The sequence below is a fragment of the Nonomuraea phyllanthi genome, assembly GCF_006334985.2.
GTDB classification, from domain to species: Bacteria; Actinomycetota; Actinomycetes; order Streptosporangiales; family Streptosporangiaceae; genus Nonomuraea; species Nonomuraea phyllanthi.
In genome coordinates this window covers 343,515-400,910 of record NZ_VDLX02000006.1, presented here as the reverse complement: position 1 = coordinate 400,910, position 57,396 = coordinate 343,515, and the positions used below count along the sequence as shown (strand labels likewise).

The 57,396-nt window shown below is 69.0% G+C and carries 51 protein-coding genes (2 of these 51 running past the window's edge); 23 read left to right on the top strand and 28 right to left on the bottom strand.

What is annotated here, in order from left to right:
- The 3 genes from FH608_RS18920 to FH608_RS18910 all read right to left on the bottom strand — a co-directional run.
- Positions 1–297 carry the beginning of a ricin-type beta-trefoil lectin domain protein gene (locus FH608_RS18920; protein WP_139631856.1) on the bottom strand. Its footprint begins 1,170 nt before the window's first position, so 297 of the gene's 1,467 nt are visible here — the first part of the coding sequence; its start codon is at positions 295–297; its stop codon lies off the left edge, out of view.
- 329 nt (positions 298–626) lie between these two features.
- Complete coding sequence (locus FH608_RS18915; protein WP_139631855.1) at positions 627–1,076, bottom strand: MFS transporter; 450 nt, start codon at positions 1,074–1,076, stop codon at positions 627–629.
- Positions 1,077–1,084: 8 nt separating this feature from the next.
- Positions 1,085–1,498, bottom strand: coding sequence for a winged helix-turn-helix transcriptional regulator (locus tag FH608_RS18910; RefSeq protein ID WP_139631854.1), 414 nt, complete (start codon positions 1,496–1,498; stop codon positions 1,085–1,087).
- Positions 1,499–1,577: 79 nt separating this feature from the next.
- On the opposite strand from FH608_RS18910, the gene FH608_RS18905 reads away from it, so the two are divergent.
- Positions 1,578–1,988, top strand: coding sequence for a RidA family protein (locus tag FH608_RS18905; RefSeq protein WP_139631853.1), 411 nt, complete (start codon positions 1,578–1,580; stop codon positions 1,986–1,988).
- Between the two features lie 151 nt (positions 1,989–2,139).
- On the opposite strand, the gene FH608_RS18900 is transcribed toward FH608_RS18905, so the two are convergent.
- On the bottom strand, positions 2,140–2,757 hold the full coding sequence (locus tag FH608_RS18900) for a TetR/AcrR family transcriptional regulator (RefSeq protein WP_226899670.1): 618 nt from the start codon (positions 2,755–2,757) through the stop codon (positions 2,140–2,142).
- A 68-nt stretch (positions 2,758–2,825) separates the two neighbouring features.
- Between FH608_RS18900 and FH608_RS18895 the strand changes: the two genes are divergently transcribed.
- On the top strand, positions 2,826–3,590 hold the full coding sequence (locus FH608_RS18895; RefSeq protein ID WP_139631852.1) for an SDR family NAD(P)-dependent oxidoreductase: 765 nt from the start codon (positions 2,826–2,828) through the stop codon (positions 3,588–3,590).
- A gap of 102 nt (positions 3,591–3,692) precedes the next feature.
- Here the strand turns inward: FH608_RS18895 and FH608_RS18890 are convergent, their stop codons facing one another.
- Both FH608_RS18890 and FH608_RS18885 read right to left on the bottom strand, forming a co-directional pair.
- Complete coding sequence (locus FH608_RS18890; RefSeq protein ID WP_139631851.1) at positions 3,693–4,310, bottom strand: GNAT family N-acetyltransferase; 618 nt, start codon at positions 4,308–4,310, stop codon at positions 3,693–3,695.
- A gap of 206 nt (positions 4,311–4,516) precedes the next feature.
- On the bottom strand, positions 4,517–5,461 hold the full coding sequence (locus tag FH608_RS18885; RefSeq protein ID WP_139631850.1) for an NADP-dependent oxidoreductase: 945 nt from the start codon (positions 5,459–5,461) through the stop codon (positions 4,517–4,519).
- Positions 5,462–5,806: 345 nt separating this feature from the next.
- Here FH608_RS18885 and FH608_RS18880 point away from each other — a divergent pair, with 345 nt between their 5' ends.
- On the top strand, positions 5,807–6,436 hold the full coding sequence (locus FH608_RS18880) for a TetR/AcrR family transcriptional regulator (protein ID WP_226899669.1): 630 nt from the start codon (positions 5,807–5,809) through the stop codon (positions 6,434–6,436).
- Here FH608_RS18880 and FH608_RS18875 read toward each other — a convergent pair.
- Positions 6,426–6,857 carry a TetR family transcriptional regulator C-terminal domain-containing protein gene (locus FH608_RS18875; RefSeq protein WP_139631848.1) on the bottom strand — a complete coding sequence of 144 codons (432 nt, stop codon included), beginning with the start codon at positions 6,855–6,857 and terminating at the stop codon, positions 6,426–6,428. The genes FH608_RS18880 and FH608_RS18875 overlap by 11 nt on opposite strands.
- Positions 6,858–7,249: 392 nt before the next feature.
- On the opposite strand from FH608_RS18875, the gene FH608_RS18870 reads away from it, so the two are divergent.
- Entirely contained in the window at positions 7,250–7,837 is a 588-nt protein-coding gene (locus FH608_RS18870; RefSeq protein WP_139631847.1) for a uracil-DNA glycosylase family protein, read from the top strand.
- An 84-nt stretch (positions 7,838–7,921) separates the two neighbouring features.
- Here FH608_RS18870 and FH608_RS18865 read toward each other — a convergent pair whose 3' ends face one another.
- Entirely contained in the window at positions 7,922–8,272 is a 351-nt protein-coding gene (locus FH608_RS18865) for a GNAT family N-acetyltransferase (protein ID WP_193318498.1), read from the bottom strand.
- A 379-nt stretch (positions 8,273–8,651) separates the two neighbouring features.
- Between FH608_RS18865 and FH608_RS18860 the strand changes: the two genes are divergently transcribed.
- From FH608_RS18860 to FH608_RS18850, 3 genes are all read left to right on the top strand, one after another.
- The gene (locus FH608_RS18860) at positions 8,652–9,419 is read left to right on the top strand and encodes an SDR family NAD(P)-dependent oxidoreductase (RefSeq protein ID WP_139631845.1); all 768 of its coding nucleotides are present in this window, start codon (positions 8,652–8,654) and stop codon (positions 9,417–9,419) included.
- Positions 9,420–9,601: 182 nt separating this feature from the next.
- Positions 9,602–9,880 carry a hypothetical protein gene (locus tag FH608_RS18855; RefSeq protein WP_139631844.1) on the top strand — a complete coding sequence of 93 codons (279 nt, stop codon included), beginning with the start codon at positions 9,602–9,604 and terminating at the stop codon, positions 9,878–9,880.
- Positions 9,881–10,049: 169 nt separating this feature from the next.
- The gene (locus FH608_RS18850; RefSeq protein ID WP_139631843.1) at positions 10,050–10,691 is read left to right on the top strand and encodes a sigma-70 family RNA polymerase sigma factor; all 642 of its coding nucleotides are present in this window, start codon (positions 10,050–10,052) and stop codon (positions 10,689–10,691) included.
- A 198-nt stretch (positions 10,692–10,889) separates the two neighbouring features.
- On the opposite strand, the gene trxA is transcribed toward FH608_RS18850, so the two are convergent.
- From trxA to FH608_RS18835, 4 genes are all read right to left on the bottom strand, one after another.
- Positions 10,890–11,213 carry a thioredoxin gene (trxA, locus tag FH608_RS18845; RefSeq protein ID WP_317135568.1) on the bottom strand — a complete coding sequence of 108 codons (324 nt, stop codon included), beginning with the start codon at positions 11,211–11,213 and terminating at the stop codon, positions 10,890–10,892.
- Positions 11,214–11,390: 177 nt separating this feature from the next.
- Positions 11,391–11,696, bottom strand: a complete 306-nt coding sequence (locus FH608_RS18840; protein ID WP_139631842.1) for a DUF427 domain-containing protein — start codon at positions 11,694–11,696, stop codon at positions 11,391–11,393.
- Between the two features lie 143 nt (positions 11,697–11,839).
- On the bottom strand, positions 11,840–11,998 hold the full coding sequence (locus FH608_RS51545) for a hypothetical protein (RefSeq protein ID WP_193318497.1): 159 nt from the start codon (positions 11,996–11,998) through the stop codon (positions 11,840–11,842).
- Between the two features lie 41 nt (positions 11,999–12,039).
- Complete coding sequence (locus FH608_RS18835) at positions 12,040–12,636, bottom strand: sulfite oxidase-like oxidoreductase (RefSeq protein ID WP_139631841.1); 597 nt, start codon at positions 12,634–12,636, stop codon at positions 12,040–12,042.
- Positions 12,637–12,938: 302 nt separating this feature from the next.
- Here FH608_RS18835 and FH608_RS18830 point away from each other — a divergent pair, with 302 nt between their 5' ends.
- Both FH608_RS18830 and FH608_RS18825 read left to right on the top strand, forming a co-directional pair.
- Positions 12,939–13,538 carry a class I SAM-dependent methyltransferase gene (locus tag FH608_RS18830; protein WP_139631840.1) on the top strand — a complete coding sequence of 200 codons (600 nt, stop codon included), beginning with the start codon at positions 12,939–12,941 and terminating at the stop codon, positions 13,536–13,538.
- 31 nt (positions 13,539–13,569) lie between these two features.
- Entirely contained in the window at positions 13,570–14,145 is a 576-nt protein-coding gene (locus tag FH608_RS18825) for a DUF2218 domain-containing protein (protein WP_139631839.1), read from the top strand.
- Positions 14,146–14,167: 22 nt separating this feature from the next.
- Here FH608_RS18825 and FH608_RS18820 read toward each other — a convergent pair whose 3' ends face one another.
- Complete coding sequence (locus FH608_RS18820; protein WP_139631838.1) at positions 14,168–14,746, bottom strand: TetR/AcrR family transcriptional regulator; 579 nt, start codon at positions 14,744–14,746, stop codon at positions 14,168–14,170.
- Positions 14,747–15,002: 256 nt separating this feature from the next.
- On the opposite strand from FH608_RS18820, the gene FH608_RS18815 reads away from it, so the two are divergent.
- On the top strand, positions 15,003–15,551 hold the full coding sequence (locus FH608_RS18815) for a DUF4396 domain-containing protein (protein WP_139631837.1): 549 nt from the start codon (positions 15,003–15,005) through the stop codon (positions 15,549–15,551).
- Positions 15,552–15,965: 414 nt separating this feature from the next.
- Positions 15,966–17,384 (top strand): MFS transporter, encoded by a 1,419-nt coding sequence (locus tag FH608_RS18810; RefSeq protein WP_139631836.1) that lies wholly within the window; start codon positions 15,966–15,968, stop codon positions 17,382–17,384.
- Between the two features lie 248 nt (positions 17,385–17,632).
- Here the strand turns inward: FH608_RS18810 and FH608_RS18805 are convergent, their stop codons facing one another.
- Entirely contained in the window at positions 17,633–18,859 is a 1,227-nt protein-coding gene (locus FH608_RS18805) for an MFS transporter (RefSeq protein WP_139631835.1), read from the bottom strand.
- Between the two features lie 72 nt (positions 18,860–18,931).
- Between FH608_RS18805 and FH608_RS18800 the strand changes: the two genes are divergently transcribed.
- The 3 genes from FH608_RS18800 (at position 18,932) to FH608_RS18785 (ending at position 20,872) form a co-directional block, all read left to right on the top strand.
- Positions 18,932–19,774: a LysR family transcriptional regulator gene (locus FH608_RS18800; RefSeq protein WP_193318496.1), complete on the top strand. Its 843-nt coding sequence runs from the start codon at positions 18,932–18,934 to the stop codon at positions 19,772–19,774.
- 258 nt (positions 19,775–20,032) lie between these two features.
- Positions 20,033–20,584 (top strand): TetR/AcrR family transcriptional regulator, encoded by a 552-nt coding sequence (locus FH608_RS18790; RefSeq protein WP_139631832.1) that lies wholly within the window; start codon positions 20,033–20,035, stop codon positions 20,582–20,584.
- Between the two features lie 69 nt (positions 20,585–20,653).
- The gene (locus tag FH608_RS18785) at positions 20,654–20,872 is read left to right on the top strand and encodes a hypothetical protein (protein ID WP_139631831.1); all 219 of its coding nucleotides are present in this window, start codon (positions 20,654–20,656) and stop codon (positions 20,870–20,872) included.
- 157 nt (positions 20,873–21,029) lie between these two features.
- On the opposite strand, the gene FH608_RS18780 is transcribed toward FH608_RS18785, so the two are convergent.
- Positions 21,030–22,031, bottom strand: a complete 1,002-nt coding sequence (locus FH608_RS18780; protein ID WP_226899695.1) for a LacI family DNA-binding transcriptional regulator — start codon at positions 22,029–22,031, stop codon at positions 21,030–21,032.
- 67 nt (positions 22,032–22,098) lie between these two features.
- On the opposite strand from FH608_RS18780, the gene FH608_RS18775 reads away from it, so the two are divergent.
- Positions 22,099–23,358, top strand: coding sequence for an MFS transporter (locus FH608_RS18775; RefSeq protein ID WP_193318495.1), 1,260 nt, complete (start codon positions 22,099–22,101; stop codon positions 23,356–23,358).
- Between the two features lie 198 nt (positions 23,359–23,556).
- On the opposite strand, the gene FH608_RS18770 is transcribed toward FH608_RS18775, so the two are convergent.
- The 9 genes from FH608_RS18770 to FH608_RS18730 all read right to left on the bottom strand — a co-directional run bounded on the left by FH608_RS18770 (position 23,557) and on the right by FH608_RS18730 (position 40,594).
- Complete coding sequence (locus FH608_RS18770) at positions 23,557–27,030, bottom strand: ThuA domain-containing protein (protein WP_139631829.1); 3,474 nt, start codon at positions 27,028–27,030, stop codon at positions 23,557–23,559.
- Between the two features lie 398 nt (positions 27,031–27,428).
- The gene (locus tag FH608_RS18765; protein ID WP_139631828.1) at positions 27,429–28,262 is read right to left on the bottom strand and encodes a sugar phosphate isomerase/epimerase family protein; all 834 of its coding nucleotides are present in this window, start codon (positions 28,260–28,262) and stop codon (positions 27,429–27,431) included.
- 38 nt (positions 28,263–28,300) lie between these two features.
- Complete coding sequence (locus tag FH608_RS18760; protein ID WP_139631827.1) at positions 28,301–29,518, bottom strand: ABC transporter substrate-binding protein; 1,218 nt, start codon at positions 29,516–29,518, stop codon at positions 28,301–28,303.
- Positions 29,505–30,455, bottom strand: coding sequence for an ABC transporter permease (locus tag FH608_RS18755; protein WP_139631826.1), 951 nt, complete (start codon positions 30,453–30,455; stop codon positions 29,505–29,507). Before FH608_RS18755 ends, FH608_RS18760 begins: the two co-directional genes overlap by 14 nt.
- Positions 30,452–31,465 (bottom strand): ABC transporter permease, encoded by a 1,014-nt coding sequence (locus FH608_RS18750; protein WP_139631825.1) that lies wholly within the window; start codon positions 31,463–31,465, stop codon positions 30,452–30,454. The genes FH608_RS18755 and FH608_RS18750 overlap by 4 nt, the downstream gene beginning before the upstream one ends.
- Complete coding sequence (locus tag FH608_RS18745) at positions 31,466–32,932, bottom strand: sugar ABC transporter ATP-binding protein (RefSeq protein WP_193318509.1); 1,467 nt, start codon at positions 32,930–32,932, stop codon at positions 31,466–31,468.
- Positions 32,933–33,525: 593 nt separating this feature from the next.
- Positions 33,526–35,280 (bottom strand): ThuA domain-containing protein, encoded by a 1,755-nt coding sequence (locus FH608_RS18740; RefSeq protein ID WP_139631823.1) that lies wholly within the window; start codon positions 35,278–35,280, stop codon positions 33,526–33,528.
- A gap of 10 nt (positions 35,281–35,290) precedes the next feature.
- On the bottom strand, positions 35,291–38,116 hold the full coding sequence (locus FH608_RS18735; protein ID WP_139631822.1) for a lectin: 2,826 nt from the start codon (positions 38,114–38,116) through the stop codon (positions 35,291–35,293).
- Between the two features lie 93 nt (positions 38,117–38,209).
- Positions 38,210–40,594, bottom strand: coding sequence for an RICIN domain-containing protein (locus FH608_RS18730; RefSeq protein ID WP_226899668.1), 2,385 nt, complete (start codon positions 40,592–40,594; stop codon positions 38,210–38,212).
- Positions 40,595–40,930: 336 nt separating this feature from the next.
- On the opposite strand from FH608_RS18730, the gene FH608_RS18725 reads away from it, so the two are divergent.
- The 4 genes from FH608_RS18725 (at position 40,931) to FH608_RS18710 (ending at position 47,100) form a co-directional block, all read left to right on the top strand.
- On the top strand, positions 40,931–41,668 hold the full coding sequence (locus tag FH608_RS18725; RefSeq protein WP_226899667.1) for a FadR/GntR family transcriptional regulator: 738 nt from the start codon (positions 40,931–40,933) through the stop codon (positions 41,666–41,668).
- 301 nt (positions 41,669–41,969) lie between these two features.
- On the top strand, positions 41,970–43,460 hold the full coding sequence (locus FH608_RS18720) for an arabinofuranosidase catalytic domain-containing protein (RefSeq protein ID WP_139631819.1): 1,491 nt from the start codon (positions 41,970–41,972) through the stop codon (positions 43,458–43,460).
- A gap of 112 nt (positions 43,461–43,572) precedes the next feature.
- The gene (locus FH608_RS18715; RefSeq protein ID WP_139631818.1) at positions 43,573–44,928 is read left to right on the top strand and encodes a lectin; all 1,356 of its coding nucleotides are present in this window, start codon (positions 43,573–43,575) and stop codon (positions 44,926–44,928) included.
- A 336-nt stretch (positions 44,929–45,264) separates the two neighbouring features.
- A complete protein-coding gene (locus tag FH608_RS18710; protein ID WP_139631817.1) occupies positions 45,265–47,100 on the top strand; it encodes an RICIN domain-containing protein in 1,836 nt (611 codons plus the stop codon).
- Here FH608_RS18710 and FH608_RS18705 read toward each other — a convergent pair.
- The gene (locus FH608_RS18705; RefSeq protein ID WP_139631816.1) at positions 47,069–48,769 is read right to left on the bottom strand and encodes an amylo-alpha-1,6-glucosidase; all 1,701 of its coding nucleotides are present in this window, start codon (positions 48,767–48,769) and stop codon (positions 47,069–47,071) included. The two genes, FH608_RS18710 and FH608_RS18705, sit on opposite strands and share 32 nt — an antisense overlap.
- Before the next feature lie 308 nt (positions 48,770–49,077).
- On the opposite strand from FH608_RS18705, the gene FH608_RS18700 reads away from it, so the two are divergent.
- Complete coding sequence (locus FH608_RS18700; protein ID WP_139631815.1) at positions 49,078–50,094, top strand: LacI family DNA-binding transcriptional regulator; 1,017 nt, start codon at positions 49,078–49,080, stop codon at positions 50,092–50,094.
- A gap of 177 nt (positions 50,095–50,271) precedes the next feature.
- On the opposite strand, the gene FH608_RS18695 is transcribed toward FH608_RS18700, so the two are convergent.
- Genes FH608_RS18695 through FH608_RS18685 form a run of 3 tightly spaced genes read right to left on the bottom strand, consistent with a single transcriptional unit; the run spans position 50,272 to position 54,943 of the window.
- Positions 50,272–50,670, bottom strand: a complete 399-nt coding sequence (locus FH608_RS18695) for a RidA family protein (RefSeq protein ID WP_139631814.1) — start codon at positions 50,668–50,670, stop codon at positions 50,272–50,274.
- A gap of 26 nt (positions 50,671–50,696) precedes the next feature.
- Complete coding sequence (locus FH608_RS18690) at positions 50,697–52,511, bottom strand: FG-GAP repeat domain-containing protein (RefSeq protein ID WP_139631813.1); 1,815 nt, start codon at positions 52,509–52,511, stop codon at positions 50,697–50,699.
- A complete protein-coding gene (locus FH608_RS18685) occupies positions 52,511–54,943 on the bottom strand; it encodes a hypothetical protein (RefSeq protein WP_139631812.1) in 2,433 nt (810 codons plus the stop codon). Before FH608_RS18685 ends, FH608_RS18690 begins: the two co-directional genes overlap by 1 nt.
- A gap of 524 nt (positions 54,944–55,467) precedes the next feature.
- On the opposite strand from FH608_RS18685, the gene FH608_RS18680 reads away from it, so the two are divergent.
- The 3 genes in view from FH608_RS18680 to FH608_RS18670 are tightly spaced (at most 24 nt apart) and all read left to right on the top strand, a layout consistent with a single transcriptional unit that may run on beyond the window.
- A complete protein-coding gene (locus FH608_RS18680; RefSeq protein ID WP_139631811.1) occupies positions 55,468–56,310 on the top strand; it encodes an IclR family transcriptional regulator in 843 nt (280 codons plus the stop codon).
- 24 nt (positions 56,311–56,334) lie between these two features.
- Positions 56,335–57,072 carry a creatininase family protein gene (locus FH608_RS18675; protein ID WP_139631810.1) on the top strand — a complete coding sequence of 246 codons (738 nt, stop codon included), beginning with the start codon at positions 56,335–56,337 and terminating at the stop codon, positions 57,070–57,072.
- Positions 57,069–57,396: the beginning of an amidohydrolase family protein gene (locus FH608_RS18670; RefSeq protein ID WP_139631809.1), read on the top strand. The gene runs 434 nt beyond the window's last position; the window shows 328 of its 762 coding nt (coding positions 1–328); its start codon is at positions 57,069–57,071; its stop codon lies beyond the right edge, outside the window. The genes FH608_RS18675 and FH608_RS18670 overlap by 4 nt, the downstream gene beginning before the upstream one ends.

Sequence of the window (57,396 nt, the reverse complement as noted above, 5' to 3'; positions counted from 1 at the left end):
GCCGACGGTGTGGGTGTTGATCGGCAGCCGGACCGTGTTCACACCGAGTGTCGCCTGCATGTCGTCGTACAGCGCGTTGGCCTTGGCCTGCACCGTGGCGTAGCTGTCGGAGCCGCTCAGCCCGTCGACGACGAGCGGGCCGGTGCTGAAGTTGTCGCCCAGCACCGCCCAGTTCATGCCGCGGAACTGGCTGGTCGCGGCCGCCGCGGGCGCCGTCCATAAGCTCACCGCGGTGATCGGCAGGAGCACCAGGGCTGCCAGCCCTGCGAGCAGCCGCCTGGCTCGGGATCTGTCCATGAGGGAACCCTTCTCGTGCGTCGTCACGTGATCTGCTCACAGGCCGGAAGGTCGCGTCGGCCGAGATGGTCCTGGTACCTGGCGTGGTCGCGCACGCTCGAGCGGGCACGACGGGACGTGGTGCTGGTCATGGTTCTCTCCTTGAGGGCATGCGCCATGGACCGGCGGCACTGCCGGTTCGCGCACGCTCACCGCGTGATCGTTGAAGCCCGCCCGGAGAGAAATCCGTCTATCAAGCCCAAAGTTAGCGCTAACACATCGCGGAGGAAAGGTCGTTTGAGAACCGATCCTGACAGCCCTCTCCGGGGAGAGATGGCGTGCCGGGCGGCTCAGCCGCTGGTGACCGGAAACGACCACCCGCCGAGCCCTGCTGACCCCGGTCGAAGACGACTGGGCGATCCCGCAGCGCGGGAAGGGGACGGTGCCATGAGCAGCGCGGTGGCGGCGACGCCTGGCACGAGAGCCGGATTGCCCAGCTGCGCGCGCGGCACCGACGGTCCTGGCACCAGCCGTACGGCGATGCTGCCCGCGATCGCCCAGAATCCGCCGACGGTGATCCCGGCCAGCACCCGGGAGACGATCAGAATGGTGAAGGCCGGCGCCAGGGCCGAGACCACGCTGCCGATGGCCATCACGGCGAGCAGGGCCGCCAGCAGTACGCGCCGGTCGAGCCGTCCCACCGCCAACGGCAGACAGATCGATGCGAACGCCGCGATGACGCCGGGGACCGTGACCGTCAGACCCGCGGTCCCGACCGATATGCCCAGCTGATCGGACATGGCAGGGATCAGTCCAGCGGCTCAGCGCGTGGACCGCGTCGTGCGGCTACGGCATGGCCCGCCTCTACCCGCGTATCGAAGGCGTCGCGCGCCCGTTCGATCGCGGGCATGTGCTCCGAGGCCCACGCCAGCAACACGTCAATGGGCTCCCGCAGGGTCTTGCCGAGCGGCGTGATCCGGTATCTGATCGCCACGGGACGCGTGGAGACGACCTCGCGTTCGATCACCCCGTTGCGCTCAAGTCGGCGAAGTGTAGCGGTCAGCGACTTCTGCGTGACCGCGGGAATGGCCCGACGCAGCTCGTTGAAGCGGCAGGGGCGTTCGCAGAGCTCGTTGAGCACGCCGAGGGACCACTTGTCGAGCACCTGATCGAGGAGCTCGCGGTGCGGGGCGTCGATGCGGAGTTCGCCGTCGGTATCCATGGTGAAACCTGGTCTCGTTGAAGTGTCCTTCTTGTACTAGATATCTTATGGATACCTGCTTTGAAAAGGAGAAACGGCCATGACCGTCCAGCACTTCACGCCGGAAGGCATGATGCAGCCCACCCCCTACCACCACGTGGCCGTCGGCACGGGCACGACTCAGGTACATGTCAGCGGGCAGGTCGCCCGCCAGGCCGACGGAACCCCGGTGGCGCCCGGCGATCTTGCCGGACAGGTCGCCCAGGCGCTGCGGAACACCGCCCTCGGCCTGGCGGGCGCGGGCGCCTCGTTCGCGGACGTGCTGCGCCTGACGTTCTACGTGACCCGGTGGCGCCCGGAGAAGATCGGCGACTTCATGGCTGGAGTAGAGGGTGTCGCTGAAGAGATCGGCCTCCCGCTGCCCATGCCGCCGGCCAGCCTCATCGGTGTCGACCACCTCTTCGAGCCGGATGTGCTCGTCGAGGTCGAGGCGACCGCGCTGCTCGACTGATGCGGTACGCCGCTCCTCTCGCGGATTGAAGGTTCGAATTCCGGCGGAAGGCTCTCGGAGTGGAGGGACCAGGGCTGCTTGTGCGTCGCCGGATCAGGAGCTTCTCGCAGGGTGCGACGCTGCTCCACCGGCTCGGGCGACGCGCGGCCGGTTATCGTGCGCGCCCGACGACGTCGTCGCCGAAGACGGCCGCGAGTGCCTTTTCGACCAGGCGGGGCAGGTCGGACCGCCCGTCGTCCACGGCCCAGCGCACCAGGGCCGTGTGCAGGGCGGCCAGGCAGGCGCTGGCCGCCGCCTGGGCCTGGAACGCCGCGTCGGGATCGGCGGCATCACCGTCGAGGGCGTCGATGATGGCCTGCTGGAGGGCGTACTGGTTGTCCAGGTGCTTGGCCCGCAGGGCTGGTGTGGAGATCATGAGCTGCAGGCGGACGAGGAGGAACCGGCGGTCCGCCGACAAGCCGTCGCCGGTCAGGGCGGCGGCCGCTTCGACGAGCGCGCCGCCGATGCGCCGGACCAGGGGCCGGCCGGGTGACGAGGCGGCGATCCGCTCGGCGATGAGCTCTCCGTGCTGGTCGACCAGCACGAGGTCTTCCTTGGTGGGGAAGTGCCGGTAGACGGTCATGGGCGAAACGCCGGCCGCTTCGGCGACGTCGTTCATGGTCGTGGCGTCGTATCCGCGCTCGCCGAACAGCTGGATCGCATGGGCCTGGATCGCGCGCTGCGTCTGGGCTCGTCGTCGCGCTCGCAGGGTTGAAGGCTCATCAGGCACATGATAGACACTACCATCGTGATAGTGACTACCAATTCGGTAGTGCCTAACAGATGAGGAGCGGTGACATGAGCGATCTGACCGGCAAGGCGGCTCTGGTGACCGGAGCGTCCCGCGGCATCGGCCAGGCGATCGCGACCCGGCTGGCGTCCAAGGGAGCGATGGTGATCGTGCACTTCGGCACGGACGAGGCAGGCGCGATGGCGACCGTCGGCGAGATCGAGCGCGCGGGCGGGACCGCCCTCGCCGTGCAGGCGGAGCTCGGCGTGGACGGCGATGTCGAGAAGCTCTTCGCGGGCATCGAGGCGGGCCTGGCCGGACGGCCGCTCGACATCGTCGTCAACAACGCCGCGGCTCAGCCCGCCGGGCCGCTCGGCGCCACGACCCGGGCCGAGTTCGACCACCTCTTCGCCGTGAACGTACGGGCGCCGTACTTCATCATCCAGCGGGCTCTGCCCCTGCTGCGCGATGGCGGACACATCGTCACGATCTCGTCCGTCGCGACGCGCATGGCCAATCCCGCCCAGACGTCCTTCGCCATGACCAAGGGCGCCATCGAGACGATGAGCCTGACGCTGGCCAACGAACTCGGCGCCCGCGGGATCACGGTGAACGCGGTCGCCCCCGGCGCCACCAGGACTCCCGCCAACGCCTCCGTCTTCGAAGCGCCGGGCCTCGCCGGGTTCATCGCCGGATCGACGGCGCTCGACCGCCTCGGCGACGCCGGCGACGTCGCGGACGTGGTGGCGTTCCTCGCCTCCGACGCCGCCCGCTGGATCACCGGCCAGGTGATCGACGCCAGCGGCGGCCTGTTCCTGGGGCCGCGCACGTGACGCGAAACCCTGTCGCCGACGCTCCCGCACCGCGCCCCAGCCTGACTGAAATATGCCTTTGTGTCTTATCTCATGCTCAGCGCGCATGCTGGCATGAACTAGTCAGATATCAGTGAGTTCATCCGTCTGATCCGCATCCGGCGGCGCCGCGACCGCCGGTACGTCCAGGTCGTATCGACGCAAACGGAACACGTCGAGTCTCGTGTTGTAGTACTTATCGGTTTGTCCGACCCAGTCCATCCCCATGCGCCGCGCGGCGGCCGCGGCGCGTTGGTTCGCCGGGCGCGACACGGCGAAGACCTCGTCGGTGCCGGCGCCGAAGGCGTAGTGGGCGATCGCCTCTCCGGCTTCACCGGCGTAACCATTCCCCCACCAGCTACGAGCGATCTGGACGCTGATCTCGGAGTCGATGTCGTCGGGAGGCAGAGGGAGCAAGGAGATCGCGCCGACGGTGTGGCCGATGGCGACATCAGTGACCTTCCAACGGCCGTGCGGTGGCTCCATGGCTGCGCCGTCTGCGACCCATCTGGACATCAGATGCCGCATGGCAGCCATGTCCGGAACGCGCTTCATGGCCGGCGCCAACCATCGAGCGACTTCTCCGTCGCCGAAGATGCTCAGGGCCGCTTCGACATCGGACATCGTCCACGGGGCAAGGTGCAGGCGCGCGGTCCGAATCAGTGCTCCGTCGATGTCGACAGAATGCGGGCTCTGAGTCATCTCTGTACTCCTCTATGTCGGCGATTGCACGGGTCACGGTGCGAGCGGGCATTCGTCAGTCGGCGCGTCGCTGCCGGTTCGGGCGGCTCGGGTCCGGCCAGAGCCATCGCACGTCACCGAAGCCCCCGTCCTGTGCCGAATCGACGAAAGCAAAGCGGTCTCAGGGCTGTGCCGATCCGCCGCCCGGCGATCGCGTCGCCGAGTCCTTACGTGCGTACGCGGATGATCGTCTTCCCCTTGGCCCGCTCGGTCGGGTTGAGGGCGGCGACGGCGTCGTCGAGGGTTGCGATTCTGCCGATGTTCGGCCGCACGCGTCCGTCACGCACACGCTGGACGATCTCACTCAGTTGGTGGCGATCGGGCACGACAACGAAGTCGATCGCCAGGCCGTCGGCGGGCCTTGCTTCAGGCGGTCCGGCGATGGCCACCAGCGTTCCTCCGGCTCGCACCAGACCCGCGGACCGGTTCCCGATGTCGCCGCCGAAGACGTCGAAGACCAGGTCGGCTCCCCCGACGTCTTCCAGCGAGTCGTTCTCGAGGTCGACGAACTCGTGCGCGCCGAAGTCGAGCGCCGTCTGACGGCCGGCGGCGCGCCCGGTGCCGATGACATAGGCGCCGGCCTCGCGGGCGAGCTGCGTCGCCATTGACCCGACTGCGCCGGCCGCACCGTGCACGAGGACGCTCTGCCCCGCCCCGAGGCGGCCGTGCTCGAACAGCCCCTGCCACGCGGTCAGACCCGACATCACGACGCTCGCGGCCACCGTGAAGTCGACGTCGCCCGGCAGCGGCGCGAGGTTGCGTGCCTCGACGACCACGTACTCCGCCAGCGTGCCGTCGCGAGTCCAGTCCGTGAGGCCGAACACCCGCTGGCCCACCGACAACCCCGTCGTGCCATAGCCGAGAGCGCTGACCACACCGGCCAGCTCGTGGCCGGGGATCGAAGGCGTCCGGTCACGGCCGAGGCGATCGACCCAGGTCGAGGGCCACGACAGCTCGTTCCCGGTGAATCCCGACGCATGAACCTCAACGATGACATCGCCGTAGCTCGCGCCCTCGAGGCCGGCGAGCCTCTCCGCCTGCGGCTCGGGCCGCTCCGCCAGCCTCATCCCAGCCGTTCCGGCGGCCTGGTCCGTCACCACGATCGCCTTCATCCGGCACCTCCCCATCCAGTCCTCGCCGCCATACCCTCTGGGCGATTCTGCGGACTATATCGTCCATCACAGTACTCGTGCTGATATACCCGGCCGGGCGAGGGCGTACCGCCACGACGCCATATGACGTGCTGCCGTGCCCAGCCACCGTGGCAGGAGGAAGCTTGCTCGATTGATGCCACGCTAGGTATATATGGACAATATAGTCCAGTTGACGGCCTTCGGCAGGTGGGCGGCCACGTCCTCACCGCGGAGAACCTCATCACCGTCCTGAGGCAGGTCGTGGCCGAGTGGGACCGTGCAGTCCATACAGCAACTGTGATCAAACAGGGTAGCCTGAGGACTGTGAGCAGGCCGGAAAATACACAGCCGGCGCGGAGGCTGACGCCACGTGGGGCCGCCACCCGCGCGCGCATCGTGGCGGCTGCTGTCGAGCTGACGTACGTGAAGGGCGTGAACGCGACCACGCTGGACGACGTCCGGGCCGCGAGCAACACCAGCAAATCGCAACTCTACAACCACTTCCCGGACAAGGAAGAACTGGTCCGGGCCGTCGTCGCGGAGCGCGCCGCGCAGGTCCTCGAGCGCGAGCGCGGCAACCTTCAGCGCTTGAAGTCGTTCCGGGGCCTGGTCCGCTGGCGCGACGCGCTGGTGCAGCGCAACGCGTTGCAGAACGGCGCCTACGGCTGCGCGCTCGGCTCGCTGGCCAGCGAGCTCGCCGACCAGGACGACCAGGCCCGCGCCACGCTCGCCGAGTCGTTCGTGGAATGGGAAGGACTGCTCGCCGCCGGCCTGCGGCGGATGCGGGACAGCGGGGTGCTCAGGCCGGACGCCGACCCGGAGAAGCTTGCCACGGGCCTGATGGCCGCCCTGCAAGGCGGATACCTCCTCGCTGAGACCGCGCATGACATCAAGCCCATGGAGATCGCCCTCGACATGGCGCTTGACCACGTGAAGTCGTTCCTCACGGCGTGACGGCGTGTGCGCGGACATAGCCGAGGGCGGTGTCCAGGGCCACCTCCAACCGCCGTACGTCGCGGGTGGTGCGGGCGAGAAGCAGACCGCCCTGCAGCGCGGCCATCAGGCTGGTCGCGAGCCTTTCGGGGTCGGCATCCGCCGCGAGCTCGCCGCTTTCGCGAATCCGGGTGATTCCGCCCGCGAGGAGCGACTCCCATGCCGCGAAGCCCGCGCGCACCACCGACCGTCCGGCCTCGTCGCCGCCGGCGAGCAGTTTGGCCAGGTCGCCCAGCGGGCGGATCCCGCCGTCGCACCCCTCCTCCAGGCGGACCACCTCGTCCCGCCATCGGACGAGGTCCCGTACCGAGTGCAGGTTGTTCAACAATGGTTCCTGAATCGCGAGCAGCCTGCCGAACCTGGCTTCGACGGTCTCCTCCATCGGAGGCTCGTCGGCACGGCCGCCGTCCTGGCCATAACGGTCCACAAGGTCCACTATAGGCAATGACCGCTAAGGCAAAGGGATATTGGCTGGACTATATGGTCCATATATGCCTCCGCGGAGCCACCGCGGGCTGCGCGACGGTGCTGGGGATGAGCGCCGTCCCGACCTTCGCACACAGCGCGTCCGGGGAGATCCCCTGCCACGTCGTGCCCGGTTTGGGGCAATTCGTTCGCGGCGCCCGTGGAGCCCCTGCCGACGACACTCATCGACGCCTCCCAAGCCAGAGCGCGGCATGGCGGAACCAGAGGGTCCGCTTTAAGGTTCAAAGCGGCTGGTTCTACGGCTAGGATCCCCTGGGCTGGACTCGATGGTCCAACGTGGAGGGAACCGTGAAGAACAGGCTCGATGGGATCCGGGCTGAGATCGTCGCACACGACTCCAACGCCTGGGCGCGCGAACTCGGCTATGAGCCGATCTACTCCGTGGCGCCGGACGCCCGGATCGCGCTCATCGGGCAGGCGCCCGGCCGGAGGGCCCAGGAGAGCCGCGTGCCGTGGAACGACGCCAGTGGTGTGAAGCTGCGGACCTGGCTGGGCGTTGACGACGAGCAGTTCTACGATCCCAGCCTGTTCGCGATCCTCCCGATGGACTTCTACTATCCGGGCAAGGGCGCGTCCGGCGACCTACCACCGCGTAAGGGCTTCGCCGACCTCTGGCACAAGCGAATCCTCGCCGAACTGGGGGACCTCGCCCTCACGATCCTGGTGGGCGGGTACGCCCAGAAGTACTACCTGGGTGATCGGGCCAAGCCGAGCCTCACCGAGACGGTGTCCGCCTATGCCGAGTACCTGCCGTCGATGATCCCGCTCGTGCACCCGTCGCCGCTGAACTTCCGCTGGCAGGCCAGGAATCCCTGGTTCGAGGCCGAGGTCGTCCCCGCGTTGCGGTCGTTGGTGACCAAGGTGATCACCGCATAGCCCGGTCTCCGGTGGTCGTTCGTCATAGGAGACCCCGGACCGTGACCGGTGTGACGGCGCGCCCGTAACGGATCGTCCAGCGCGTCACCGCTCGCCGTTCGTGTCTCGCGCGGTGCGGGTGGCGATGAAGGCCGAGCGGTTGATGTCGACGACATCCTTCCATTCGGGGTGTACCTCGACATAGTCGGCGACGAACCCGCAGTAGACGCCGGCCTTGGTCTGGCTCCGGCTCAGATCTTCGAGCGCGTGGCGCGCCAGTGCGGAAGCGACGCCTCGATGCCGTTGGTCCTGGTCCACGTAGGAGTGCGTGAGCGAGACCCGTCCGCCGGTGGTCTCGTACGCCAGACTGCCGACGACCTGGCCGTCGATCAGTGCCTCGTAAAGACGGGTGGTCTCATCCTTGCGCACCTCGACGGTGGCCGGCGATGGCTTCATGCTCTCTTCTCGCATCGTCTCGTCTCCGATCGGTGGGTCCGGCCGGCGCCCGGCTAAGGCGCGTGCGGACTATCGAGTCCAATTTAGGGCACGTCAGCGGGTGCACCGTGCGCTTCTGGCGCGCCGTACATGGACTTCGGCGTCCCAGCGGGTCCGCGCCTTCGCGCCAGGCAGAGGTCCGCCTGATCGCAGGGCCCCATCCGGGTCGTCTCCGGTCATCCCCGTCGTCGCGTAGCGAGATGCCGGCTGGTTTCCAGGCTTCCGACGACCTGGCATGTAAGACCTGCCGCGAGCAGGTCACTCACCAAGACGTACCAACGGGATCTCGGGTTCAGAGGCCGACTGCGGCACGAGCCGCATCGCGAAGGAGTGAAGAAGCATGGGCGCTTTCGAAGGGCGCAAACTGATCGCTGTCGGCGGCAGCAGCGGCATGGGACGGCAGAGCGCCGAAGACGTCATCGCGGCCGGCGGCTCGGCCGTCATCATCGGCCGCGACCAGGCCCGCGTGGACGACACCGTCAAGACCTTGTCCCAGAACGGGGAGGCATGGGGCATCACCGCCGATCTCGCCGACCGCGACGACGTCAGGCGGGTCCAGGACACGCTGGCAGCCGAACACGCTGACGCCACCCTGCTGGTGAACTCGGCCGGCTTCTTCGTCCCCAAGGCCTTCCTCGACTACGAGGGCTCCGACTACGACGCCTACCTCGAGCTCGCCAGGTCAGCCTTCTTCCTCACCCAGACCGTCACCCGAGGCATGATCAGTGCCGGCGGCGGCGCCATCGTCAACATCGGCTCGATGTGGGCCCACCAAGCCATCGCCGCAACCCCCGCGACCGGTTACTCGATGGGCAAGGCGGCCCTCCATGCGCTCACCCACAACCTGGCCATGGAGCTCGCGGAGCACAAGATCCGCGTCAACGCCGTGGCGCCTGCCGTAGTCGCGACCCCCCTGTACGAGGCGTTCGTGCCCAAGGACCAGCTGGACGCCACGTTCAACAGCTTCAACGGCTTCCACCCGCTCGGCCGCGTGGGAACGCCCAAGGACGTCGCCTCCGCGGTGACGTACCTGCTCTCCGACGATGCCGGCTGGGTCACCGGCGCGATCCTCAACGTCGACGGCGGCGTCATGGCGGGCCGGAATTAGCCCCCCAAGAGATCCCCGGCCACGCGAGGTCCGTGGCACAGCACGCCCGCGGCAATCGAGCGCCTGACGCCACGACAGCGGGTGGCATAGAACGATTGTCCCTTTGGCCACCCGCGTTCGATGCCGCTCCCCGAAATAGCTGCAATCGACAGTCCAAGGCATGAATCGACCAAGGTGGACGCGTGGACAACAACGCGCAGAACGAACCCGGCGATCAGCGGGGGGATCACTGGGCTCGGCTGGACGCCTTTCTCCGGACCGATCCGCGCGACGCCGGCTGCGACGAAGCCATGGAGATGCTGGACGTGTACGCGGAACTGCTTGCTGCGGGCAACGACCCCAGCAAGCGGTTCCCGGACGTTCGTGCGCACCTTCTGGCCTGCGGTCCATGCGCCCAAGACCTGGAGGGCCTTGTCTCGGCACTCACAGGACCGGACTCCTCTCAGCCCGGCCGGCCGTAGCACGCCGGCGAGGGCCCACGAGAGGCGGGTTCCAAGCGACGTTCGGCCCACCTGGTAGATTGGAGCCATATGGACTTTTTCGTCCACTATATGGTGGCTTAGGGGTGGCACCGGAAGTGACCTGACCAGCGCGTACACGGTTTGTGCTGCTCCGACGGAGGAGGTTGCAGTGGACGACGCGGAGCTCGATCGACAGAACCGCCGGTGGGTGCGGGATCTCGCCGCCGCAGGCCCGCAGAGGGAGACGACATGCGCCGAGCTGTATCCCTTGCTGCTCCGCGTCGCGCATGCCGAGGCACGTCGACGCGCTCCCGTCCTCAAGCTGGACGGCCCAGAACTCGAGGACATCGCCCACCAGGCCGCCGCTGACGCGCTGATGGCCGTCACCGAGCGTCTGGACACCTTTCGAGGTGAGGCACGGTTCACCACGTGGGCGAGCAAATTCGTGATCTTCAACGTCGCCACCAGGATGAACCGCCACTTCTGGCGTCGCCACGAGGTTCCGTACGAACAAGAGGACTGGTCCAAGATCGCTTCGCGCTTCGACGTCAGCCCGGAGGACGAGGCGCAGGTCCGGGAGTTCGCGGCCGCCATCTCATCCGCGGTGGAAGAGAACCTGTCCGATCGCCAGCGGCTCGTGTTCGTCGCGACGGTCCTCAACGGCATGCCGATCGACGTTCTGGCCGACGAACTGGGCTCGACCCACAACGCGCTGTACAAGGTGCTCTTCGACGCCCGGAAGAAGCTCCGCGTCGCGCTGGTGGCCAATGGCTACCTGCCCGCCGAAGCACCTGCGGTTCGGTCGGCCTGAGGTCGCCCGTTCTCGGACGTAACCGTCAACGCCGCTCCGGCCCATGGTGGGTGACGGCGTCGAGGTGCTGTTCGAGCCCTTTGGCGGAGGCGGGACCGGCGGCGCCTTGTCCGGACGTTGCCCGGCTGACCGCCTCCGCTGACGGGGTCGCGCGCATCGCTTCAAAGAAGCGCACACCCCGTGCCGCTCATGGTTCGTCTAGGAGCCGCTGATGTAGTCGGCGAGCCGGCGCTCGAGCTCGGCCTTCGGGTGAGCGCCGACGATCGTCGTCGCCAGGTTGCCGTGCTGGAACACGGCGATGGTCGGGATGGATATGACGTTGTAGCGTGCGGCGGTCTTGGGGTTCTCGTCGACGTTGAGCTTGGCGACGGTGAGCTTGTCCGCATGGTCTGCGGCGATCTCGTCCAGGATCGGCGAGACTATCCGGCACGGGCCGCACCACGCGGCCCAGAAGTCGACGACGACAGGAGAATCCGCCGCCAGCACCAACTTCTCGAACGAGTCATCGGTCACCGTGATCACTTGAGTTTCCATCATGGTCTCGCCTCCGTTGTGGGCTCGGAAATCTGCGGAGCGCGGAACCTGGCGCCAGGGTCCGCATCGCGCACCTGGTTGGTGGCTGCGGGCATGGACGGTCTTTCGACCTGCGGCGTGATCGTTCGGCGGGGCCATGGACGCATCACACTCCCGCCAAGACCGTCAGAGCTCGATCCGTACCTGGCGCCCATCGAACGCGACATAACCGCTGAAGTCGCGGCCGACACGGGCCGCCGCCGACTCCTTGATGTCCGGGTACGACCAGGCCCCGTCCCTGAGCACCGTCTCGCCGACCAGGACGTCGTGATACTGCGCCCTCCCCTTCCAGGGACAGGTGTACGGCGTCGGGCTGTCGCGGAGCACGCCGGCCACGACCGAGTCCGGCGGGAAGTAGGCGTTCCCCTCTATCCTGACCACCGCCTCGTTCGCGGCCTCGGCCACGACGGTCTCCCCAACCACTGCCTTCATTCCGTTTCCCCTCATCGATCCTTTGGCGACCGGCCGCATTCGCCCTCGTGATCGGCCGTGTGGGCGCGCGAGGAGGTGCGGGCACAGTCGGATTGCGCGTTCGACTGGAGGTTGGTGTCGGGAAGGGCTCTCCCTCTTACGCGTTACCCGAGAACGCGCTGCCGCTCGTCACCGATCTCCATGATCTCCACCAGGTACGGCGAGACCTCGCCGCGGGGCAGGAGGTCGGCGGTGACCGCGACGCGGTCGGGCGTGGCAGGCTCGGCCGGCGAGCAGTTCCGTCGGGCCGAGCAGCCGTCCACGGCCGGCGTACGTCTACGTGCTGACCGGGCAGATGTCCGTGTCAGTCACCGGCGTGCCGCTCCTCGCGCCACGGGTCCCCGTAGTTGTGGTAGCCGAAGCCTTCCCAGAAGCCCGGCTCGTCGAAGCGCTGCATCGTGATGCCTTTCACCCACTTCGCGGACTTCCAGAAGTAGAGATGCGGCACCAGGAGCCTGGCTGGACCGCCGTGCTCGACGTCGAGCGGCTCTCCCTCGTACTCGTACGCGATCCAGGCCTTACCCCCGACCAGGTCCTCCAGCGGGAGGTTCGTCGTGTAGCCCCCGTACGAATGCACCATCGTGTAGTCGTCGTCGGTCTCGATGTCCTCGAAGAAGGTGTCGAGCGCGACGCCCCGCCACTGGGTCCCGAGTTTCGTCCACCGGGTCACGCAGTGGATGTCGACGTTGATCTCCTCGGAGGGCAAGGCCATCATCTCGTTCCAGCTCCACCGCTTCGGCTCGCCGCTCTCAGGCGTGATGGTGAAGCTCCATTCCTCCGTAGAGACCAGCTGCGTCGGCCCGGCCGTCAGCACGGGGAATCCGTGGGTCAGATGCTGGCCGGGCGGCAGATCGACGGCATCCGGATCGTGATGGCCGAAGAAGCCACGCGAGATTGTCACACTGTGCTCTCTTCCAGACACAACGGTTTTCGGTGATGGGCGTCTCACGGCCGAGTCGATGGCAGCGGCCGCGATATGGACGATTTCGTCCAATTTAGGATTCCACGGTGACCGGTGTCAACGCGCACGCGGTCCGTCGCGCACCGCGCTCTCCGGGAGCCGCTCTTCCCGGGCGGCTGCGACTGCCCTGAACGCGTGGCGCATCTCCCGGCCCCTGTTTTGCGATACATAGTGTATATATTGCAAACAGGTCGCTTCGATAAGCGGCGCCATGTCGGGTCCTCGGACGGAAGGGAATCTTCATGACGGATACGCCGCACGGGTCGCAGGAAGGGCTCTACAGCGGCCCGCTCCCCTGGGACATCGGCCGCCCCCAGCCGGCGTTCCTCCAGCTCGCCGAGGCCGGCGCCCTTCAGGGGCAGGTGCTGGATGTCGGCTGTGGCACGGGCGAGCACACGCTCATGTGCGCCGCGCTGGGCCTGGATGCCACCGGCGTCGACCTCGCCCCCATCGCGATCGATCGCGCCCGGGCCAAGGCCCGCGAGCGCGGGCTCACCGCGCGCTTCCTCCGCCATGACGCGCTCCGGCTGGCCGAGCTCGGCGAGTCCTTCGACACGGTGCTCGACTCCCTGGTGTTCCACATCTTCCCCGACGGCGAGCGGGGCGCCTACGTCGAGAGCCTGGGCTCGGTGCTCGAGCCGGGCGGCCGGCTGTTCCTGCTGTGCTTCAGCGACCGGCAACCGGGCGAGGGCGAGTACGGGCCGCGGCGCGTGAGCCGAGCGGAGATCGCGGACGCGTTCGCTCACGGCTGGAAGATCGACTCGATCGAGGCCGCCAGGATCGACAACACCGTCATCCCCGAAGGGGTGCGGTCCTGGCTCGCCGCGCTCACCAGACTCTGACGTCCCGCCTCAGATCACCGAAAGGAACGCCATGCCGACCACCGAAGGCCGAGTCACAACGGACCGCGCCGACCGGTATCTCGTCCAGCTCTGCCGCCACGCGGCGCACATGGGCTCCGGGTTCCCCGCTCATCCCGGCCGCGACCCTCACCTGGGCGGCGAGCGGCCCGAGGACGTCAAAGCCGAGTGGTCCGACGCCGATGGCACCATCACCGTGGACGGGGCGACCTGCGTCCTGCGGGCCACCCCGGACGCGTTGACCTTACGTGTCGAGGCAGACGACGAGGAGCGACTGCGGCGCGTCCAGGCCCTGCTCACCCGGAACATCACCAGAATGGGCAGACGCGACAACCTGACCGTGGTCTGGGACCGGCCCGGCGGGGGAACCGCCGGCGCGCCGCGTCGAGGACGGCACACCGTGCTCGGACTCACGCTGGCCGCGGTCCTGGCCGTCGCCGTGCACGTGGCTCTGGCCGCGGGCATGCTCTCGATCCCGCAATGGGCGAGCCTGGGGTCGGACCTCGTCCTGGTGGCCGTACTGGTGAAGGCCGCCCTCGTGGCCACGCACCTCTGGCGCCGCCGCCGCTCCTCCCCCGGGGCCGGCTGACGCCGGCCCCGCGGGAACCGGCTCAGCGGGCTCGCAACCCGGCCAGGGTGACCGCGACGAGCCGCCGGACAGCCGCCTGCGACGGGAGGACGGCGCCCGCCCGCAGCGCGTGCAGGCAGAACGCGGCGAGCTCGTCCGGCGCCACGTCGTCGCGGACGGCCCCGGCCCGCGCGGCATCGGCCAGCGCGTCACGCAGCATGGCGGACAGCCGGTGCTGGGCGTGGCCGACGTCATCCGGCCGGTGCAGCAGCGCGACCAGGTCGGGGCCGAAACCGTGCCGTGCCATCTGATGGTGGATGAGCGCGTACGTCTCCAGAACGGCTTCCAACCGCTGCCCGGCGTCGCCCCCACGCTCCCCCGCCCGGGCGAGCTGCTCCAGGTGAGCCGCGACGTGACGGCCGTGCCAGGCGGCCAGAATCGTCTCGACGTCGGGGAAGTACTTGTAGAGCGTCGCCCTGCCGATGCCGGTCTTCTCGGCGATCTGCGACATCGTCACCGCCAGCAGCCCCCGCTCCCGCACCAGCTCGACGGTGGCGTCGAGAATGGCGTCGTGCACGGTACGGCGGTGCGCCTCGATCGTCTCGTTCCACAGCTTCGGCACCCGGCCAGTGTACGAGCCGCCGCAGAGGCCGCATTCTGCCGGAATGCATACGCCCTGTCTCGCACAGGCCATCGACCTGCGACGTCCCGCTCCGCGCGCGCTGTCAGATCCCGCGGTCATCGCGATCATCCGGGTGGACCTGACGCGCGCCGCTCGAAGCGGACGCGCATGACAGGACGCCGGGCGCACCGCTCCTCGCTTTGCAGCGATACCCCCCCGCCGTACAGTTGGAGCTTCACGACCGGGGAGCATCTTCATGGACCACAGCGATCACCATCACGCGACGCCTGACCCCGGGCGGCCCTCCGGGCACGAGCGGGTTCACCATGCGACCGAACCGGCCGGGCAAGATCACCCGCCTGCGGCCACCTGGGCGATGGCCGCGCAGGCGACGCTGCACTGCCTGACCGGGTGTGCCATCGGCGAGGTGCTGGGCATGGTCATCGGCACCGCCGCCGGCCTCTCCAACGCCGCGACCGTGGTGCTGTCGGTGGCGCTGGCCTTCGTGTTCGGCTATGCGCTGACCATGCGGGGCGTGCTGCGGGCGGGGGTGGGCTTCCGTACGGCGTTGAAGGTCGCGCTGGCGGCCGACACCGTCTCCATCCTGATCATGGAGATCGTGGACAACACGGTCATGCTGGTCGTGCCAGGCGCCATGGACGCGGGCCTGGCCAGTTGGCTGTTCTGGGCGGCGCTGGCCGGGTCGCTGCTGGTGGCGTTCGTGCTGACGACGCCGGTGAACAAGTGGCTGATCTCCCGCGGCAAGGGCCACGCGGTGACGCACCAGTACCACCACGGCCACTGAGGACCGCCCTCCAGCGCTCCGTGGGGCGGTCTGCCCTGACACATCGACGCCGATCGGGTCTGCGGCATCGACCCGTCCCCCGGCATGCTGCGTCCGGCAGCCCGGCACAACCGTGGACGCGACGTCGATCCACGACCTGGCGCCGCGGCGGTCACGGGCCGTCCCGACCGCGGCTTCGATGTCGTGGTCCTTTTCGACTACGCCTGACAGTGCCGAGCTGCACGTAGCGGGCCATCCGGCTTCGCAAGGCTCCATCCGCGGCCGAAGACGCGCCTTGACACATACCCCCTAGGCGTATATACATCTTCCTCATATACCCCCTACAGGTATGGCAAGCGTCGTTCGGACGCCTCGGCCTCCAGCAGGGGCTGGCATATGCCCTACCCCCGTAGGGCAGATTTTGGAGAGTGCACCATGTCCGTACCATCCTCACGGCGTTGGGCCGCGCTGGCCTTGATCGCCGCGGCGCAGTTCATCGTCATCATGGACACGTCGATCATCGGAGTGGCCCTTCCCCGCATCCAGGAAGACCTCGGCTTCTCGCAGGAGAACCTGTCCTGGGTCTTCAACGCCTACGTCGTGGCCTTCGGCGGGCTCCTCCTGCTCGGCGGCCGCCTGTCGGACCTGTTGGGCGCCCGCAGGTTGTTCGGCGCCGGCTGGTTGATCCTGCTCATCGGCTCGCTGGTGGCCGGCGTGGCCCCCGAGGTCTGGGTCGAGTTGACCGGTCGCGCCGTGCAGGGCGTCGGTGCGGCGCTGATCGCGCCGTCCGCGCTCACCCTGCTCATGATGCTGTTCGGCCACGATCCCAAGGAGCTCACCAAGGCCCTCGCCCTGTACGGCGCCGCCGCTCCGGCGGGCGGCACCGCGGGGGTGTTCCTCGGCGGCGTCATCACCGAGTACCTGAGCTGGCCCTGGGTCTTCTACATCAACATCCCGATCGCGCTCGTCGCCCTACTCGCCACCGGCCCTCTGATGCCCGCCACCCGCACCCGGCGCGGCGCCATCGACGTGACCGGCGCGCTGACCGTCACCGCCGGCCTGGGCGCCGCCGTCTACGCCATCGTCCGCGCTCCCGAGATCGGCTGGGACTCGGCGCAGACCTGGCTCGTCCTGGCCGGTGCCGTCGTCCTGCTCGGCGCCTTCGTCGCCGTCCAGGCCCGCCGCCGCCAGCCGCTCATGCGACTGTCGATCTTCCGCACCCCGAACCTGGCCGCCGCCAACCTCACCCAGCTCCTGCTCGGCGGGGCCTGGATCCCGATGTGGTTCTTCCTCAACCTCTACCTGCAGCAGGTCCTCGGCTACAGCGCCTTCCCCAGCGGCGCGGCCCTGCTGCCGATGACCGTGCTCATCATGCTCGGCATGATCGTCCTGGCTCCCCGCGCCCTCGCACGGTTCGGCCCCAAGACGACCACCGTCACGGGCCTCGTCCTGCTCGCCGCGGGAATGGCCTGGCTGTCGCTGATCAGCCCGCACGGCAGCTTCGCCGTCGACGTCCTGCCCGCCGGCCTCGTCGCCGCGCTCGGCATGTCGCTGGCCTTCATCCCCTCCCTCGGCACCGCCATCTCCTCCGCCCGTCCCGAGGAGGGAGGCCTCGCATCGGGCATCGTCAACACCAGCTACCAGGTCGGCTCCGCCCTCGGCCTGGCCGCCATGACCGCTGTCGCCGCCGCCAACGGCTCCGGACAGCTCGGCAACCTGCCCGCCCTGACCAGCGGCTTCTCCGCCGCCTTCGTCGGAGCCGCCGGCATCGCCCTCGCCGGCGCCCTGCTCGCCGCGGCAACCCTGCGCACGCCCAGGACCGTGGACACCGAACCCGCCGCCGCGCGGCGCTGACCGCCCGGAGGATAATCCCCATGTCACACCAATGGACGACCTCGACGCCCACTTTCCCGGCCTCCTGGACGCCATCGTCACCGCCTACGACCGGCAGGCCGCCCAAGCCCCGGCCCTGGACGCCCCGATCACCGGCCATCGATCGGCGCACCCGTCATCGATGCGGGGCCGGCGGGCCGGCCGCCTTCCACGTGACCGCCGCGACGATCACCCCGAGGAGTACGCCCGTAGCCGTACCGGAGCCGACGTCACGGGGCCGGCGCGCCGGCGTCACAGGGCTCGACTTCCTGCGAGGAGGACGGCGGAGACGGCGCGGCAGCGGGTGAGCGGCGCGAGAGCAGGGATCCCACCAGCGCGGCGAGCAGGCCGGTCAGGCCGGCCGCCGCGAATCCCGCCGCCGGCACGGACGCGTCGATCGCCGCTCCCACGATCGGGGAGCCGAGCGCGAATCCCGCGCTCGCCGCCGAGGAATGAAGACCCGCCGCCTCGCCTCGCACGCCGGCCGGGGTCAGCCGGCTCACCGCATCGGCGACCGTGGAGAGGGTCGGTGCGGTGAGCAGCCCGGCACCGATGAGGGCCGCACACAGCCAGCGCCAGTCATGGGCGAGTCCGGCCGGAACCGTCACCAGCCCGAGCAGGCCGAGCAGCAGCCAGGTCGGCATCGGCCGGGGCAGCGCACCGTACACCAGGCCACCCACGACGGACGTGACCCCGAACACGGCCACGACCACGGACGCCCACGAGAGCTGGCCGACTTCCTGAAGGGTGGCGACGATGGCCAGATCGACGCCGCTGAGCAGCATCGCGACGCCGAACCCCATCGTCAGGACGGCGACCATGCGCGCTCCCAGCCACTCCCGGCGCCGGGGGCGGGCCGCCGCCTCGCCGTCCGCCTCGTCCTTGGCCCGCAGCGGCGGGTTGAGCAGGGCGATCCCCGCCCCGCCGGCGACGATCGCGGCGCCCACGCCCCATGCCACCACGCTGGGGGACGCCGTCGCCGCGCAGAGGATCACCACCGCCGGGCCGACCATGTACGACAGCTCGCCCGCCACCGACTCCAGCGCGAACGCCGCCCGCCGCTGCCCTGCCGTCGTCATCGCGGTGATCGCCTGCCTGGTGGTCGACTGGACCGGCACCATCAGCAGACCGGCGGCGAAGGCGGCCCCCACCAAGATGATGTACGGCAGCACGGGAACGGTCAGCCAGAACACGATCTGCGGCACGAGTGTGGTCAGCAGCACGGTACGCAGGCCCCGCCGGTCGATCATCCGGCCCAGCAGCGGGCCGCCCAGCGCGACACCGGCGGTGAGCGCCGACACCACGATGCCCGCCGCCGCGTAGCTCATGTCGAGGGCGACGAGGACGTACATGGTCAACGCCACCCCGTCCGCTGTGATCGCGGTACGAGCGAGCAGCGAGATGCCCAGCAGTGGCGTCATCCCCGGCACCGCGAGCACCTGTCGCAAAGTGGTCACCGATGGGACGTTAGACGGCCCGGAACGTCATAGGAAGTCGTCAATTCGTTGGGGCAGGCATAATGGATGCTTATGACACGTGACCTCGAGACCGCCCTGCTGCGCTCGTTCGTCACCACCGTGCGAGCGGGCAGCATCAGCCGCGCGGCGGCGGCGCTCGGCCGCACCCAGCCCGCGCTCAGCCAGCAGCTGCGCAAGCTCGAAAGGGCCGTCGGCAGTCCGCTGCTGCATCGGGCGCCGTCCGGCGTCTCGCCGACCCGGGTGGGCGAGGAACTGCTGCCCTACGCCGAGCGCATTCTCGCGCTGTCGGCGCAGGCACTCGCCGAAACGGGACGCGCGCTCACCGGGCACTGCGGGGTGGGAGTTCACGAGGATCTCGCTGCTTCGCGCCTTCCTCAGGCACTCGCCGACCTCGCCCGGCTGCACCCCGACGCGACGCTGGAGGTGCTGACCCTTTCCGACGCGGCGATGCGGGAGGCCTACGACACGGGCCGTGTCCAACTCGTGCTGGACGAGGTCAAGGATCTTCCCTGGCCGCCGCGCTGGACGGTGCGCCTGCCGCTGGTCTGGGCGGTCGGGCAGGGTGTCGCCGTCGACGCCGATCCGCTGCCCGTGGTGCTGTTCTCCAACGCGTGCTCCTGGCGGACGTCGGTGCTGGAAGCGATGGAGAACACGGGGCGCCGCTGGCGGGTGGCGTTCGAGAGCAACAGCCTCGCCGGAGTGCTCGCCGCACTACGGGCCGGGCTCGGGGTCGCGGCGCTTCTGCCCGCCAACCTCGAGCCGGCCATGGCCTGCCACGACCCGGCCGCGCTGCCCGCCCTGCCGGACGTCGAACTCGGCCTCACCCGCCACCCTGACACCGAAGGCGATGCGCTCGTCGACGCTGTGGAGACCGCCCTGCGGCGGATGATCTGAGCCGCACACCTGACCCGCGGCCGACCCCACCGGGGACGCGCCGGTAATGGCCACCGGCGTCCTGGTCATCTTCGACCGCCGCCCCGAAGCTCCGCCCTGGAGGGAACGCGGCGGCTTCGAGCAGGCGACCACCCCGTCCGGCCGCCGGGTCACCGTCCTGCGTGCATGGTGGGTGACGCAGTCACCATCGCCGTCGGTCCCGCCATTGAGGGGAGGATTGCTTTCATAACTGTACCATCCGACCGGTATGGTGGGGGTATGCCACGACCGAGCTCGAAGGAGCGTCTCCTCGACGCCGCCGCTGACGTGCTGCTGTCGCAGGGAGGTGAGTCGCTCACCCTCGAAGCCGTCGCCAAGCGGGCCGGGGTCTCCAAGGGCGGGCTGTTCTACCACTTCCCCACCAAACAGGCTCTTGTCCGCGCCATGGCCGACCGGCTGACCAGGGCCTTCGAGGACGCGCTCGCCCAGGCGGGCCCCCATCCGGGCGACTTCTTGCGCGCCTATGTCGAGGCGACCATCCCCGAGCGGCACACCACGGCCACGGTGCCCGCCGACCGTGTCACCGTCGCGCTGCTCGCCGTGCTGTTCGTCGACCCGGCGGAGCTCGAGCCGTTGCGCGAGAGGTTCGCCGCCTGGCAGGCCCGGCTCGCCGACGACGGCATCGACCCCGCGGCGGCGACAGCCGTACGGCTGGCCGTGGACGGGTGGTGGGCGGCCAGGCTGCTCGGGCTCGGCCCGCCCGGACCTGAGCTGCATGAGGCAACCCGCCGCTACCTGATGGAGGCCATCGACCGTGCCGCGCGCGAGTAGGGTCCTGATGCTCGTCACGGATATCGGCTTCGTGGCATTTCGCCGTCACCGGTCTTCGGGCTGATCCCGATGGAACGGGACTCCCCCGAAGCCCGATCGACGGCGACGCTCATCGCTCAACGGACGCCTGATCCGGCCTGCGTCACCTGGTGTTCCGGTCTCGACGTCGAGCAGGTCGCGCGCTGTTCCGGCGCGGACCCGGAGAGCGAGACGCCGATGACCATCACGGGCGCCGAGATCGAACACGACGACGTCGCCGCGGTACCCAAGTCTCCTGTGGCCACATGACCGATCAGTGGCTGGAGACGGAACACTCCCACTTCGTCATGTCCACAGAGGTCTGAGAGCCTGCCGACGAAAGGGGGGCGGGTCAGGGGGCGGTAGAGGCCTGGCCATCGTCGTGAACGGGAGCGTGCTCCCGGTAGCCGAGGGGGTGTCCAAGGGATCATGCCCCGTGGGCGTCGGAGGCGGACGTGATGGACCATGGGATCTCTTCGCCGTTCGGCTGGTCGGGGTTGAGTGCCAGGCGCGCGCATTGGCGGCCTTGGTCCCGAAGCGGGTTGGTGACGGACGTGATGCCGAGCCGTTGGCCGGCCGGTGACGCGTCCCAGCCGAGGTAGGCCGCCTGCGGGTGGGTCTCGCGGAGGGTCTGGTGGGCTCCGAGGGCGAGCTCGTCGCTCATGGCGATGACGAGCGCATGGGGAGTGAGCTGGGGGGCGAGTTCTCGCGCCGCCGCGGCGCCATCGGCCTGGGTGTTGCGTGCCACGACGGCGACGGGCGTGCTCGTCCAGCTGAGCCCGGCCTGTTCGATGGCGGTACGGTAGCCGCGCAGACGGGCGTCGGTGACGGGAAACGGTGCGCGTGACGGCAGGTTCGCGCCGGTCGTCACCATGTGCTCGCGGTGGCGATCGAGCGGGAAAGAGATCAGTACGGGCGTCCGGCCGTCGCGGAGTGCATGGGAGGCCACCGCGCGTGCGGCCTGGTAGTCGTCCTGGGTGACGCACGTGATTCCCTGACGTGGTGGACCCCCCTGGATGACGGCGGGGCGCGGATCGCCGGCGACCGCCGCCAGCACCGGATCGTCCTCCGCGGTGGTCCACAACACGAAACCATCGACTGCCGCGGACAGCACCCGATCAGCGTCGGCGGCGTCGCCGCGCGTGGGGATGAAGGTGAGACCTCGGCCTTCCTCGACGCAGACCTCCGCGACCCCGGCCAGGAACTGCGCCGCTTGGGGGTCGTCGAAGGCATACGCCAGGTGCTCGCTGAAAACCACCCCGAGCTGGTGCGTACGACCGGATTTCAGCGCGCGCCCCACGGCGTCCGGGCGATACCCCAGCTCGCTGGCCGCGCGGTGCACGCGCTCGCGGGTGGCGGTCGCGACCCGCGCGGGCCGGGTGAAGGCATAGGAGGCGGTCATGGGGGACACTCCCGCACGAGCCGCCACGTCCTTCAGCGTCACACGTCTACGGCTGGCTGGCACGGGACCATCTTATTTGTGTAGCGTTACACATATGTCGACCGAGATCGCTCGCCCCTCCACAGCGCTCCGTGCCGCGCCGTTCCTCGGCTTCGCCGGATTCGGCGCTTTCTGGGGTGTGTGGGGTGCCAGCCTCCCCCTGCTGCGCGCCCAAGCCGATGTGAGCGATGCGGAGTTCGGCATCGCGCTGCTCTTCGTGGCCGCCGGGGCCCTGCCCGCCATGCTCCTGACCGGGCGGCTCATCGACGCGCTCGGGCTCCGTGTCGCCGGCGTGCTGCTCGCACTGCTGGGCGTCATGGGCCTCGTGGTTTCCCTCACGTCGGCGACCTATGCCGCGTTATGCGCCGGCATCCTCCTGGCAGGAGCCGGTTCTGGAGCGTCTGATGTGGCGATCAACACCCTGGCGGCGACGGTTGAGAAGCGGACCGGACGCCCCATCGTGGCCCGCTCGCACGCGGCGTTCTCCGCCACGGTCGCCGTCTCCAGCCTGGGCGCCGGCGCGCTTACCGGACTGGCGGACAGCCTGCTGGTGAACTTCGCCGCGGCCGCCCTCGTCACCGTGGCCCTCGGTCTGGCCGTCATCGCCGCGACGCGCTCGGTCCCCGCTCAGGACGCCGCCGTACGCAAGGGCCAGAACGTGCCGACGCACGCCGGTCACGCGCCGCGATGGATGCCCCTGCTCGTGATCGGTGCGATCGGCGCATTGGCGTTCGCGTCGGAGAATGCGTACCAGTCCTGGTGTGCCGTCCTGCTGACCGACGGGTTCGCGGCCTCGTCCCCGCTGGCCGCCGTCGCGCCGGCGGCGTTCGCCACGACGGCGGCGCTGGCCCGTTTCGCCGCCGCCACGATCACCTTCCGGCACCCGATCGTCACGTTGGCCGGCGGAGGCGTGATCGCCACGACCGGAGGCGTCCTGACGGCGTTCGCGCCCACGCTGCCGCTCGCGCTGGTGGGCATCGTCACTGCCGCGGCGGGCACCTCGATCCTCTTTCCCACCTTGCTGTCCTACGGACTTCGACCGATCCCCGACGAGTCACGCGGACGAGCCACGTCCGCCATTTCCACCGTCGCCTATGTCGGTTACCTCGCCGGCCCCGCGTACTTCGGCCTGCTCGCTGACGCCACCGGAGTGCAGCAGGCGTTTCTCGGCATCGGCGCACTGACCGCCGTGCTCCTGGCGACGATCCCGGTGCTGTCGGCGCTCAAGCGAGCAGCGGACGTCCGCTCCCCCGGCGAGACGCCGTACTCGATTCGCACCCGACCGGCCCGAACGCACAGGACTCCGGAGCCCTAGGAGCTTCTGGCAGATGGTCGGCGGACGAGGCGCTCGACCACGTGGCGAGGCGAGGTCTGCGCCTCCTTCGCTGCACCGCGCCTCGCGGCTCAGGCCGAGGGCCGTAGAGCCCGTCACGGCAATGACGCTCACGACGTCCAGGCCCCGGAGCTGCCGCAGGAGTGCGGGCCGGCTCCGGGGCTGGGTGTCATATGGCGTTCAGACGCGGTTCCACTTCTGGTTGTTCTGGCCGTTGCACGGCCAGATCTGCACCTTGGTGCCGTTGGCGGTGCCGGCGCCGTTGACGTCCAGGCACTTGTTCGCTCCGACGGCGGTGATGCTGCCGTCGGAGTTCAACCGCCACTTCTGGTTGTTCTGCCCGTTGCAGTCCCAGATGATCACGCCGGTACCGTCCGCCGTTCCGGCTCCGTTCACGTCCAGGCACTTGCCGTTCACGCGCAGCTCACCCGCGTCGGTCGACGTCCACTGCTGGTTGGATTGCCCGTTGCAATCCCAGATCTGGACCTGTGTGCCGTTCGTCTGCGAGCCTCCGTCGAGGCAGCGGTTCGATCCCACACCCCGCAGCGCGGTCGTGCTGCCCGGGGACGAGCCGTCGCCCTGCCCGACGCCCTGGCCGATGACGGTGAACGAGTCCATGTCGAACGAGTTCGCGGAAGGCGCCTTGAACACGACGTAGACGTTGTGGGTGCCACCGGGATCGGTGACCTGAACCGCGGGCAGGGACACGTAGGTGTTCCATCCTCCGGTCGCCGGCACGGAGCCGGAGGCGATGAGAGCCCCTGTCGGCGAGTCGGCGTGCAGTTCGATGGATCCTCCAGTGTTGGATGGGGCCGAGACCCGGAAGGACACCGTGTCGATCCCGGACAGGTTGATCGGGCTGAAGGAGATCCAGTCGTTGTTGGAGATGTCGCCGATGCGCCTGCCGCCTTCGGCTCCGCTCTCCTCGATGACCCGGATCCCGGACGAGCCGGTGAAGTGCTCGGCCTGCTTGTGCTTGGGCTGCAGGGTGATGCCGGCGCTACCCTTCAGTCCGCCGTTGTCGGTGTAGTCGGCGGACAGGGCGTAGTAGACGTTGGCGGCCTCGTCATGGCCGGAGGCGGTGGTCGTGACCGTCCCGGAACAACCGGTGTACTGGCCGGTGTCGTGGGCGTGCTGGTCATGGCCGAGCGCGGTGATCACGTTGACCTTGGTGCAGTCGGCGGTGCCGTCCTCGGGGTCGGTGACGTTCACCGTGTAGTCCACCTCGTCGCCGAAGTCGAAGAACCCGCCGTCGGGCGGAGCCGAGAAGGCGACCTCGGGACGGGTGTTGCCGACCACGATGGACAGCGTGACGCTGCCGGTCTTCCCGCCGGAGTCCCGTACGGTCAGTGTGGCCGTGTACGTCCCGTTGGTGTCGTAGGTGTGGGACGGGTTCGCGCTGGTGGAGGTCCCGCCGTCGCCGAAGTCCCACGCGTAGGTGATCGCGTCGCCGTCGGGGTCGGACGAGCCGGCCGAGGAGAACGCCACCGTCAGCGGCGGCGTGCCCGAGTCGGGGTCGGCGCTCGCCTTGGCCAGGGGCGCCCGGTTCCCGGCCACGTAGTCGATCCGGTAGACGCTGTCATCGGTGTTCGCGTGGCCGAAGCCGTTGCCCCAGTCGGCCATGTACAGGGCGCCGTCCGAGCCGAACTTCATGTCGATCGGCGCATGCGGGGTGAGCTGTGCCGCCAAGGGGTTGATCTTCAGGAGGTTGCCCGAGGAGTCCAGGCGGAGTTCCTTGACGAAGTTGCGGCTCCATTCATAGAGCAACGGCGTGCCGTCGAAGTACTCGGGGAACTTGCGGTCGGAGTCGCTGTCGCCGTCGTAGCGGTAGAAGGGGCCGCCCATCGGGGCGGCACCGCCGCAGCAGTCGATCTCGGGGAACTCGGCCGAGGCGTGGTAGTTGTACCACACGGTCGCGGGCTTGGCCGCGGGCAGATTGGTCAGGCCGGTGTTGTTGGGCGAGTTGTTGACCGGCGCCGAGCAGTTGAACTTCGCGCCGGAGGTGTTGGTGGCGAAATTGAAGTCGTTGAACGGGATGTTGTTGCCGACGCAGTACGGCCAGCCGTAGAAGCCCGGCTGCTTGATCAGGTTCCACTCGACGGTGCCCTCGGGACCGCGGTTGGAATTCGCGGCGCCGGCGTCAGGGCCGTAGTCACCCAGCGAGATCCACCCCGTCACCTTGTCGACCGAGAAGCGGAACGGGTTGCGGAAACCCATCGCGTAGATTTCCGGCCGCGTCTTGGCCGTGCCGGGCGCGAACAGGTTGCCGGACGGAATCGTGTAGGTGCCGTCGGATTCGGGGTGGATGCGCAGGATCTTGCCGCGCAGGTCGTTGGTGTTGGCCGCGGACCGCTGGGCGTCGAAATGTTCCCGGCCCTGACGCTCGTCGATCGGGGCGTAGCCGCTGGACCCGTTGGGGTTGGTGTCGTCACCCGGGCCGATGTACAGGTTGCCGCCCGGACCGAACGCGAGGTAGCCGCCGGTGTGGCCGGGCTCGTCGACGTTGCGGTACGCCGGAACCTCGATCACCTTCTTCTCACTCGACAGGTCGAGACCGGTGCCGTTGAAGGTGAACCTCGATACCCGGTTGACCTCACCGCCGTTGGACGGCGAGTAGTTGATGTAGATCCAGCCGTTGGTGGTGAAGTCCGGGTCCAGCGCCAACCCGATGCCACCGTCCTCGCCGCCGTCGTACACCGACAGGGTGCCGATGACGCGCGTGCCCCCGCCGTCGGCGGGGATCAGGTTGACCTTGCCCGACCGCGAGATGTAGAAGACCCTGCCGTCGGCGGCCACGTCGAGTTCCATCGGCTGGTCAGGCGCGCCGTCGAGGGTCACCTTCTGGAACCGGGCCGCGACCGTGCCGCCGCAGTCGCCCTGCGCCGCGCCCGCCGCCCACTTCACCCCGCCCAGCAGGTGCTGCTGGAAGAGCGGCTCCGAATAGGAGGACGCCTGGTGGCCCATCGCGGTGGCCCACACCCGGCCGCCCTCCGGGTTGTGGCACCAGGAGATCGGGTGATCGGCGCCCATCCTGTTGGACCCGGCGTCATAGGTGGTCTCGTCCGCGGTCACCAGGACGTGGACCGAGCCCCGCATGTTCTTGTCGAAGTTGTACCACTCCTCCGTGCGCACCCACCGGTCCGGCAGCCCCTCCGTGGAAGGGTGGACCTTGTCGGCCACCTTGGCGGTGCCCTGCAGGACCGCCGAATGCGCGGTCATGTGCGCGCCGGCCAGGACGACCTGGTCCCACCAGGGGAACTGCGACTCGATGTTCATGTCGGTGGCGTTGTGAATCGCGACGACGCCGTGGCCGCTGCGCACGTACGCCTGCAAGGCCTGACGCTGCGCGTCGTTGTCCCACACCATGCCGCTGGTCTGGAACATGATCACCGCGTCGTAGGTGTTCAGGGTCGAGGTCGTGAAGACGGCGGAGTCTTCGCTCTGGTCGAGCTGGAAGTCGTTGTCGGCCGCCATCTGCTGGAACATCGCGATACCGGCGGAGATGGAGTCGTGCCGGTATGCACCGCTCGCGGTCTTGGAGAACAGCAGCACCTTGAACTGCGGAGCGGCCGCGTGCGCCACCAGCGGCACCGCGGACAGCCACAGCCCTAATAAGACTGCGGCGAGGGCGGGAAGCAGGCGTGATGTTCGCATGAAGGATCTCCTGGGGGGTTACCGGCAACGGACGGGGTGGAAGGGTGGGAAGGCACGCGTCGTCCCGCCGATGCCGACCGTCTTCAGCGTGTGGCCGCCCATCGAGTCCGGGCGGCCGGGCCTGACCATGCGACAGATATCGAATCGATTCGGAACGAAAATAGGTCGGGCTTAACAGGCATGTCAAGCATGCTTATCCAGCACATCAGAGACCTCTTTTCTTTCCACTGCGGTGAGCGCCTACCTGCCCTTACCGGTAATCGCCCATGTCAGGTGGAGCCTCCCCGGTGGTACGCTCTCTCACCGTTACTCGACCGGGCGAGGATCCGCTCTACGGCCGGATAATCCGGGCGCAGATAAGTATGAAACTTTCATGGCCGGCTGCCGCCCGCTCACCGTCAGAGGGTGCGCATATAGGCGAGGCCGTCCACGGCGAGCGCGTCCTGGCTCTCCGCGAGGGGCCGCCAGATGGAGGCCGCGGTGGCGATGGTCCGGTTGTGCGCGGTGAAGGACTCGATGACGAGCGGCCCTCGATAGCCGACGTCGCGCAGGGCCCGGGTGAAGCCAGGCCAGTCGAAGCGGTCGGCCCCCGGCGTGCCGCGATCGGTGCCGCACACCTGCACGTGCGCGATCCGTTCCGCCGCGACCCGCACCGCCCGGGCGGGGTCCTTCTCCTCGATGTTCATGTGGTAGGTGTCCAGTGCCAGGTGGCAATCCTCGGGCAGCGCCTCCAGCGCCTGCTCGACGGTGTTGAGGAGGCTGGTCTCATACCGGTTGAGCGGCTCGACCGCGAGCTTCACCCCGCGCTCGGCCGCGTGGTCCAGGACAGGCCGCAGGTGCTCACGCAGCTCGGTGTAGATGTCCCGGCGCTCGTCCGGTGACAACCGCCACGTACGGCCGACCGAGGAGTACGCCGGCCCCCCGATCACCGGCGAGCCGACGGTCGCCGCCACGTCGACGCAGTGCCGCAGATAGTCCTGGGTGTCGCGGACGGTCTCCGGGGAGGCGGCCACGAGCTCGCGCCCCGGCGGCATGACCAGCACCACGGACGCCGCCAGACCGTGCTCGGCCAGCACCGCCGCCGCCTTCACCGGGTCCCAGTCGCCGGGCTGCTCGACGGGCAGCTCGATGACGTCGAAGCCCCACCCCGCGATGCGGGGCGCGAGCCGCGCCAGGGCGTCGTCGGTCAGCGGGGAGACCCAGACCCAGGTGTTCACGCCGATGGAGAACATGGCATCCCTCTTCGTCGTCGGTTGGCGGAAGGAGCCGATCAGCCCTTCTTCCCGCCCCAGGCCTCGGGGAACCCCGGCAGGTCCTCGCAACCGCACAGCGCGTAGTGCAGCGGCGGCATGTTGGGCTTGAGGTAGGTCGACAGGTTCTCACTGGTGACCTTCGGCTGCGGCAGGTTCCACGTCTCGGGCACCTCCTCGCCCTTGAGGATCTTCAGCGCCGCGATGATCGGGGTGCGCCACTGGTAGGTCGGGTACGTGGGCGCGACGGCGGTGAGGTTGGAGTCCTTCCACTTCTGCAGGAAGTCCTGCTGGTCCTCACCGTTGATCGGCGGCACCGGCACGCCCGCGTCCTCGAACGCCTCGATCGCCGCCACCGCCGTGGCGCCCGAGTCCATCCAGACGCCGTCGATCTTGCCGTGCCGCTGGATGTAGTCGCTCACTATGCTCTTGGTCTTGGCGGCGTCGCCGTCGGTGAACTCCACCCCCACCACCTGAAGCCCGCTCCTGTCGAAGACCACCTTCGCCGCCGACCAACGGGTCTCCAGCACGTCCACGCCGGGCAGGATGCGCAGTGCCAGCACCTTGCCGCCCGCCGGCACCTTCTCGACCAGGAACTCGGCGGCGTCGGCACCGAAGGCGTAGCCGCCGATGGGCTTGATGAACGTCACCGGGCAGTCCGTCTCCACGCCCCGGTCGAACACGATGACGGGCACCTCGCCGCAGGCCGCCGTCACGGCGGGGGTGAGCGTGGCCGTGGTGTTGGGCGAGACGATCAGCGCGTCGCAGCCCTTGACCTGCAGCTCCGCGATGTCGGAGATCTGCTTGTCGTCCTTGCCCTCGGCATCCAGTGCGGTGAACTTCCCGATCTCCTTGTGCAGGCCGACCTCGGCCTGCATCGTCTTCCAGCCGACCTGGCGCCAGGGGTTGTTGACCGCCGCGTTGGAGAAGCACAGGTGGTACGGCCCCTCCTTCTTGTATGTCGCCGTGTCGATCATCTTCGGGGCGATGGCCTGCTCCCAGGGCTTGTCCGCGGGGCCTTCCGGTGTCTGGGAGCGCATGGCCAGCTGGGCGTCGAAGTCCGCCTGCACGAAGAACTTCGACTGTGCCCCCGTACCGGAATCCTGTGCCTCCGTGCCCGATTCCTGAGCACTCGCGGCGGGCGCCGCGGGCTGGGTCGTGGCCGCCGGCTTGTCGGTGGTGCAGCCGGCGAGCACGAGCGCGGCGAAAGCGGCGGCTGCGGCCTTATGACGCTGCATGTGCGTCTCCTCTTCGGGGGGTGAACTTCCGGGGAAGTCGGATGGCTCCCGCCGCGACCGCGGCGATGATGATGACGCCCTGCACGGTGAACTCCAGCGCCCCCGAGATCCCGTACAGGTTGAGCAGGGTGAACAGCGCCTCCAGCGTGAAGGCTCCGGCCATGGCGGCCGGCACGGAGCCGCGGCCGCCGCCGAGCACCACGCCGCCGAGGACGACCGCGGTGATGGCGGAGAACTCCAGTCCCTGGCCCGCCTGTGCCGAGACCCCGGCGAAACCGCCGAGCAGGATCGCCGCGACTGCCGCGGCCAGACCGGAGAGCATGAAGGCGACGATTCTGGCCCGGTCGACCCGGACCCCGGACAGTGCCGCGGCACGCTCGTTGTCACCGGTGGCGATGAGAGTCTTGCCGAAATCGGCGCGCATGAGGACGATCACTGCCGCGCCCACGGCCAGCAGGATCAGCACCGACCACGGCAGCGGCCCGATGCCGCCGCGGCCGAACGTCCGGAAGCTTTCGGAGAGCGCGCCACGCGGCGCGCCGCCGGTCCAGAGGAAGACCGCCCCGCTGAGGACGAGCAGCATGCCGAGCGTCACGATGAACGACGGCACCCGCAGCTTGGTGGTGACCACGCCGTTGACCAGTCCGACGAAGAGCCCGATGACGAGCAGCAGGGCGAGGACCGGCCAGGTGGCCGACTCGTCGCCGTCGATGAGGCGCGCGGCGATCACGACTTCCGCCGTCACCAGAGAGCCGACCGACAGGTCGAACTCGCCGGAGACGATGACGAAGTACTGTCCCGCGGCGAGGATCACCAGCGGCGCGGCCCGTTTGAGGAACGCCAGGAACCCGGCGGGCTCCAGGAAGAAGGGGTTGGCGACCGCGATCGCGGCCAGCAGCACCGCGAGGACAGCGAGGATGGGAAGTGCCTGCTTCATACCGACCGCCTTGTTCCGCGCCGGGCGTAGACGGCCACTGCGGTGACGATGACCACGCCGCGGACCACGTCCTTGGCGAAGGAGTTGACCTCGAGCTGGTTGAAGATGGTGTCCAGGACGGCCAGCAGCAGGACCCCGCCCACGGTCCCGGCGACCCCGCCCTTGCCTCCGGCCAGCGCGGTCCCGCCGAGCACGACCGCGGCGATGGACTCCAGGTCGTAGCCGCCGTCGGTGCCGACCGTGGGCGCCCCCGCCCCGAGCCTGCCGGCCAGCAGCAGGCCGGCGATGCCGGCGCAGACGGAGCAGAGCACGTGGGTGATCACGATGACCCGGCCCGTGCGGATCCCCGACAGCCGGGCGACCTCCACGTTCCCGCCCACCGCGTGGATCCGGTATCCCAGCCGGGTCCTGCTCAGCAGGAACCAGGCCACGACGGCGACCCCTGCCCAGAGCATGGCCGAGACGGGGATCGGCCCGATGCGGGAGTAGCCGAGGAGCTGGAAGGACTCCGGCACCTTGCCCGCCGGGCCGTCGTACAGATGGTCGACGATGCCCTTGATGATCAGTGCGACGCCGAGCGTGGCGATGAAGGCGTGGACGTGGAGCCTGGTGATGACCAGCCCGTTGACCAGCCCCACCAGCGCGCAGACGGCCAGCGTCGCGGCGACGGCGGGCACGATGTTCCCGTCCTGTCCCGCCATGGTCTCCGCCGCGACCAGCGAGGCCAGGCTGATCAGGTACGCCACGGACAGGTCGAGCGACCCGGCCAGGATCGCCAGCGTCTGCCCGATCGCCACGATGCCGAGGGCTGCCGAGCGCTGCTGGATCCCGACGACGCTCTCCATGGTGAGGAACTGGTCACCATGGAGCGAGACGAGGGCCCAGCCGACCGCGATCAGGCCGAGCAGCGCGAGGAACACCACCTGCGTGGGTTCGCGTAATCGCGCTGCCAGGCCGCCTTTCGCCTCGCCGCGGGGGGCGGGACGGCGGACGCGCACGAGCAGGTTCATTCAGGCCACCTCTCCCGCGGCCAGGTGCAGGATGGCCTCTTCGGAGCTGCCGGCCGGCAGCGTGCCGGCGACGCGGCCGTCCCGCAGGACGACGACGCGATCGCTCATGCCGATGAGCTCGGGCAGCTCGGACGAGATCATCATGATGGCCATGCCGTCATTGGCGAGTTCGCGCATGAGGTCGTGGATCGCTGCCTTGGCCCCGACGTCGACGCCCCGGGTCGGCTCGTCGAACAGCAGCACCCGCGGCGCCATCGTCATCCATTTGGCGAGCACGACCTTCTGCTGGTTGCCTCCGGACAGGTAGCGGACCTGCTGTTCCTGGCGCGGAGGCGTGAGGCGTACCCGTTCGAGCAGGTCGCGGACGCCGTTGCGACCCTTGGCCCCCACCGCGCGGGCGACGAGCAGGGCGTTGTCGCGCACGGACTGGCGCAGGACGAGCCCTTCGACCTTGCGGTCCTCGGTCACGAGCCCGATGCCCATGGCCACGCCTTCCCGGACCGAGCGCGGGCGCGAGGGGGTCATCTCGCCCGTGGTGAACGGCTCCGCGCCGAAGATGGCTTTGGCGAGTTCGGACCTACCGGACCCCTGCAGGCCCGCGATGCCGACGATCTCCCCGGCGCGCAGTTCCAGATCGATGTCGCGGAGCTTGTGGTTGCCCGCTCCGCGCAGGCCGAGCCGTACCTCGCCGGCACCCGCCGAGCGGGGCGGGAAGTAGGTTCCGAGGTCGCGGCCGACCATCAGGCGGATCAGCTCGTCGGGGGTCACCTCGCCGATCGGCAGCGTGGTGACGCGCGAGCCGTCCTTGAGCACGGTGACCCGGTCGGCGAGGTCGAACACCTCGCGTAATCGGTGGGAGATGTACACGACGGCCACGCCGCGCTCCCTCAGCCGCCCGATCAGCCGGTAGAGCAGCTCGACCTCGTGCTCGGCGAGCGCCGCGCTGGGCTCGTCCATGACGACGAGCCGGGCGTTCACCGACAACGCCTTGACGATCTCGACGATCTGCTGCTGGGCCACCGACAGGCGCTTGACGGCGTCGCGGGGGGCGAAGGGGTCCTCGCCCAGCTCGTCGAGGAGGCGCGCGGTCGCCTGCTCCATGGCGGCCCGATCGACCATCCCGCCGGCCAACCAGGCGACCATCCTTCCGACCGGGTCGCGCCTGACGGGCTCGCGTCCGAGGAAGACGTTCTCGGCGACGGTGCGCTCGGGCAGCAGGTTGAACTCCTGGTGGATGATCGCGATGCCCGAGCGCTGCGCCTCGAGCGGATGGCCGAAGGAGACGGGGCGGCCGTCCATCTCGATCGTGCCCTCGTCCGGCGCGTGAACCCCACAAATGATCTTCATCAGGGTGGACTTGCCTGCGCCGTTCTCGCCGACGACGGCGTGGACCTCGCCGGCTGTCACGTCCAGGTCCACTCCGGACAGCACCCGAACGCCCAGGAAGCTCTTGCCGACGCCACGCATGCTCAGCACGCGATCCACCTCCCGTCTCCCCAGCCATGAGGGTGATCATGAGGCCCGTTGGTAGATTCTGGCTTATGCCCTCATGTTGCGGGATGTTAAGTGGGCTTATGTCGATGGTCAAGCAAAAGCCCGCATCCGCACGACGTAATCGGGCGATGAGCCCGGCAACCGCGCGGCATCGCCGGTATGACGGCTAGGGTGCTCGCGAAAGTCCTCCGCCCGAGACGGCGGTCCAGGCGGTGATGGCCGTAAGCGGCTGATGATAGGACGACGATAAGCCTTCTTATGCTTGACCATCGGCAAAAATAGCTCTTACCATCCCGGAGACTTATCTACCGGATGTCTTCCGCAATCCCGACACGATGGAGCTTTCATGGACAGGCTCGGTGTGTGGCTTATCGGGGCACGAGGATCCGTGGCGACCCACTGCCGTCGTGGGCACCGCGGCCCTCAGGGCGGGAGCCGCGACCCCGCAGGGATGCGTGGGAAAGTCCCCCGGCTTCCCCGGGCACATCTTCTGACCGGTCCGGCCAGGAGAGGTCGCTGACCGCGCACCTCGTCCTGGCCACTCCCCGGAGTATGGACGATTCGCCTCAGACGCGGGTCCATTGCTGGTTGGTGCCGCCGTGGCAGGTCCAGATGTGCACCTTGGTGCCGTTGGCGGTTCCGTACCCGGACACGTCCAGGCACTTGTTCGCGCCGACCGCGGTGATGGTGCCGTCGGAGTTGAGGCGCCACTTCTGGTTGTTCTGGCCGTTGCAGTCCCAGATGATCACGCTGGTGCCGTCGGCCGTGGCCGCGCCGTTCACGTCCAGGCACTTGCCGCCGTACACCCGCAACTCACCGGCGCTGGTGGAGGTCCACTGCTGGTTGGACCGCCCGTTGCAGTCCCAGATCTGCACCTGCGCCCCGTTCGCCTGCGAGGCGCCGCTGACGTCCAGGCACCGCCCCGACCCCACACCCCGCAGCGCGCTCGCACCGCCCGGTGTGCTGGTCAGTTCCTTGACGCGGATGTTGCGGAACGACACCACGTCGCCGGACCCGTGGTTCTGGATGCCGATGTAGCCCTGCTGGAGCGAGCGGACCGGATCGGTGTTGGTGAAGTCGTTGATTCTGGTGCCGTTCAGGAACACCTGCAGCCGCTCGCCCTCCACCAGCAGCTCATACGTGTTCCACTGGCCCGGCGGGTTCAGCGCCGCGTCGCGGGCGGCGATGTCGGCGGACTTGAACCCGTAGATCGCCCCGGTCGTCCTGTCCGAGGTGTCGGTCGCGTCGATCTGCACCTCATACCCTGTGTCGAGCGCCGCGTCAGGGTCGGCGGTGGCCGGGAACCCGACGATCACGCCGGAGTTGGAGTCGCCGGTCAGCTTCCAGTCGAGCTTGAGGGAGTAGGAGCCGAACTCCTTGGCGTCGTACCACAGCATGCCCATGCCGCCCTGGGAGGTCAGCGTGGCGTCGCTGTTGGCGAATGATCCCGGCCCGGCCTGCGACCAGCCCGTCGTCGAGCCGTTGTACAACGCCGTGTACCCGTTCTCCGGGCGGCAGTCGGCGTTGGCGGCCTTGGCCGCGTACCGGATTCCGCCGAGCAGCAGCGAGCGGAAGTCCGGATCGGCGTACGACTCCTGGGTGTGGCCCAGGCCGGTGTAGAAGGAGCGGCCGGAGGACTGGGGGTGGCACCAGGTGATCGGGTGGTCGCCCATGCCGCCGCCGCTGTAGCTGCCCTCGTCCAGGCTCTGCAGCACCCGGACGTTCGGGCGGGGGTTGGTGCGGTAGTTGTACCACTCGTCGGTACGTGACCAGGTCGTCCCGAGGTGAGCGGTCGCGGCGTGCGCCCGGTCCTCGTTCCGCACGGTGGCCTGCTGGATCGCCGGATGGTTGTTGAACCAGGCCCCCATCAGCTGCCCGTAGTACGGCCAGTTGTACTCGGTGTCCGCGGCGGAATGCACCCCCACGTACCCGCCCCCGCCGTCCACGTACGCCTGGAAGGCGGCCTGCTGGTTGTCGTTCAGCACGTCACCCGTGGTGCTGAGGAACACCACCGCCTTGTACTGGGCCAGGTTGGCCGTGCTGAAGGCGTTCGAGTCCTCGGTGGCGTCGACGGCGAAGTCGTTGGCGGTCCCGAGGTCGCGGATGGCCTGGATCCCGCTGGGGATCGAGTCGTGCCGGAACCCGGCCGTCTTGGAGAACACCAGCACCTTGAAGGCGGCGGCATGGGCGGGGACGGCGGGGATCATCGCCGCGGCGGCAGTGATCGCCACCGCGGTCACCGACAGGCGTCGCAGCACGGATGCCTTCCGGACGCTCCCGGCAATGCGCCCGAGCGCGGCGGGGGTGAGATGTCGCAGCATGGGTGTCCTTTCAGACGCGGGTCCACTGCTGGTTGGTGCCGCCGGCGCAGGTCCAGATGACCACCTTGGTGCCGTTGGCGGTTCCGGCGCCGGTGACGTCCAGGCACTTGTTCGCGCCGACCGCGGTGATGGTGCCGTCGGAGTTGAGGCGCCACTTCTGGTTGTTCTGACCGTTGCAGTCCCAGATGATCACGCTGGTGCCGTCGGCCGTGCCCGCGCCGTTCACATCCAGGCACTTGGTGCCGTACACCCGCAGCTCACCGGCGCTGGTGGAGGTCCACTGCTGGTTGGACCGCCCGTTGCAGTCCCAGATCTGCACCTGCGCCCCGTTCGCCTGCGAGGCGCCGTTGACGTCCAGGCACCGCCCCGACCCCACACCCTTGAAGGCGCTCGCGCCGTCCGAGGGCGGGGTTCCGGTGTCGAGCGTGAAGGCGTCCACGTCGAACAGGTAACCCTGCCCGGTCGGGCCGCGGAAGACGAGATACAGAGCCGTCGTGCCGGCCGGCGCGCCGCTGAGGCTCGCCGAGACGTCGGTGAAGGTGTCCCAGCTGCCGGTGCTCGCCACGCTCACCGTTCCGAGCAGCGCGCCCGTCGCCGAGCCCGCCCGTACCTCGATCCGGCCGCCCGCGCCGGCCGAGGAGACCCGAGCGGTGATCCGCGTCGCGTTGCCCAGGGTGTACGGCTGGAAGGAGATCCAGTCGCCGTCGTCGGTGAAGCCGACCGTCTCGCCGCCTTCCGCGCCGGTGTGCTCTGCCGTCTGGACGCCCTGCTGGGCGCCGAAGTGCTCGGCCTGCCGGTGCCGCGGCTGCAGCGTACGGGAGCTTGTGGAGGTCAGACCGCCCTGGTCGGTGAAGGAGGCCTCGAAGACGCCGTAGATGTTGGCCGCGGCGTCATGCTCGCCGTCCACCGGCACCGAGATGGAGCCCGAGCAGCCGGTCTTGGAGGTGATCTGGTGGCGGTGGCTGTCGTGGCCGAGGAAGTAGGCGACGGTGACCCCGGTGCAGTCGATCGTCCCGTCCTCCGGGTCGCTGACGGTGACCTGGAAGGGCACGGTGTCGCCGAAGGAGAACAGCTGCCCGTCGGCCGGGGTGGTGAGGGTGACCGTCGGCGCGGTGTTGCCGACGTTCACGATCACATTCGCCGTGCCGGTGAGGCCCTGCGGGTCCCGGACCGTGAGCGTCGCGGTGTAGGCGCCGTTCGTGGTGTAGGTCTTGCTCGGATTCGCCGCCGTGGAGGTGGTGCCGTCGCCGAAGTTCCACGAGTACGTCAGCGCGCCGCCCTCGGGATCGGAACTGCCCGCCGAGGAGAAGTTCACCGTCAGCGGAGCCGGTCCCGACGTCCTGTCGGCGGACGCCTTGGCGATCGGATTGCGGTTGGCGTCGCCGATGTACTCGATGCGGTACAGCGCCTGGTTGTTGTTGCCGTCGCCGTAGTCGAGGACGTACAGGGCCCCGTCAGGTCCGAAGGCCATGTCCATCACCTGCGTCCCCGACCAGGGGAACGCCGAGATCTCCCCGTAGCCGCCGTCGGATCTGACCTCGATCGCCTTGATCCACCGCCGGCCGTACTCACCGGCGAAGAACCGCCCGTCGAGCGCTTGGGGGAATTTGACGGGCGAGTTCACATTCGCGTCGTAACGGTAGACCGGACCGCCCATCGGCGACTCCGACCCGGAGCCGAACTCCGGCGGGCTCCCGGCGTCTCCCGCGTACCGGATCCACGCCGGCTGCGCCGGGGGCAGCGTGGTCAGGCCGGTGTTACGGAAGGAGTTGTTGGTGGGGCCGCCCGAGCAGTTGTACTTCGGACCGGTGCTGTTGGTGGCGAAGTTCCATTCGTTGTAGGTCTCGCTGGTGGTGTTCGTGCCCGTGCAGTACGGCCATCCGTAGTTGCCCGGACCGGTGATGCGGTCGAACTCCACCTGCCCGCTCGGCCCCCGGTTGGTGTTGGTCACGCCCGCGTCCGGCCCGTAGTCGCCGAGGTAGACGACGCCGGTCGCCTTGTCCACGCTCATCCGGAACGGGTTGCGGAAGCCCATCGCGTAGATCTCCGGCCGGGTCTTCGCCGTCCCCGGCGGGAACAGGTTGCCGCTGGGAATCGTGTAGGTGCCGTCGGGCTGCGGCTTGATGCGCAGGAGCTTGCCGCGCAGGTCGTTGGTGTTGCCGGCCGAGCGCTGGGCGTCGAACTGCGGGTTGCGGTCGCTCCGCTCGTCCAGCGGGGAGTAGCCGCTCGACTCGAACGGGTTGCTGTCGTCGCCGGTGGTCAGATAGAGGTTTCCGGCGGCGTCGAAGTCGATGTCACCGCCCACGTGACAGCACTGGCCGCGGTCGTTCGGAACCCGCAGGACCACCTTCTCGCTGGACATGTCGAGAGTGTCATCCGACTTCAGGATGAACCGGGACAGGTGCAGCTCGCCTTTCCACTGGTCGAACTGCTCCTGCGAGCCGCTGCGTGGCGCATCACCGTTCGGCGTGCTCAGCCGCGGCGAGTAGTAGAGCCAGATGTACCGGTTGGACGCGAAGCCGGGGTCCACCGCCACGCCCTGCAGGCCCTCCTCGTCGTGGCTGTAGACGTTGAGCCTGCCGGCCACCTTCGTGTTGCCGTTGACATCGGTGACGCGCACCGTGCCGTCGCGCGCCGTGTGCACCACCGACCGGTTCGGCATCACGGCCAGCGACATCGCCTCGCCCAGCTCGGAGCCTCCCGACGCGAGAGAAACCTGCTGGTAGTCGGCCGCGGGGATGGTGAGGGCGTACGCCGGGGAGGCGTTGAGCGTGAGTGCTCCGGAAGCGATCAGCGCCATCGTGGTCAGCAAAGTGAGCCACGGACGTCGGGACATGAGTGTTCCTCTGCTGTCGAATCGATTCGAGCGAAGGAGGCCCGCTTCTCCGTTCCCGGGAGCGGGGCGCCGGGGGCGCGTCGCCGGACGGGGTCAGGTGCGGGTCCATTGCTGGTTGGTGCCGCCGTGGCAGGTCCAGATGTGCACTTTGGTGCCGTTGGCTGTGCCGTATCCGGACACGTCCAGGCACTTGTTCGCGCCGACCGCGGTGATGGTGCCGTCGGAGTTGAGGCGCCACTTCTGGTTGTTCTGGCCGTTGCAGTCCCAGATGATCACGCTGGTGCCGTCGGCCGTGGCCGCGCCGTTCACGTCCAGGCACTTGCCGCCGTACACCCGCAGCTCACCCGAACTCGTCGCGGTCCACTGCTGGTTGGACTGCCCGTTGCAGTCCCAGATCTGCACCTGCGCCCCGTTGGCCTGCGAGGCGCCGTTGACGTCCAGGCACCGCCCCGACCCCACACCCCGCAGCGCGCTCGTGCTCCCCGAAGACTGGCCCTGCGGGCCGGCGGACGCCATCACGGCCTGGGCGCCGGCGGGCCAGGCGCCGTTGGTGACGGTGACATTGTTGTTCACCACGTTGCCGCGGTCGCCGTTGGTCACGTTGGTGCTGCCGTTGGTCGACCAGTTGCCGGTGACGGTGAAGTTCCCCATGTTCTCGCCGCCCCAGTAGTTGGCGGTGGCCCAGGTGCCGACGTCGGACAGGACGTTGTTCCTGACGGTGTAGTACTTGGAGCCCTCGTCGAAATAGATGCCGAACCAGCCGTTGGTCCGCAGGCAGTGGTTGTCGCTGATCAGCGCGTTCGGGTTCCAGGACAGCGTGTAGATGCACCCGCCGTCGGTCATCTGCCGCATGACGTCGTGCACGTAGTTGCCGATGAGCTTGTTGCCGGACGCGGTGGTGGGCGTCGTGTACCGCGGCTGGTAGTCGTACAGGCCGCGGTTGGCGTACTGGTTGCTGCCGCCGGGCTCGTTGGCGCCCCAGCCGTAGCCGATCGACATGCCGGTGTACGGCAGGTTGTAGACCTCGTTGTGTGACACGTCGGTGTTCGTGACGTACGTGGTCAGGACCGAGACGCTGCCCCGGTAGTCCAGGCCCAGGTCGTGGATGCGGTTGCCGCTGATGGTGATGTTCCGGTTGACCATCCGCTGGTCGCCGGGGTGATGCGCGTCGGCGCGCACGCCGCCGACCACGATGCCGCCCGCGGAGCTGTGGGCGATCTCCGACCGGGTCACCGTGATGTTGCTGGCCCCCAGGCCGACGCCGCTGGCGTGGGCGTTGGCGTCGTTGCCGATGCCGATGGCCGTCTGCCCCAGGTTGACGAACCGGGAGTCGGCGAAGGTGATGCTGTCGGCCGCGGAGACCTGCACGGCGGCGGGCATCTGGTACCAGTGCGGCCGCGCGGCCTCGAACTGCCGGCACCCCTCCTGGCAGGAGGTCAGCCTGTCGGAGGGCCAGTTCCAGTCACCCGCGATGTAGGCGCCGGTCTGCTGGTCCGCGTAGCCCTGGTTGCTGCTGGGGCCGAGCCAGCTCGTGCCGGTGAAGGTGATCCCGCTGAACGTGATGTGGTGCGCGGGCGCGTCGTACGTGCCCCCGACGTTCACCAGGGACTGGAGGATCGGCAGCTCGACGCTGATGCTGTTCATGTTCTGCCCGGCGGCCGGGATGTAGTACAGGACGCCGGTGCCGGGGTCGATGTACCACTCCCCCGGCGCGTCCAGGAACTCGTAGGCGTTCTCCAGGTACAGCGGACCCGCCCGGTGCGGCTGCGTGAAGGTGTCGTACCCGAAGGTGTTGTTGTTCCAGCCGGGCTGCTGCATCGTGATGAAATTCCCGCTGATGCCCTGCACCCTCACGTAGCGGTCCGTGAACGAGCCCACGCTCTCCATCTCGACCCGGTTCTGGTTGGCCAGGTTGTTCAGATAGCTCAGCGCGCTGTTGCCGAACCTCAGGCCGGTGCTGGTCGCGGTGAAGTCCGACCGGTTCACGGTCGTACGCGCGCGCGTGGCGAGGGCGCCGTCGACGTACAGCTGCCGGGTCTCGATTCCCGAGCCGACGTCGGCACGCCAGATGTTCCTCCCTGAATCGGCCACGGTCCATCCGGTGACCGCCCTGGCTCCGCTGATGACGGGATGGGCGTCCGCCGCGGCCTGCCATTTGACGGAGTAGCCGTTGTCCCCGGAGTCGGCGGCGGTCAGCCGGAGGGGCGCGGAGAGCCGGTACACCCCGTCGGCCAGTTCCACGACGATGTCACCGGACATCGCGCCGTTCAGCGAACGTACCGCCGTCTGGGCCGCGGACAGCGAGCACGGCTGGGCGGACGTGCAGGCGGTGCCGGTGCCGGTGGGTGACGCGTACAGGGTCGTGGTGGCCGCGAGGGCCGGAGTGGCGGGGGCGACGAGGGCGAACGCCGTGGCCAGTGCCGCGACGATGCCGATCAGGATCGGTCTCAGCGTCGGGACGGGCGAAGATGACTGCACGGTGGTTCCTTCGGGGGGTACGGGTGTAGCCGGATCACGCCCTGCTGCGCAGACAGGTGACGCCCCTCTGAGGGACATCGCTTCTTATTACGTTGTGAGTATCAAGGCCCGTCAAGACTTTAAGCCTGCTTATTTCACCATCCTCACACCGAAAGCCCAGCCGAAGTTTGCCGCTTTCACGCCTTCAGCAGCGGTGATGTCCCGTCATGGCGTACGCCGCGCTGCTTGCTTTCGCATGAACCGTTCATATGTGTCGTACTCATCGGCACCATGCCTGCTCCGGAGGGACACCCTCATCAGTCATACTTTGCAGGGGAACGGCGAGGAGGAAGCACGGTGACCGACACCCCGCGCGAGAGCGGATACCGGCCGGGCTACGAGGTGGCGGCCGAGCAGGTACTGCAACTGATCGTCCGGCTCGGCCTGCGTCCGGGCGACCGCATGCCGACCGAGATCGACCTGGCCCGGCAACTGGGCACCAGCCGCACGGTGGTGCGCGAGGCGGTGAAGATCCTCTCGGCGCTCGGCCGGGTCCGCGCCCAGAAGGGTCGCGGCCTGTACGTGGCCGACGACGAGGGGATGTTCGGCACCGGACGCTGGGCTTCCTTCTTCCTCCCGACCGACCTCGACCACGTCTACATGCTCTTCGAGTTCCGCCGGGCACAGGAGATGGAGACCAGCAGGCTGGCCGCCCGTCGCGCCACCCCCGCGGAGCTGCGGGCCATCGAGGAGGCGGCCAGCCTGTGCCGCCATGGCTTCGAGACCGGACAGGAAGACCTGTTCAACAAGGGCGACGACACCTTTCACACCGCCATCGCCACGGCGGCGCACAACATGTTCCTCCAGGTGACGGTGCGCGAGGCCCGCAGGCTGCAGGCGCAGTCCAGCATCATCGGGCTCCGCGGCTCTGTGGGCGGGCACGCCGCCAAGGCCGTCGAGGAGCACGACGCCATCTACCAGGCCATCCGCGCCGGCGACCCGGAAGCGGCCGCCCAGGCCGCGGCCACGCACATCGACAACACCCTCGACGACTACCGTAGAGAGATCCAGCAGCGCCTCTTCTCATCTCAGTGACCCGGTCATCCGAACCGGTTCGCCTGCAGGGGACCTGAGGGGCGTCATGAACCGGGTCGGCGTCGGATGAACGTTTCATCGAGCCCCACGACGAGAGTCGCCGATGAGTGCCACCGGGCGGGGGTTGCGCCAGGCAGCCGGACATGACGGAGCCTTGACAGGCGGTCCGCTCGTCGTATGTGCTTCGCTGTGCACCGCTGCCTCCCCCTCTTCAGCGATCTCTGTACGTTGGCGAATCGATTCGCATGAAGCCTCTGAGTGCTGCCGTCTCGGTCTCGCCCTACCTTTGAAGGAGTACGGCATGCAGCCTTCATCCGTTCCCTTATCGGGCTTTCGGGCGGCCGTCGTCACCGTTGTCGTGGCGGCGCTGGCGACGCTGATCGCCGCCGCCCTGACCTGGTCGGCACCCGCCTCGGCGGCGACCACGCCATTGGTGGGCGTGGGGTCGGGGCGGTGCCTGGACGTCAACGGCGCCTCGCAGGCCAACGGGGCGCAGGTGCAGATCTGGGACTGCAACGGGCAGTCCAACCAGCAGTGGACCGCGACGAGTTCGGGTGAGCTGCGGGTGTACGGCGGCAAGTGCCTGGACGTCTACGGCGCGGGCACCGCCGACGGCACCAGCGTGATCATCTGGGACTGCAACGGCCAGAACAACCAGAAGTGGCGCCTCAACTCCGACGGCACCATCACCGCGGTCGGCGCGAACAAGTGCCTGGACGTGTCCGGATACGGCACAGCCAACGGCACCAAGGTGCACATCTGGACCTGCCACGGCGGCACCAACCAGCAATGGACCACGGGAACCGGACCCACCCAGCCGCCGTCCGGCGCGCGCCCGTGCGACATCTACGCCTCCGGCGGCACGCCGTGCGTGGCCGCCCACAGCACCACGCGGGCGCTCTACGGCTCGTACAACGGCAACCTCTACCAGGTCAGACGCTCCTCCGACAACACGACCAGGAACATCGGCGTGCTCGCCGCGGGCGGTGTCGCCGACGCCGCGGCCCAGGACTCGTTCTGCGCCGGCACCACGTGCGTCATGACCGTGGTGTACGACCAGTCCGGGCGGGGCAACGACCTGTGGTACCAGGGATCCAGCGTGGTCCCCGGCTCCCCTCAGAGCAGGCCGGCGATCGCGACCACCGAGTCGCTCACCGTCGGCGGCGGCAAGGCGTATTCGCTCTACATCAATCCCGGCAACAGCTACTGGCGGGACGGCCACCTGACCGGCGTGCCCACCGGCAGCGCGCCCGAGGGTATGTACATGGTCACCAGCGGCACCCACGTCAACGGCGGCTGCTGCTTCGACTACGGCAACAGCGAGACGACCAGGAAGGCCGACGCCGCCGGCGCCATGGACGCCATCAACTTCAGCACGCAGTGCTGGTTCGGCGGCTGCCAGGGCAGCGGCCCCTGGGTCCAGGCCGACCTCGAATGGGGGCTCTACCCCGGCGGCAGCCAGTCGTGGAATCCCAACCAGCGGGCCTTCCCCCACAAGTTCGTCACCGCCACGCTGAAGAACAACGGCACCAGCCGGTTCGCCATCAAGGGCAGCAACGCGCAGTCCGGCAGCCTGTACACCCTGTACGACGGGCCGCTCCCCAACGGCTACAGCCCGATGAAGAAGCAGGGGGCCATCATCCTGGGCAGCGGCGGCGACTGCTGCAAGCCCGACGGCGGCGCCAACCTCAGCGCCGGAACCTTCTACGAAGGGGCCATCGTCGCCGGCTACCCCACCGACGCCACCGAGAACGCCGTCCAGGCCGACATCATCGCCGCAGGCTACCGCTGATCCGCTCTCACGAACCTTCGGCCTGCCTGGACGCCGGACCTTCGGGGGCCCTGGCGTCCGGCCGGCGAGTTTCGACGTATGTCACCACGAAAACGGCAAAGGAATTTGCGTCATGTCGAGACATAGGTCTCTCTTCGCAGCTGTCGCGTGCGCGGCACTGCTCGTCGCCCTGGCCACGGTGGGAACGGCGCTGGGCGACAGCGCGACCCCGTCGTTCGCGAAACGGAGCGCCTTCGCGGCCACCGCGGGATGCGGCAAGACTCCGACGCTGAGAAGCGGCCAGCAGTCCATCACGACCAGCGGGAAAAATCGCAGCTACATCCTGAGAATTCCCGACAACTACAACAACACGACCCCTTACCGGTTGATTTTCGGATTCCACTGGAATGGCGGCACCGCCAGCGATGTCGACGGGGGCGGAACCAGCGGGTACCCCTGGTCCTACTACGGCCTCAGGGCGTTGTCGAACAACACCGCGATCTTCGTCGCGCCTCAGGGCTTCAACAACGGCTGGGCCAACTCGGGCGGCGAGGACGTCACCTTCGTCGACGACATGATCCGCCGGATCGAGGCAGACCTCTGCGTGGACACCTCCCAGCGCTTCGCCATGGGCTTCAGCTACGGCGGCGGCATGAGCTACGCACTCGCATGCGCCCGGGCGACGGTCTTCCGCGCGGTGGCGGTCTACTCCGGCGGGCAGCTCAGCGGGTGCAGCGGCGGCACCGAGCCCATCGCGTACATCGGACTGCACGGCCTCAGGGATCCGGTGCTCAACATCTCCGCGGGCCGGTCCCTGCGTGACAGGTTCGTCAGGAACAACGGGTGCACACCCCAGAACCCGCCGGAGCCGGCGCAGGGCAGCCTCACGCACATCGTCACCTACTACTCGGGGTGCCGGGCCGGTTATCCGGTCGCATGGGCGGCGTTCGACGCGGGCCACACCCCCGGTCCCGTGGACGGGAGTCCCGGCGACTTCGAGCCAGGCGAGAAGTCCTGGACCAGGCCGGTGGTGTGGGAGTTCTTCTCGCAGTTCGCAGGCGGCGACCCTGATCCGACACCGACCCCGACCGTCGATCCGCCGACGACAGGCGCGCTGTGGGGTGTGGGGTCGGGGCGGTGCCTGGACGTCAACGGCGCCTCACAGGCCAACGGGGCGCAGGTGCAGATCTGGGACTGCAACGGGCAGTCCAACCAGCAGTGGACCTCCACCAGCGCCGGTGAGCTGCGGGTGTACGGCGGCAAGTGCCTGGACGTGAACGGCGCGGCCACGGCCGACGGCACCAGCGTGATCATCTGGGACTGCAACGGCCAGAACAACCAGAAGTGGCGCCTCAACTCCGACGGCACCATCACCGCGGTCGGCGCGAACAAGTGCCTGGACGTGTCCGGATACGGCACAGCCAACGGCACCAAAGTGCACATCTGGACCTGCCACGGCGGCACCAACCAGCAATGGACCCGCACCTGACAGCCCGTGACAGCTGACCACGTGCCATCCGCCGGGACGAGCCATCGTCCCGGCGGATGGCCGCAGGCACGCGGGAACGTCCATGGTGCGGGGGCTCGTGCTCGAGCCGCTGACACGCCATTGACAGCCTCCAGCAGGAGATCTACGATCCGATCGAATCGATTCGCAATCACCGTCACCGCTCTCACCGGCCATGTCTCTGAACCGTGGCTCCGGTGCCGAGCCTGAACGCAGAATCGATTCACCACTGTCTGGGTCACAGGTCAGCGTAATCACTCGCAGGAGACTGCGATCTCTCCCGTGCGGGGCCACGACTCCTCGAAGGAGCCACCCACGATGACGATCACCCAACAACCGCCCGCCGGACGCCACCTCCAACTCGCGCGAGTCCTGGCCGCGATGCTCATCGCCGTCATCCTCCCGGCCGTTCCGGCGCCGGCGCACGCCGCGGACGAATCGATCAGCGTCAACTTCGCCGTGGCCGGCGGCGCGCCGACCTACCGCGCGTCCGGCTGGATCTACGGCATGACGGAGAACGCGTCAGGACCGGCGGACCACTTCTTACGCGACGTGAAGTTCCGGTACATGCGCGCCGGCGGCGCTCAACTGGGCTCGCCAGGCGGCTGGGTGTCGGGCGGCTACGAACGCCGGTGGAACGCGACGCTGGCCCAGGCCCGCCGGACGATCGCGCTCGGCGGCCAGTTCATCATCCTCCCGCACGACCTGTGGGGAGCCGACGGGTACCCGATCTCGCGCTTCCCCGGCGACAACGGCGACTGGTCCGACTACGACGCCTTCCTCACCCGCCTGGTCGACGACGTGCGGGCGGCCGGGATCACGGTGCAGTGGGACCTCTGGAACGAGCCGAACATCTCCCTGTTCTGGAACCGCCCGCAGGCTCAGTACTTCGAGCTGTGGCGGCGCAGCTACCAGCGCATCCGCGCCGCCTTCCCCGGCCATCTGATCGTCGGCCCCAGCTGCGCCTGCGTGCCGTCCACCACGCACGCCTTCTGGAACGCCTACCTCGACTTCGTCCGTGCGAACAACCTGATCCCCGACATCGTGAGCTGGCACTCCCTGCCCGGCGACCCGGTCGCCAACGTGGCCGCCGCCGACACCACGCTCGCCTCACGCGGCATTCCGCATCCGCGCCCGTACCAGATCAACGAGTACGGCGCCTCGCACGAGCAGAACCCCGGCGACGGGGCCTGGTACATCGCGCGCCTGGAGCGGGCGGGCGCGGACGGGCTGCGCGCGAACTGGGCGAGCGCCGGCAACCTGCACAACGATCTCGGCAACCTGCTCGTACGGAACTCCGCGGGCCGGCACCTGCCCAAAGGCGAATGGTGGGTCTACCGCTTCTACGCCTCCCAGACCGGTCAGATCGTCTCGGTGACCCCGAGCCCGGCGTACGACGCCTTCGCCACCAAGACGGCCGGAACCGCGAAGATCCTGGTGGGCGGCGGGGGGACGACCGGCAACATCGCCGTCGACCTCAGGGGGCTCGACACCACCGGCGGCATCGTGCAGAACAACCAGGTACGGGCGGTCGTGCAGCGCATCCCGTACAACGGCGGCGGCGCGGTCCAGGGGCCGGTCACCGTCCAGAACTCGGTCCTGACGCTGTCCGGCAACGGCGCCACGCTGAACCTGCCGCACACCAACGCCGACGAGACGTTCACCATCACGCTGCTGCCGCCCTCCGACGGCGGCTTCCAGTCCGTCGCCGTCGCCCAGCACTCCCAGCAGTGCCTGGACAACACCGATCTGAGCACCGCCGACGGCAACGTGCAGCAGCAGTACTTCTGCGAGGGCGGCGACCAGCAGCTGTGGGACTTCCGGCCGGTCGCCGGCGTGGCCGGCACCTACACGCTGGTCAACCGGCAGAGCGGGAAGTGCCTCGACGTGAACGGGAACTCCACGGCCGACGGCGCTCCGGTGATCCAGTGGGCGTGCGGGAACGGAGCGCAGAACCAGCAGTTCACGCTGCGCAAGGTCACCTACGCGGGCAACGACCCCCACGACTACCAGCTCGTCGCGCGCCACAGCGGCAAGTGCGTCGACGTGAGCACGATCTCCACCGCGCCCCGAGCGCCCGTCCACCAGTGGACCTGCAACCCAGCGGGCCAGGCCGCTCCGCTCAACCAGACGTGGCGGCTGTGGGGCCGGTGACCGCGCCGGACGCGGCCCGCCTCTCATGGGCGGCGGCGAGGATGAGGTAGGCGCTGGCCGTCCAGGTGTAGGCGCGGTCGCGCAGCCCCTCCCCCGTGCGGGCGTCGAAGTTCTCCGCGAACCCGGACTTCTCGCACAGCATGCGGAAGCGGGCGCTGATCTCGTCGGCAAGGTCCGCGTAGCCGGCGCGGCGCAGGCCGTCCTCGATCAGGACGGTCGAGGGCGCCCACACGGGGCCGCGCCAGTAGCCGTCGTCCAGATAGTGCGGCGAGTCAGGCAGCTCGGTCGCGAGGCCGAACGCGGTCAGGTGCCGCCTGATCCGGGCGGCCAGGGCCGCCCGGATGGGCTGCGGCAGTTCCTCCCCCAGCACGATCGGCATGAGGTCGAGCAGGCTGGAGCTTGACCAGGTGCGGCCCGAGAGCACGCCGCGGGCGACGAACCGCTCACCGTCCCACAGTTCGGCGAGCAGCGCGTCGCGCATCCGGTCGGCCTGCGCGCTCCATCGGGCGGAGGTGTCCGGGTCGGGGGCCAGGCGGGCCAGCCGGCGCAGCTGGAGGACGAGGAACGCGGCGAGATCGGCGGTCTCGACCACGCGCTCGGGGTCGAAGGTGGTGGCGTTGTCCCAGCCGCTGTCGTTGCCGTGCTGGTAGTGCGGCAGCTCGCGGCCGGGGGCGCGGCGGGCCTCCAGCCAGAAGGCGGTCCAGCGTTCCAGCAGCGGGTAGACGCCGGGGTCCGCGGGAGGCAGGTGGCGCAGGGACCAGCCGTGGATGGGCGGCTTGACGAAGTTGTAGAGGACCTCGGAATGGGTGACCGAGTCAGGGAGCGCGCCGGCGGGGTCCTGGTGGCCGAAGGGCAGGTGGAACTGGTCCCAGGCCAGGTCGGGCAGGCCGCCGGCCAGGGCGATGGCGTTGAAGCAGTGGTCCCAGCTCCACACCTTGTCCATCCAGTGCTTCGACATCAGCACCGCGGGCCGGGTGACGAACCCGGCCGGGCGCACGGTGGCCGACCACAGGACGTAGGCGGCCAGTTCGGCGGCGGGCGTGCGCTCGCTGCGCCAGGGCGCGACCGCCGCCACGAACGCGTCGAAGTCCGCCCGCGCGGCCTTGACCACCTGCTCGAAAGTGTCGGCGCTGGTGTAGGGGGCGCGTGCGGTCTCGTACTCCTCGATGGCGATCTCCCACTCGGCGTCGAGGACGAGGCCGCGTTCGGCGTTGCCGAGCGCTTGCGCGCCGAGATGGCCGGGCCGCCCGGCCAGGATGGTGATCCGGTAGCGGCGTCCGGTCTGGTAGACGGTGAAGACGAACGAGCCGTCCACCGGGTCCTGATAGAGGTACGGGCCGCTGAACGGCGTCAGCACCGGGTCGGCTGCCAGCAGGCGGAGCCCGAGGCCGTCGCCGCGCACGCGTACCGTGTCGGCGTTCTCGTAGGCCAGGTCGATCCGGCCGTGCTCACCGGCCCAGGTGAGCTGGTACGGGGTGGCCGTGATCGCGGCGCCGGCCGTGGGGATCAGCTTCAGGATCGGGTGCATGCCCGTCTGATGGGAGACCAGGTGCACGTCCTCGGCGTAGATCTTCTCCGCCACGACGGGCGAGAAGCCGAACCATGATCCGCGGTAGCTGAACGGGATGTCCCGCAGGGAGAACACCGGGCCGGAAGCGGCGGCGGTCATGAAATGAGGGTCCCTTCTCGATCTTTGGCGGCTCCGGCGGTGACGTAGCGCTGGGCGATCACCAGCAGGACGAGGAGTTACGCGGCTGTTCTGACACGATGTCGAATCGATTCGTCGAATCGATTCGCTCGAACATAGGCCTGCTCTCTTGCCCACGTCAATGAGCAGCAGGGCAAGGATGCGGAGATGTTGTGAGACACGGGCGCGCGAGAAGGCCCGTCCCCGGCCCAGGATCGACCAGTCCACCACGGCAGGAACCGATTCGACATACGATGGTCCGCGATCGGCAGGTGCGGACGAGGAGCACGGTGAACATCGGAGAGATCGCCAAGCGGGCGGGCGTGTCACGCAGCACCGTCTCCTACGCGCTCACCGGCAAGCGCCCGGTGTCGGAAGAGACCAAGCGCCGCATCCAGGCGGTCATCGACGAACTGGACTACCAGCCCAACGCCTCGGCCAGGGCGCTGAAGGAGGGCCGCACCCGCACGATCGGCCTCGTCATACCGCCGGCCGGCCGGCGCCTGACCGACATGCAGCTCGGCTTCGTGGCCAGCGTGGTCGACGCCGCCGCCCGTGCCGACCTGGACGTCCTGGTGTCACCTTCCGGCGGGGAGCACGACCGCTCCTTCGAACGGGTGGTGACCGGCAGGCGCGTGGACGGCGTCATCCTCATGGAGATCCGCCTGGAGGACGACCGGGTCACCCGGCTGCTGCAGAGCCGCCTGCCGTTCGTGGGCATCGGCCGCACCCGCCGCCCGGAGGAGATGTCCTGGGTGGACGTCGACTACGAGACGCTCATGGCCAAGTGCGTGCACCATCTGGCCGATCTCGGCCACCGGCACCTGGCCCTGGTCAACCGCAACGCCGAACTGGTCGCGGCCGGGTACGGGCCCGGCCACCGCGCGCGGGCCGGCTTCGACCGCGCCGTGGCCGAGCGCGGCCTCCAGGGAGTGCGGGTCTGCTGCGCCGATGACGCCCAGTCCGGGCAGACCTGCCTCCAGCAGCTCCTCGCCGAGCACCCGGAGCTGACGGCCATCGCCACCATCAACGAGGCGGCCGTCGCCGGCACGTATCGCGGGCTGGCGGAGGCGGGGCTGAACGTGCCTCGCGACTTCTCCATCGCCGGAGTGGCGGCGCAGCACTGGGCCGAGAGCATGCATCCGCCGCTCACCGCCGCCGACGTCCCAGCTGACGAGATGGGGGCCCGCGCCGTGGAGCTGCTGATCCAGCGCATCGCCGACCCCGGCGCTCCGCACCGCCATCTCCTGCTCGCCCCGCCCGTCTCGCTCCGCGGCACGACCGGCCCCGCCCGCCCTCGCACCTGACCCGATCGCCGGGACGCGTCGCACAGGTCTCCGGGTCCCGACCGCCGGCGACGGGACACTCGGCATGGCGCCGAACCGATTCGGTCAGGACCGCCGACAGCGCCTCCGGTTGGGGCGGAGTTGCTGCCGGCGCTGGAGTCCGGCGTTGGCGCATCCCCCGGCCCGGCGAGGTCGGGGCTACCCGCCGCTGCCCTTGACGGCGACGACGTCGATCTCCACGAGAATTCCGCCCAGGCTGGACCCGGCGGTGGTGCGGGCGGGGCGTGGTTCGTCGAAGAACTCCCGGTAGGCCGTGTCGAAGCCGTCCCAGTCGTTGTCGATGTCGGCCAGGTGCGCAGTCACCTTGACGACGTCCCGCAGGTGCGAGCCCGCGGCCACCAGCGCGGCCGCGACGTTGCGGAGCGTCTGGCGGGTCTGCTCGGCGACGTCCGCGCCGGCGATCGCTCGGGTCACCGGGTCGACCGGTCCGAAGCCTGCGGTGTAGACGAGGTCTCCGACCACGACGGCCTGGGAGTAGGCGCCGCGCGGAGGCGGGGCCTGGTCGGTGTGGATGCCCACCTTCTTATGGTCTGTCATGTGCAAGTCCTTTCGATGAGTCTCGCCTAGAGCACCAGGGAGACCGCGTCCTGGAAACCGTCGCCGCCCGACTGAGGAGTGCCGGACCACGGGTTCCCGGAGGTCGCGCCGGTGGAGGCGTAGATGGACAGCGCGCCTGAGGCGGTGCCGGCGACGAGGTCCGGCCCCGAGCCGCCGGTGACGTATCCGAGGTTGAGCGATCGCGTTCCGGCCCAGTCGCCCGGGATCGCGAGCGGATCCGTCGACGCACCGGTCCGGAAGACCCACAGGGATCCGTCGTTCTCCAGGTCCACGAGGTCGGCGATGCCGTCGCTGTCCACATCGCCGAGGGCCAGGCGGGTGGCCGTCTGCCAGTTGCTGCCGGCCCACGCGCGCGGCTCCCACGGGAAGTCGGTGGTGGACGCGTTGCCGGGGTAGGCGTACAGGTCACCGGTGTCGTCGCGGCCGACGATGTCGGCGAGCCCGTCGCCGGTGACGTCCCCGACCATCAGGTGGTTGAAGATGTTCCAGCCGATCCCGCCGCTGTAGCGTGCGGTCCAGTGCGGAGCGGTCGCGGAACCGTTGTTGAGGTAGATCCACAGGGTGCCGTTCGAGACCCGGCCGTCGACCGCGAGCAGGTCCTGGAGGCTGTCGCCGTTGACGTCGCCGAGGAGCACCTCTGAGGCGAAGCCCCAGTCGGTGCCGGCGCTGACCCGGGAGGGCCACGGGTTGCCGGTGGCCGCCCCGTTGTTCGGCAGGAGCCAGAGGTCGCCGCTGCGGGCGACCCGGGCCACCAGCTCCGGGCTGCCGTCGCCGTCGATGTCGCCGGTCACGACTTCCAAGGCGTACGTGAAGCCGTCACCCGCCGGGATGCGTGTCGTCGCGGACCACATGCGGCCCGTCGTGGAACTCTGCCAGGGGTGGATCCACAGCTTGCCGGAGGTGTCGCGCGCGATCAGGTCCGGGTGCCCGTCGGCGGTGACGTCCGCCATGGACAGCTGGTCCGAGGCGTTCCATCCGCTGGGGCTCCCGTTGACGATCGACGTCCAGAAGTTCGTCGACGTCGAGCCGTTGTGGGGATAGACGAGGATGGCGCCGTTGCCGTCGCGCGCGACGACCTCGGGACGGCCATCGCCGGTGACGTCGCCGAGCATCAGCATCTGGGCGAGGTTCCAGCCGGTGCCCGACCAGATCGGTGACCACGTCCACGGATTCGACGTCCCCGAGCCGTCACCCGGGTACACCAGGAGGGTGCCGTTGGCGGAGGAGGGGTCTCGCACCAGCAGGTCGGCGTGTCCGTCGCCGGTGACGTCGCCCGCAAGGATCTTGTCGGCGACGTTCCATCCGGTGCCGGCGGCGAACCGGTCCGGCCACGGGTCGTCGGAGCCCGAGCCGTCGTTGGGGTAGACCCACAGCGTGCCGGCGTCCGCGGCGGGGTCGCGCGCGATGACGTCGGCGCGCCCGTCTCCGGTGACGTCGGCCAGGAGCAGGAAGTCGGCGAACGTCCAGCGCGGAGAGGTCGCCACGTACGTCGGCTCCCACGGATCGGACGTGGTGGCCCCGTTGCCGGCGTAGACGCGTAGCGATCCGGCATCGGCGCTGGGGAGCTGGACGACCAGGTCGGCGCGTCCGTCACCCGTGACGTCATGGGCCGCCGGTGTGGCCGCCGTCGCGGTTCGGGACTTCCGTGCGGGCCTCTTGGCGGCCTTCGCGGACCTGATGCGGCTGACGTCCCACGTCTTCGACCTCACCGAGGCGGGAGCGCGGTCGCTCGGCGGCGCTGCCTGCGCGGGCGGAGTGGCGGCGAGAAGGGAGAGGAGGGCCAGGGCGGAGGCGGTGACTGCCGCGGTCGAGGACCTCATCAGAGCACGACCTCGTGGCCGGCGCGGTACGTCTTGCCGTTGACACTGATGCGCTTCAGAGCGGGCAGCGGCGGGGTCTCGACGACCACGCGCTTGGGTTTGTGATGCCAGTCGCCCCGGAACTCCACCGCGAGGGTGTCACGATGCAGCTTCATGTGCAGCGTCACCGGGCCGAACGTGGTCGGGACCTTCTCGAAGCGGGTCTGCTTGTCGGAGGAGAGCCACTCGAGCGGGCAGAGCCGGAGCAGGTGCAGCTCGTCCGCGACGAGGCTGTCGTCGATGACCGAGTGGATGAGCGACCAGGTGATGATGGGGTGGGAGAAGAGGTTGCCGTAGATGGCGTTGCGATGCTCGCTGGAGATGTACGTGTCCTGGGACAGGCCGCCCGTGAGCAGGCCGTACATGCCTTCGAGGTAGTGTGCCCGGTCCCCCAGCCGCCAGCTGTGGAACATGTTCCAGCTGTAGCACGGCTCGCTGGAGGACTGCTCGTGGTCGAGGACGGCCCGATAGAGCGCGTTGTGGTGCGCCGGGTCGAAGAGGCGGTGGTTCGGACCCACGCGGAAGAACTCGACGAAGGACTTCATCAGCGGATCGGACGCCGGCATCAGCCCGGCCCAGACCGACATCAGCGCGCCGGTGTCGAGCATCGTGAAGTCGTCCCACACGCCGTCACCCGCGAACTGGGGCTTGAAGACCGGCCATTGCCCGCCCTCGGCGTCGGTCCACTTCTGCGACCTGTCGGCCAGGTCGTGAACGGCCTGGACGAAGGTGGCGCGGAAGCTCTCGGCGAACTCGGCGAACTCCGCCGCCCGGGGATGCCCGAGACGCCGCAAGAGCTCGACGGCCGAGGTGAATCCCTTGTAGGTGAAGCACTGGCTGATGAAACCCTGGGTCTCGGCGCCCTCGTCCGTGGAGTGCCCGGGTGGCATCAGGCCCTTGACACCGTCGTGGTTGGTGAGCGCGCAGGCCTGGACGACGTACTCGCAGGCCTTCACGATGACGTCGAGCCATTTGTCGATGAACGCCGGGCGGTCGGTCAGCAGCGCGTGCACCGACAGGATCTCCATGATGGCGCCGTGGTCGCTCATCCAGTCGATGGCCTGCAGCGTCTTCGGGGTGGACAGGTAGCCGGGGTAGGTCCCGCCGGCGAAGACGGACCCGGGCGGCGTCCTTGTCCCCTGGGTGGCCTTGTAGATCTCGATGTGCTGCTCGACGACGTCGTGGTAGCCGAGCCTGTCCAGGAACATGTGGCTGACCATGGAGGTCGGCGTGCTCCACAGGACGTCGTAGGCGTACGAGCCGGACAGGAAGGTGAACATCCCGGTGTCGGGGCTCTTCTCCGCGACCACCTGGGCGAGCTGCGGACCGCGCCGTACGACCTGGTTGATGTAGTTCTCAGGGGTCTCGATCCTGGCGACGGTGGTCGCGCGCTCCTTCCAGAACCCCTGGCACTGGGCGAGTGCCCCGTCACGTCCGATCTCCGCCTCGGCCTTGGCGTCGGCGAGCTGCTGGGGCAGCATCGGGATCAGCACGTCCACGTGGGCGCCGGCCACGACGGGCAGGCCGAGGCGTAAGTCGTAAACGCCCTTGACCTTGGAGTTCTCGGTCATGGCGATCGATCCCTGGTCCGCCGTGACCACCATGACCCGGACGTTGCCGTCGCCGTCGGTGATCGGCACCGTCAGGGGTTTGCCGGTGGGGTTCCACACCCGCTGCATCGTGAGCCCTCCGACGATGGGGGCGGTCTCGGGGAACACAGTGAGCGGTACGCCGTTCTCGTCCTGAAAGGGACCGGAGGGCTTCATGTACGAGCCGCTGAGCCAGAGCTGGAACGTGAAATCCTTGGGGGCGTTCAACGGGTCGACGTAGACGACCTCGAAGCGGGTCCACGCGTAGATCGGTTCGACGGCCGTCTGGACGGGGCCGCCGCCGGGCACATGGGCGAACACGCTCTGCCGGATGACGAGACCTTCGTGGCGCCGGTGCTCGGTCCACAGGACGGGCGCGTCGCTCTCCTCCACCCAGCCCTGCCTGCCGTAGCCGAGGTCGTCGTCCCAGACCTCGTGCACGGAGGTCGGGAAGTCCCGGAATCCCCCGCCCCGCAAGGGCATCACGACGGTCGTCTGGAAGTTCTTCCCGTGGTACGGGTCGGTGTTGGGCTTCGCCGACAGGACCCAGCTCGGGTCGCAGATGAGGGATCCGTTGTAGACGCAGTTGAACCGGAACAGATGCCCTTTCCAGCCGATGGGCGTCCACACGTTGCGCTGCGGCAGCCACCAGCGCTTGGCGCGTTCGATGGTGGGTTCGGGTTCGGACGCCGCCAGTGGGGTGGGCACGAACGTGTCGGCGTGCGCGCTCGTGAGCGGGGTGGTCAGGGGGGTGACGGCGGCCAATGCGCCTCCGGTGACGGCTCCGCCGGTCAGCAGAAGCATTCGGCGCCTGGACGGTTCTCTCACGTGGGACGGCCTCCTCGAACGGCATGCGGACAGCGCCGGTGTCGGATGTGCGTTATTTTCGACATTTGGAAGATATATCCGGAGTGTCGATAATGGGACACTGTGACACCGGCGTCCGAGAAAGGCAAGGGCCTGCTTCACCGGCCTCAACGGACCGCCGTTCCGTCCGGGAGGTCGAGCGGGCACGTCGCCGAGCGGTTCGCGAACGGCCCGCAGTCAGGCGGCGCCGCCGAGGGCGGAGACGGGAAAGGCCTACCGCGGCGATGGCGTCGCCGGGTTCGCCCTCACGCAGGCGGATGATGGCGACAACGCCGGAGACGGTTGATCCCGGGTACTTTCGATCAGCGCTCACAGATCTCATTCTTTCGATATAGTGAAAGTATTATCGGGATCTCAGAAAGTTGTGCCTCGGGGAATGAGGTCACGTTCCGATGGGCGACCACCGACGTCGGTGCTGCGCAACGCAAGGGAAACAACGAGCCGAAAGGTAGGGCTGGTCGATGTCTGATGGTGGCCGCGGGCCGGAGCGCCCGGCGTCTCCGGGGGTGGACCGCACGCTGACCGTTCTGGAGCAGCTGGTGACGGCCGAAGAGGGCCTCACGCTGACGGCGCTGGCCAAGGTGACCCGTATACCGCTGGCGACCTGCGCGAGCATCGTCTACACCCTGGAGCATCGGGGATACGCCACCCGCAAGGTGATCGGGCGCAGCCATTTCTGGCGCCCCACGCTGCGGCTCTACGGCCTGGCCAGCCAGCTGGTCCGCAAGGTCGACCTGTCGCAGATCGCGATCGCCGAGATGCGGGCCCTGGCCGAGGAGCTGGGCATGCCGGTGCACATCGGGGTCCTGGACGGGGCCTCGGTGGTCTACGTGGCCAAGGCCGCGACGCCGGGCTTCATCCAGTTCGACACCTACCCGGGCAAGGTCGCGCCCTTCGACCTGACCGCGCTGGGCCGGGCCATCGCGGCCCATCTGCCCGAGGACGAACTCGCCGTCCTGCTGCCGCACCTGAGCGCGGGGCAGGGGCCGCGGGCGCATGGCTCCAGCCCGGAGGCGTTCAAGAAGCTCCTGGAGAGGGTGCGCACCGACGGCTACGCCGTCGAGGAGGAAGAGGAGCAGGCCGAGATCTCCTGCCTGGCCGCGCCGTGCTTCAACGCGGAGGGCCGGGTCGCCGGGTCGGTCGGGGTCACCGGCTTCGCCCGTGACCTCGTCGGAGACAGGCGTGACGCGGCCGCGAGGGGCGTCGTCCATCTCAGCATCGTGATCTCCCGGCGGCTCGGATGCCGGCCCGGGGCATTGCCATCGGAGCTCGACGGCTCCTATGATTCGGCTTATCGGAAATAAATACGATATATCGAAGGATGTTGGATGGGGTCGGTAACTCTGCGCTGGTCCGAAACGGATCGCGACCAGCTGAGACGGCACCTGGCCGAGGCCGTCGTCATCATCCCCGTCGGTGCGACCGAGCAGCATGGCCCGCACCTGCCGACCTCGACGGACGCCCTGATCGCCGGCGCGGTCGCCGGCGGCGCCGCGACGGCGGCGGCCGGGCGCAGCGTCAGGCCGCTGATCGTCGCCCCCACGATCGCCTGGGGAGCGTCCGACCACCACCTGCCGTACGGCGGAACGCTCTCCCTGTCACCGGAGACCCTGCTCGCGGTGATCTGCGACCTGCTCCGCTCGATCGCGGCACAGGGCGGCCGGCGGGTGGTCCTGCTCAACGGGCACGGCGGCAACATCGGCGTCTGCCACGCGGCGGCCGCCGCGGGCTCGACCCGGTTCGACCTGGCCGTCGCCCACCTGGACTACTGGCGGCTCGCCGGCACCGAGGGCGAGCCGCCCGTGCCGGGACACGCCGGGGAGTTCGAGACCTCGATGGTCATGGCCCTGCGGCCGGAACTCGTCGGCCGGCGCGAGCCCAGGGCCGAGGTGCCGGAGGTCCCGTCCGTCCCGGGAGTGGACCTGCACTCCGCCGCCGTGTGGCGCCGGATCGACGGTTTCACCGACCGTCCCGAGCTGGCCGGAAGCGCGGACGGCGAGCGCCGGCTCAAGGACGTCGTCGGCCGGGCGGCGGACCGCCTGGTGGAGCTTGCGAGCATGCTGTGATCGACTTCCACACCCACACCCCCGCGTGGCGTACCGCGAGCTGGCTGGGAGGCGTCCCCTTCGGCGCGGACGAGTTCGTCGCCTTCATGGACTCGGCCGGCATCGAGCAGGCCCTGGTCCTCAGCCACGACGGCCTCTTCGACGCCACCCCCGAGGCCAACGACGACCTCGCCGCGTTCGTCGGGCGGTATCCGCGGCGCCTCATAGGTTTCGGGACCGTGCACCCGCGCCGCGCGGACGCCCCCGCGGAGGTCGACCGGATGCTCAACCGGCTCGGACTGCGCGGTCTCAAGCTGCATCCGTGGCTGCAGGGTTTCAGCATGC

Bases quoted from the DNA above. Each gene is read 5' to 3' on its own strand.
- FH608_RS18715 (WP_139631818.1), top strand. From the start codon at position 43,573: ATGTCGAGACATAGGTCTCTCTTCGCAGCTGTCGCGTGCGCGGCACTG.
- FH608_RS18755 (WP_139631826.1), bottom strand. From the start codon at position 30,455: ATGAAGCAGGCACTTCCCATCCTCGCTGTCCTCGCGGTGCTGCTGGCC.
- FH608_RS18905 (WP_139631853.1), top strand. From the start codon at position 1,578: ATGACCGTCCAGCACTTCACGCCGGAAGGCATGATGCAGCCCACCCCC.
- FH608_RS18745 (WP_193318509.1), bottom strand. From the start codon at position 32,932: ATGCGTGGCGTCGGCAAGAGCTTCCTGGGCGTTCGGGTGCTGTCCGGA.
- FH608_RS18695 (WP_139631814.1), bottom strand. From the start codon at position 50,670: ATGACAGACCATAAGAAGGTGGGCATCCACACCGACCAGGCCCCGCCT.
- FH608_RS18875 (WP_139631848.1), bottom strand. From the start codon at position 6,857: ATGGAGGAGACCGTCGAAGCCAGGTTCGGCAGGCTGCTCGCGATTCAG.
- FH608_RS18895 (WP_139631852.1), top strand. From the start codon at position 2,826: ATGAGCGATCTGACCGGCAAGGCGGCTCTGGTGACCGGAGCGTCCCGC.
- FH608_RS18915 (WP_139631855.1), bottom strand. From the start codon at position 1,076: ATGTCCGATCAGCTGGGCATATCGGTCGGGACCGCGGGTCTGACGGTC.
- FH608_RS18865 (WP_193318498.1), bottom strand. From the start codon at position 8,272: ATGAAGCCATCGCCGGCCACCGTCGAGGTGCGCAAGGATGAGACCACC.
- FH608_RS18825 (WP_139631839.1), top strand. From the start codon at position 13,570: ATGCCGACCACCGAAGGCCGAGTCACAACGGACCGCGCCGACCGGTAT.
- FH608_RS18790 (WP_139631832.1), top strand. From the start codon at position 20,033: ATGCCACGACCGAGCTCGAAGGAGCGTCTCCTCGACGCCGCCGCTGAC.
- FH608_RS18885 (WP_139631850.1), bottom strand. From the start codon at position 5,461: ATGAAGGCGATCGTGGTGACGGACCAGGCCGCCGGAACGGCTGGGATG.
- FH608_RS18860 (WP_139631845.1), top strand. From the start codon at position 8,652: ATGGGCGCTTTCGAAGGGCGCAAACTGATCGCTGTCGGCGGCAGCAGC.
- FH608_RS18740 (WP_139631823.1), bottom strand. From the start codon at position 35,280: ATGCTGCGACATCTCACCCCCGCCGCGCTCGGGCGCATTGCCGGGAGC.
- FH608_RS18785 (WP_139631831.1), top strand. From the start codon at position 20,654: ATGGAACGGGACTCCCCCGAAGCCCGATCGACGGCGACGCTCATCGCT.
- FH608_RS18760 (WP_139631827.1), bottom strand. From the start codon at position 29,518: ATGCAGCGTCATAAGGCCGCAGCCGCCGCTTTCGCCGCGCTCGTGCTC.
- FH608_RS18840 (WP_139631842.1), bottom strand. From the start codon at position 11,696: ATGAAGGCAGTGGTTGGGGAGACCGTCGTGGCCGAGGCCGCGAACGAG.
- FH608_RS18810 (WP_139631836.1), top strand. From the start codon at position 15,966: ATGTCCGTACCATCCTCACGGCGTTGGGCCGCGCTGGCCTTGATCGCC.
- FH608_RS18775 (WP_193318495.1), top strand. From the start codon at position 22,099: ATGTCGACCGAGATCGCTCGCCCCTCCACAGCGCTCCGTGCCGCGCCG.
- FH608_RS18765 (WP_139631828.1), bottom strand. From the start codon at position 28,262: ATGTTCTCCATCGGCGTGAACACCTGGGTCTGGGTCTCCCCGCTGACC.
- FH608_RS18690 (WP_139631813.1), bottom strand. From the start codon at position 52,511: ATGAGGTCCTCGACCGCGGCAGTCACCGCCTCCGCCCTGGCCCTCCTC.
- FH608_RS18890 (WP_139631851.1), bottom strand. From the start codon at position 4,310: ATGACTCAGAGCCCGCATTCTGTCGACATCGACGGAGCACTGATTCGG.
- FH608_RS18815 (WP_139631837.1), top strand. From the start codon at position 15,003: ATGGACCACAGCGATCACCATCACGCGACGCCTGACCCCGGGCGGCCC.
- FH608_RS18705 (WP_139631816.1), bottom strand. From the start codon at position 48,769: ATGACCGCCGCCGCTTCCGGCCCGGTGTTCTCCCTGCGGGACATCCCG.
- FH608_RS18710 (WP_139631817.1), top strand. From the start codon at position 45,265: ATGACGATCACCCAACAACCGCCCGCCGGACGCCACCTCCAACTCGCG.
- FH608_RS18800 (WP_193318496.1), top strand. From the start codon at position 18,932: ATGACACGTGACCTCGAGACCGCCCTGCTGCGCTCGTTCGTCACCACC.
- FH608_RS18720 (WP_139631819.1), top strand. From the start codon at position 41,970: ATGCAGCCTTCATCCGTTCCCTTATCGGGCTTTCGGGCGGCCGTCGTC.
- FH608_RS18675 (WP_139631810.1), top strand. From the start codon at position 56,335: ATGGGGTCGGTAACTCTGCGCTGGTCCGAAACGGATCGCGACCAGCTG.
- FH608_RS18750 (WP_139631825.1), bottom strand. From the start codon at position 31,465: ATGAACCTGCTCGTGCGCGTCCGCCGTCCCGCCCCCCGCGGCGAGGCG.
- FH608_RS18735 (WP_139631822.1), bottom strand. From the start codon at position 38,116: ATGTCCCGACGTCCGTGGCTCACTTTGCTGACCACGATGGCGCTGATC.
- FH608_RS18830 (WP_139631840.1), top strand. From the start codon at position 12,939: ATGACGGATACGCCGCACGGGTCGCAGGAAGGGCTCTACAGCGGCCCG.
- FH608_RS18680 (WP_139631811.1), top strand. From the start codon at position 55,468: ATGTCTGATGGTGGCCGCGGGCCGGAGCGCCCGGCGTCTCCGGGGGTG.
- FH608_RS18770 (WP_139631829.1), bottom strand. From the start codon at position 27,030: ATGCGAACATCACGCCTGCTTCCCGCCCTCGCCGCAGTCTTATTAGGG.
- FH608_RS18910 (WP_139631854.1), bottom strand. From the start codon at position 1,498: ATGGATACCGACGGCGAACTCCGCATCGACGCCCCGCACCGCGAGCTC.
- FH608_RS18685 (WP_139631812.1), bottom strand. From the start codon at position 54,943: ATGCTTCTGCTGACCGGCGGAGCCGTCACCGGAGGCGCATTGGCCGCC.